The sequence below is a fragment of the Pollutimonas bauzanensis genome (genome assembly GCF_900129885.1).
Classification (GTDB): domain Bacteria; phylum Pseudomonadota; class Gammaproteobacteria; order Burkholderiales; family Burkholderiaceae_B; genus Pollutimonas; species Pollutimonas bauzanensis.
In genome coordinates, this window is sequence record NZ_FQXE01000015.1 from 1,266 (window position 1) to 55,755 (window position 54,490).

At 62.3% G+C, this 54,490-nt stretch carries 59 protein-coding genes and 1 other RNA gene (1 of these 60 running past the window's edge); 28 read left to right on the top strand and 32 right to left on the bottom strand.

Annotated elements, in window-relative coordinates:
* The first annotated feature begins 198 nt into the window (after positions 1–198).
* Positions 199–1,311, top strand: coding sequence for a 4-hydroxyphenylpyruvate dioxygenase (gene hppD / locus BUB23_RS21200; RefSeq protein ID WP_073107555.1), 1,113 nt, complete (start codon positions 199–201; stop codon positions 1,309–1,311).
* Between the two features lie 79 nt (positions 1,312–1,390).
* On the top strand, positions 1,391–2,356 hold the full coding sequence (locus tag BUB23_RS21205; protein ID WP_073107558.1) for a nucleoside recognition domain-containing protein: 966 nt from the start codon (positions 1,391–1,393) through the stop codon (positions 2,354–2,356).
* On the opposite strand, the gene msrA is transcribed toward BUB23_RS21205, so the two are convergent.
* Together msrA and BUB23_RS21215 are read right to left on the bottom strand one after the other, a co-directional pair.
* Entirely contained in the window at positions 2,353–2,880 is a 528-nt protein-coding gene (gene msrA, locus BUB23_RS21210) for a peptide-methionine (S)-S-oxide reductase MsrA (protein ID WP_073107561.1), read from the bottom strand. The genes BUB23_RS21205 and msrA overlap by 4 nt on opposite strands.
* 11 nt (positions 2,881–2,891) lie before the next feature.
* On the bottom strand, positions 2,892–3,239 hold the full coding sequence (locus BUB23_RS21215) for a c-type cytochrome (RefSeq protein WP_073107564.1): 348 nt from the start codon (positions 3,237–3,239) through the stop codon (positions 2,892–2,894).
* A gap of 107 nt (positions 3,240–3,346) precedes the next feature.
* Between BUB23_RS21215 and lgt the strand changes: the two genes are divergently transcribed.
* Positions 3,347–4,144 (top strand): prolipoprotein diacylglyceryl transferase, encoded by a 798-nt coding sequence (gene lgt, locus BUB23_RS21220; RefSeq protein WP_073107567.1) that lies wholly within the window; start codon positions 3,347–3,349, stop codon positions 4,142–4,144.
* On the opposite strand, the gene BUB23_RS21225 is transcribed toward lgt, so the two are convergent.
* From BUB23_RS21225 to BUB23_RS21240, 4 genes are all read right to left on the bottom strand, one after another.
* Entirely contained in the window at positions 4,095–4,832 is a 738-nt protein-coding gene (locus tag BUB23_RS21225) for an SIMPL domain-containing protein (protein ID WP_073107569.1), read from the bottom strand. The genes lgt and BUB23_RS21225 overlap by 50 nt on opposite strands.
* Before the next feature lie 48 nt (positions 4,833–4,880).
* Positions 4,881–5,063: non-coding RNA, 6S RNA (gene ssrS / locus BUB23_RS21230), on the bottom strand.
* A 53-nt stretch (positions 5,064–5,116) separates the two neighbouring features.
* A complete protein-coding gene (locus BUB23_RS21235; RefSeq protein WP_073107572.1) occupies positions 5,117–5,431 on the bottom strand; it encodes a cell division protein ZapA in 315 nt (104 codons plus the stop codon).
* A 6-nt stretch (positions 5,432–5,437) separates the two neighbouring features.
* Positions 5,438–5,911 (bottom strand): hypothetical protein, encoded by a 474-nt coding sequence (locus tag BUB23_RS21240; protein WP_143161075.1) that lies wholly within the window; start codon positions 5,909–5,911, stop codon positions 5,438–5,440.
* 264 nt (positions 5,912–6,175) lie between these two features.
* On the opposite strand from BUB23_RS21240, the gene BUB23_RS21245 reads away from it, so the two are divergent.
* From BUB23_RS21245 to BUB23_RS21255, 3 genes are all read left to right on the top strand, one after another.
* Entirely contained in the window at positions 6,176–6,637 is a 462-nt protein-coding gene (locus BUB23_RS21245) for a tripartite tricarboxylate transporter TctB family protein (RefSeq protein WP_073107575.1), read from the top strand.
* Positions 6,638–6,650: 13 nt separating this feature from the next.
* Positions 6,651–8,156: a tripartite tricarboxylate transporter permease gene (locus BUB23_RS21250; RefSeq protein ID WP_073107578.1), complete on the top strand. Its 1,506-nt coding sequence runs from the start codon at positions 6,651–6,653 to the stop codon at positions 8,154–8,156.
* Between the two features lie 128 nt (positions 8,157–8,284).
* Entirely contained in the window at positions 8,285–9,193 is a 909-nt protein-coding gene (locus tag BUB23_RS21255) for an NAD(P)-dependent oxidoreductase (RefSeq protein WP_073107942.1), read from the top strand.
* Between the two features lie 16 nt (positions 9,194–9,209).
* Here BUB23_RS21255 and BUB23_RS21260 read toward each other — a convergent pair whose 3' ends face one another.
* Genes BUB23_RS21260 through BUB23_RS21270 form a run of 3 tightly spaced genes read right to left on the bottom strand, consistent with a single transcriptional unit; the run spans position 9,210 to position 11,934 of the window.
* Positions 9,210–10,706, bottom strand: a complete 1,497-nt coding sequence (locus BUB23_RS21260) for a sensor histidine kinase (RefSeq protein WP_073107581.1) — start codon at positions 10,704–10,706, stop codon at positions 9,210–9,212.
* A 3-nt stretch (positions 10,707–10,709) separates the two neighbouring features.
* The gene (locus BUB23_RS21265; protein WP_073107584.1) at positions 10,710–11,387 is read right to left on the bottom strand and encodes a response regulator; all 678 of its coding nucleotides are present in this window, start codon (positions 11,385–11,387) and stop codon (positions 10,710–10,712) included.
* The gene (locus BUB23_RS21270; RefSeq protein ID WP_073107587.1) at positions 11,368–11,934 is read right to left on the bottom strand and encodes an RNA pyrophosphohydrolase; all 567 of its coding nucleotides are present in this window, start codon (positions 11,932–11,934) and stop codon (positions 11,368–11,370) included. The genes BUB23_RS21265 and BUB23_RS21270 overlap by 20 nt, the downstream gene beginning before the upstream one ends.
* Before the next feature lie 65 nt (positions 11,935–11,999).
* On the opposite strand from BUB23_RS21270, the gene BUB23_RS21275 reads away from it, so the two are divergent.
* The 11 genes from BUB23_RS21275 (at position 12,000) to BUB23_RS21325 (ending at position 22,063) form a co-directional block, all read left to right on the top strand.
* Entirely contained in the window at positions 12,000–13,733 is a 1,734-nt protein-coding gene (locus BUB23_RS21275) for a proline--tRNA ligase (protein WP_073107590.1), read from the top strand.
* An 81-nt stretch (positions 13,734–13,814) separates the two neighbouring features.
* Complete coding sequence (gene ybgC, locus BUB23_RS21280; protein ID WP_073107593.1) at positions 13,815–14,240, top strand: tol-pal system-associated acyl-CoA thioesterase; 426 nt, start codon at positions 13,815–13,817, stop codon at positions 14,238–14,240.
* Between the two features lie 2 nt (positions 14,241–14,242).
* Positions 14,243–14,917, top strand: a complete 675-nt coding sequence (gene tolQ / locus BUB23_RS21285) for a protein TolQ (RefSeq protein WP_073107596.1) — start codon at positions 14,243–14,245, stop codon at positions 14,915–14,917.
* Positions 14,917–15,360 carry a protein TolR gene (gene tolR, locus BUB23_RS21290; protein WP_073107599.1) on the top strand — a complete coding sequence of 148 codons (444 nt, stop codon included), beginning with the start codon at positions 14,917–14,919 and terminating at the stop codon, positions 15,358–15,360. Before tolQ ends, tolR begins: the two co-directional genes overlap by 1 nt.
* A gap of 48 nt (positions 15,361–15,408) precedes the next feature.
* Positions 15,409–16,734 carry a cell envelope integrity protein TolA gene (gene tolA / locus BUB23_RS21295; protein WP_073107602.1) on the top strand — a complete coding sequence of 442 codons (1,326 nt, stop codon included), beginning with the start codon at positions 15,409–15,411 and terminating at the stop codon, positions 16,732–16,734.
* Between the two features lie 15 nt (positions 16,735–16,749).
* On the top strand, positions 16,750–18,060 hold the full coding sequence (gene tolB / locus BUB23_RS21300) for a Tol-Pal system beta propeller repeat protein TolB (RefSeq protein WP_073107605.1): 1,311 nt from the start codon (positions 16,750–16,752) through the stop codon (positions 18,058–18,060).
* 34 nt (positions 18,061–18,094) lie between these two features.
* Positions 18,095–18,595: an OmpA family protein gene (locus BUB23_RS21305; protein ID WP_073107608.1), complete on the top strand. Its 501-nt coding sequence runs from the start codon at positions 18,095–18,097 to the stop codon at positions 18,593–18,595.
* 71 nt (positions 18,596–18,666) lie between these two features.
* Positions 18,667–19,359, top strand: a complete 693-nt coding sequence (gene ybgF / locus BUB23_RS21310; protein WP_073107611.1) for a tol-pal system protein YbgF — start codon at positions 18,667–18,669, stop codon at positions 19,357–19,359.
* Positions 19,359–20,405 carry a FecCD family ABC transporter permease gene (locus BUB23_RS21315; protein ID WP_073107613.1) on the top strand — a complete coding sequence of 349 codons (1,047 nt, stop codon included), beginning with the start codon at positions 19,359–19,361 and terminating at the stop codon, positions 20,403–20,405. The genes ybgF and BUB23_RS21315 overlap by 1 nt, the downstream gene beginning before the upstream one ends.
* A gap of 3 nt (positions 20,406–20,408) precedes the next feature.
* Positions 20,409–21,206 (top strand): ABC transporter ATP-binding protein, encoded by a 798-nt coding sequence (locus tag BUB23_RS21320; protein WP_084136181.1) that lies wholly within the window; start codon positions 20,409–20,411, stop codon positions 21,204–21,206.
* A gap of 8 nt (positions 21,207–21,214) precedes the next feature.
* Positions 21,215–22,063: an alpha/beta fold hydrolase gene (locus BUB23_RS21325; RefSeq protein ID WP_073107615.1), complete on the top strand. Its 849-nt coding sequence runs from the start codon at positions 21,215–21,217 to the stop codon at positions 22,061–22,063.
* Here BUB23_RS21325 and BUB23_RS21330 read toward each other — a convergent pair.
* Positions 22,060–22,626 carry a copper chaperone PCu(A)C gene (locus tag BUB23_RS21330; RefSeq protein ID WP_143161076.1) on the bottom strand — a complete coding sequence of 189 codons (567 nt, stop codon included), beginning with the start codon at positions 22,624–22,626 and terminating at the stop codon, positions 22,060–22,062. The two genes, BUB23_RS21325 and BUB23_RS21330, sit on opposite strands and share 4 nt — an antisense overlap.
* Positions 22,627–22,687: 61 nt before the next feature.
* A complete protein-coding gene (locus tag BUB23_RS21335; RefSeq protein ID WP_143161077.1) occupies positions 22,688–23,089 on the bottom strand; it encodes a hypothetical protein in 402 nt (133 codons plus the stop codon).
* 128 nt (positions 23,090–23,217) lie between these two features.
* On the opposite strand from BUB23_RS21335, the gene BUB23_RS21340 reads away from it, so the two are divergent.
* The 4 genes from BUB23_RS21340 (at position 23,218) to BUB23_RS21355 (ending at position 26,742) form a co-directional block, all read left to right on the top strand.
* Positions 23,218–23,655 carry a PaaI family thioesterase gene (locus BUB23_RS21340; protein WP_073107621.1) on the top strand — a complete coding sequence of 146 codons (438 nt, stop codon included), beginning with the start codon at positions 23,218–23,220 and terminating at the stop codon, positions 23,653–23,655.
* A 46-nt stretch (positions 23,656–23,701) separates the two neighbouring features.
* Positions 23,702–25,090 (top strand): MATE family efflux transporter, encoded by a 1,389-nt coding sequence (locus tag BUB23_RS21345; RefSeq protein WP_073107624.1) that lies wholly within the window; start codon positions 23,702–23,704, stop codon positions 25,088–25,090.
* An 84-nt stretch (positions 25,091–25,174) separates the two neighbouring features.
* Positions 25,175–26,176, top strand: a complete 1,002-nt coding sequence (locus tag BUB23_RS21350; protein ID WP_073107626.1) for an aldo/keto reductase — start codon at positions 25,175–25,177, stop codon at positions 26,174–26,176.
* A 29-nt stretch (positions 26,177–26,205) separates the two neighbouring features.
* Entirely contained in the window at positions 26,206–26,742 is a 537-nt protein-coding gene (locus BUB23_RS21355) for an MgtC/SapB family protein (RefSeq protein ID WP_073107948.1), read from the top strand.
* 28 nt (positions 26,743–26,770) lie between these two features.
* Here the strand turns inward: BUB23_RS21355 and BUB23_RS21360 are convergent, their stop codons facing one another.
* From BUB23_RS21360 to scpC, 4 genes are all read right to left on the bottom strand, one after another.
* Entirely contained in the window at positions 26,771–28,909 is a 2,139-nt protein-coding gene (locus BUB23_RS21360; protein WP_073107951.1) for a TonB-dependent siderophore receptor, read from the bottom strand.
* Between the two features lie 464 nt (positions 28,910–29,373).
* Positions 29,374–31,479: an AsmA family protein gene (locus tag BUB23_RS21365; RefSeq protein ID WP_073107629.1), complete on the bottom strand. Its 2,106-nt coding sequence runs from the start codon at positions 31,477–31,479 to the stop codon at positions 29,374–29,376.
* Between the two features lie 106 nt (positions 31,480–31,585).
* Positions 31,586–32,572 (bottom strand): diaminopimelate dehydrogenase, encoded by a 987-nt coding sequence (locus tag BUB23_RS21370; protein ID WP_073107953.1) that lies wholly within the window; start codon positions 32,570–32,572, stop codon positions 31,586–31,588.
* A gap of 60 nt (positions 32,573–32,632) precedes the next feature.
* Positions 32,633–34,123 carry a succinyl-CoA:acetate CoA-transferase ScpC gene (scpC, locus tag BUB23_RS21375; RefSeq protein ID WP_073107632.1) on the bottom strand — a complete coding sequence of 497 codons (1,491 nt, stop codon included), beginning with the start codon at positions 34,121–34,123 and terminating at the stop codon, positions 32,633–32,635.
* A gap of 213 nt (positions 34,124–34,336) precedes the next feature.
* Between scpC and BUB23_RS21380 the strand changes: the two genes are divergently transcribed.
* Positions 34,337–35,248 (top strand): LysR family transcriptional regulator, encoded by a 912-nt coding sequence (locus BUB23_RS21380; RefSeq protein ID WP_073107635.1) that lies wholly within the window; start codon positions 34,337–34,339, stop codon positions 35,246–35,248.
* 8 nt (positions 35,249–35,256) lie between these two features.
* Here BUB23_RS21380 and ahpF read toward each other — a convergent pair whose 3' ends face one another.
* From ahpF to BUB23_RS21400, 4 genes are all read right to left on the bottom strand, one after another.
* On the bottom strand, positions 35,257–36,852 hold the full coding sequence (ahpF, locus tag BUB23_RS21385) for an alkyl hydroperoxide reductase subunit F (RefSeq protein ID WP_073107638.1): 1,596 nt from the start codon (positions 36,850–36,852) through the stop codon (positions 35,257–35,259).
* A 120-nt stretch (positions 36,853–36,972) separates the two neighbouring features.
* Entirely contained in the window at positions 36,973–37,536 is a 564-nt protein-coding gene (gene ahpC, locus BUB23_RS21390; RefSeq protein WP_073107641.1) for an alkyl hydroperoxide reductase subunit C, read from the bottom strand.
* A 232-nt stretch (positions 37,537–37,768) separates the two neighbouring features.
* Positions 37,769–38,545 carry a TorF family putative porin gene (locus BUB23_RS21395; RefSeq protein ID WP_073107644.1) on the bottom strand — a complete coding sequence of 259 codons (777 nt, stop codon included), beginning with the start codon at positions 38,543–38,545 and terminating at the stop codon, positions 37,769–37,771.
* 154 nt (positions 38,546–38,699) lie between these two features.
* Positions 38,700–39,797: an extracellular catalytic domain type 1 short-chain-length polyhydroxyalkanoate depolymerase gene (locus BUB23_RS21400; RefSeq protein ID WP_073107647.1), complete on the bottom strand. Its 1,098-nt coding sequence runs from the start codon at positions 39,795–39,797 to the stop codon at positions 38,700–38,702.
* Positions 39,798–39,938: 141 nt separating this feature from the next.
* On the opposite strand from BUB23_RS21400, the gene BUB23_RS21405 reads away from it, so the two are divergent.
* From BUB23_RS21405 to BUB23_RS21415, 3 genes are all read left to right on the top strand, one after another.
* Positions 39,939–40,418, top strand: a complete 480-nt coding sequence (locus tag BUB23_RS21405) for a VOC family protein (protein ID WP_073107654.1) — start codon at positions 39,939–39,941, stop codon at positions 40,416–40,418.
* A complete protein-coding gene (locus BUB23_RS21410) occupies positions 40,415–40,864 on the top strand; it encodes a DUF2214 family protein (RefSeq protein ID WP_073107658.1) in 450 nt (149 codons plus the stop codon). Before BUB23_RS21405 ends, BUB23_RS21410 begins: the two co-directional genes overlap by 4 nt.
* A gap of 234 nt (positions 40,865–41,098) precedes the next feature.
* On the top strand, positions 41,099–42,196 hold the full coding sequence (locus BUB23_RS21415; RefSeq protein ID WP_178372371.1) for a GGDEF domain-containing protein: 1,098 nt from the start codon (positions 41,099–41,101) through the stop codon (positions 42,194–42,196).
* Here the strand turns inward: BUB23_RS21415 and BUB23_RS21420 are convergent.
* Genes BUB23_RS21420 through BUB23_RS21430 form a run of 3 tightly spaced genes read right to left on the bottom strand, consistent with a single transcriptional unit; the run spans position 42,193 to position 45,020 of the window.
* Positions 42,193–43,224: an NADP-dependent oxidoreductase gene (locus BUB23_RS21420; RefSeq protein ID WP_073107666.1), complete on the bottom strand. Its 1,032-nt coding sequence runs from the start codon at positions 43,222–43,224 to the stop codon at positions 42,193–42,195. The two genes, BUB23_RS21415 and BUB23_RS21420, sit on opposite strands and share 4 nt — an antisense overlap.
* 14 nt (positions 43,225–43,238) lie before the next feature.
* Positions 43,239–44,543: a CynX/NimT family MFS transporter gene (locus BUB23_RS21425; RefSeq protein WP_073107672.1), complete on the bottom strand. Its 1,305-nt coding sequence runs from the start codon at positions 44,541–44,543 to the stop codon at positions 43,239–43,241.
* A 36-nt stretch (positions 44,544–44,579) separates the two neighbouring features.
* Positions 44,580–45,020, bottom strand: coding sequence for a universal stress protein (locus tag BUB23_RS21430; protein ID WP_073107677.1), 441 nt, complete (start codon positions 45,018–45,020; stop codon positions 44,580–44,582).
* Positions 45,021–45,185: 165 nt separating this feature from the next.
* Between BUB23_RS21430 and purT the strand changes: the two genes are divergently transcribed.
* A complete protein-coding gene (gene purT, locus BUB23_RS21435; RefSeq protein WP_073107682.1) occupies positions 45,186–46,385 on the top strand; it encodes a formate-dependent phosphoribosylglycinamide formyltransferase in 1,200 nt (399 codons plus the stop codon).
* Here the strand turns inward: purT and BUB23_RS21440 are convergent.
* Genes BUB23_RS21440 through BUB23_RS21465 form a run of 6 tightly spaced genes read right to left on the bottom strand, consistent with a single transcriptional unit; the run spans position 46,382 to position 50,762 of the window.
* Positions 46,382–46,708 carry an NIPSNAP family protein gene (locus BUB23_RS21440; protein WP_073107686.1) on the bottom strand — a complete coding sequence of 109 codons (327 nt, stop codon included), beginning with the start codon at positions 46,706–46,708 and terminating at the stop codon, positions 46,382–46,384. The two genes, purT and BUB23_RS21440, sit on opposite strands and share 4 nt — an antisense overlap.
* Positions 46,705–47,505: a transporter substrate-binding domain-containing protein gene (locus BUB23_RS21445; RefSeq protein WP_178372372.1), complete on the bottom strand. Its 801-nt coding sequence runs from the start codon at positions 47,503–47,505 to the stop codon at positions 46,705–46,707. Before BUB23_RS21445 ends, BUB23_RS21440 begins: the two co-directional genes overlap by 4 nt.
* Before the next feature lie 60 nt (positions 47,506–47,565).
* Positions 47,566–48,294: an amino acid ABC transporter ATP-binding protein gene (locus tag BUB23_RS21450; protein ID WP_073107689.1), complete on the bottom strand. Its 729-nt coding sequence runs from the start codon at positions 48,292–48,294 to the stop codon at positions 47,566–47,568.
* 12 nt (positions 48,295–48,306) lie between these two features.
* Positions 48,307–48,978 (bottom strand): amino acid ABC transporter permease, encoded by a 672-nt coding sequence (locus tag BUB23_RS21455; RefSeq protein ID WP_073107693.1) that lies wholly within the window; start codon positions 48,976–48,978, stop codon positions 48,307–48,309.
* A gap of 10 nt (positions 48,979–48,988) precedes the next feature.
* Positions 48,989–49,672, bottom strand: a complete 684-nt coding sequence (locus BUB23_RS21460) for an amino acid ABC transporter permease (RefSeq protein ID WP_073107698.1) — start codon at positions 49,670–49,672, stop codon at positions 48,989–48,991.
* 4 nt (positions 49,673–49,676) lie between these two features.
* Positions 49,677–50,762 (bottom strand): cyclase family protein, encoded by a 1,086-nt coding sequence (locus BUB23_RS21465; protein ID WP_073107700.1) that lies wholly within the window; start codon positions 50,760–50,762, stop codon positions 49,677–49,679.
* Positions 50,763–50,900: 138 nt separating this feature from the next.
* Between BUB23_RS21465 and BUB23_RS21470 the strand changes: the two genes are divergently transcribed.
* Complete coding sequence (locus tag BUB23_RS21470; RefSeq protein ID WP_084136184.1) at positions 50,901–51,788, top strand: helix-turn-helix domain-containing protein; 888 nt, start codon at positions 50,901–50,903, stop codon at positions 51,786–51,788.
* 50 nt (positions 51,789–51,838) lie between these two features.
* Here BUB23_RS21470 and queD read toward each other — a convergent pair whose 3' ends face one another.
* Genes queD through BUB23_RS27090 form a run of 4 tightly spaced genes read right to left on the bottom strand, consistent with a single transcriptional unit; the run spans position 51,839 to position 53,768 of the window.
* A complete protein-coding gene (queD, locus tag BUB23_RS21475) occupies positions 51,839–52,282 on the bottom strand; it encodes a 6-carboxytetrahydropterin synthase QueD (RefSeq protein ID WP_073107705.1) in 444 nt (147 codons plus the stop codon).
* A complete protein-coding gene (gene queC / locus BUB23_RS21480) occupies positions 52,275–52,985 on the bottom strand; it encodes a 7-cyano-7-deazaguanine synthase QueC (protein ID WP_073107709.1) in 711 nt (236 codons plus the stop codon). Before queC ends, queD begins: the two co-directional genes overlap by 8 nt.
* 1 nt (position 52,986) lies before the next feature.
* Entirely contained in the window at positions 52,987–53,619 is a 633-nt protein-coding gene (queE, locus tag BUB23_RS21485; RefSeq protein WP_073107712.1) for a 7-carboxy-7-deazaguanine synthase, read from the bottom strand.
* Positions 53,616–53,768 carry a hypothetical protein gene (locus BUB23_RS27090; RefSeq protein WP_178372373.1) on the bottom strand — a complete coding sequence of 51 codons (153 nt, stop codon included), beginning with the start codon at positions 53,766–53,768 and terminating at the stop codon, positions 53,616–53,618. Before BUB23_RS27090 ends, queE begins: the two co-directional genes overlap by 4 nt.
* 405 nt (positions 53,769–54,173) lie before the next feature.
* Between BUB23_RS27090 and BUB23_RS21490 the strand changes: the two genes are divergently transcribed.
* Positions 54,174–54,490, top strand: partial view of an ABC transporter substrate-binding protein gene (locus BUB23_RS21490; RefSeq protein WP_073107715.1) — the start only. The gene runs 691 nt beyond the window's last position; only the first 317 of its 1,008 coding nucleotides appear in the window; it begins with the start codon at positions 54,174–54,176; the stop codon falls past the right edge of the window.

Below are 54,490 nucleotides of genomic sequence, written 5' to 3' on the forward strand. Positions count from 1 at the left end.
TTAAGAAACCCGAAGCACCGGACTAAGAAACCCACGGCACCGGATTAAGAATGCCGGGACGAAAGCACCCGCCCACGGCGCCGAGTCAAGAATGCTGAAAAAAAGCATCAACACACCTGAAGCACATCGATACGCCCCGAGAGCAATGGAGTCGCCGACTAGCGATACACTGAACATCAGACCATCGAGGAGCCTCACATGAATACCTCCTTCCAACCCTGGGACAACCCCATGGGCACCGCCGGCTTCGAATTCATCGAATACACCGCCCCCGACCCTGCAGCGCTCGGCAAAGTCTTTGAAACCCTAGGCTTCAAGGCCATTGCCCGCCACCGCAACAAGAACGTGACCCTCTACCGCCAGGGCGGCATCAACTTCCTGGTCAATGCCGAACCCGGCTCCTTCGCCCAACGCTTCGCACGCCTGCATGGCCCATCCATCTGCGCCATCGCCTTTCGCGTCCAGGACGCCGGGCTCGCCTATAAACGCGCCATCGAACTTGGCGCCTGGGGCTTCGACTCGGGCAGCGGTCCCATGGAACTCAACATCCCCGCCATCAAAGGCATAGGCGATTCGCTCATCTATCTGGTGGACCGCTGGCATGGCAAGCAAGCGCACGGCGGAATCGGCGACATCAGCATTTACGATGTCGACTTCGAACCCATCGACGCCGCCACGGCCCAGAGCGACCTGAACCATACCGGGGCGGGCCTGGCCCTTGTCGATCACCTGACGCACAATGTGCACAAGGGCCGCATGGAGGAATGGGCCGAGTTCTACCAGCGCCTGTTCAACTTTCGCGAAGTCCGCTACTTCGACATTGAAGGCAAAGTCACCGGCGTGAAGTCCAAGGCCATGACATCGCCTTGCGGCCATATCCGCATTCCCATCAATGAAGAAGGCACCGAAGAAAAAGGCCAGATCCAGGAGTACCTGGATCTTTATCATGGCGAAGGGATACAGCACATCGCCCTGGCCACCCATGACATATACAGCACGGTCGAACAATTGAGAGCGGCGGGCCTGCGGTTCCTGGATACGCCCGACACTTATTACGAATTGCTGGACCGCCGCCTGCCCAATCATGGCGAAGACATCGCCCGCCTGAAAGCCAACAGAATTTTGCTGGATGGCGCGGCCCAGGGCGGCTTGCTGCTGCAGATCTTCACCGAAAACCAGATCGGCCCCATCTTCTTTGAAATCATCCAGCGCAAGGGCAATGAGGGCTTCGGCGAGGGCAACTTCAAAGCCCTGTTCGAATCGATCGAGCTGGACCAGATGCGGCGCGGCGTGCTCAAGAACGTCGAATAGCCTGCGCCATGCGCGCCGCCGCCGGACCAGGGGCGCGCAAACCGATACAATCGCTGCACTCATTGTGTAGGGTAGCGTGATGTTCTCGTATCTTATTGCCATGCTGCGCCGCAGCTGGCGCATGTTTGTGACCGTCAGCAAGGTCATGCTGCCGGTCATGATCATCGTGCAAATCGCCGAGGAATTCGGCCTGGTGGGTCAGGCCGGGCGCCTTATCGCGCCGGCGATGTCCTTGCTGCATCTGCCGCCCGAGGCCGGGATTATCTGGGCCACCACCGTGCTTACCGGAATCTATGGCGGCATCGCGTCGTTGAGCGGCCTGGCGGGAAGCGTGGAGATGACCGCGGCGCAACTCAGCGCGCTGTGCGCGATGATGCTTTTCGCCCATGGGCTGCCGGTCGAACAGGCCATCGTCCGGCGCGCCGGCGCAAGCTTCTGGGCCACCGCGGCATTGCGCATCGTGACCGCGCTGGCGTATGGAGCGGCGGTATCGTGGGCCTGCCATCTGACCGGGACGCTGGACCAGCCCGTGTCATTCGAATGGCTGCGGGGATCGGCGGCGGTTCCGGACGGCGGCGCCAATATCTATCTGGGATGGATACAGGCCACCGCGTTTTCGCTGTTGCTGACCTTTGCCATCATCGTCATCCTGGTCGCCGCGCTGGATGCGCTGGACCGGTTGGGCATTACCCGGCGCATAACGGCGGCAATGATGCCGCTGCTGCGGGCCTCGGGGTTGAACGCCCAGGTCGCCCCGGTCACCACTGTTGGCGTGCTGCTGGGGCTGACCTACGGCGGGGCGCTGATCATCGAGGCGGCCGCCAAGCAGGATTTCTCGGCGCGCACGCGCTTCCTGGCCCTGTGCTGGCTGTCGCTGTCGCACTCTCTGATCGAGGACACGCTGTTATTGATGGCCCTGGGCGCGGATGTATGGATCATCCTGGTGGGACGGGTGATGGTGACGCTGGCCATCGTTGCGGCGCTGGCCAGGCTGACCGGCCGGGGCGGCTGGCGCGCCGAGCCGGCCGGCGCCGGGCCATCCTAACCAGCCAGCAGCTGCGCAAACCGCTTGCGGAACTTGCTGAGCTTGGGCGCAATCACCGCCTGGCAATACCCCTGATTGGGATGCTGCGCATAATAGTTGCGATGGTAGTCCTCGGCCGGCCAGAAATGCTCGGCCCCCAGCACTTTGGTGACCACGGGCTCGCCGATTTCGGCCTGAACCTCGGCGATCACCCGCTGCGCGATTTCTTTCTGCTGTTCGGACTGGCAGAAAATGGCGGACGCGTATTGCGGCCCGACATCGGCGCCCTGCTGGTCCACCGTGGTGGGGTCATGCGTGGCGAAGAACACCTGCAGCACCGTCTCGAAATCGATCACCTCGGGATCGAACACCACGCGCACCACCTCGATATGGCCCGTGGCTTTGCCGCACACTTGCTCATAGCTGGGGTTGGCCACATGGCCGCCGCTATAGCCTGGCGCAACCTCGAGCACGCCGCGAACCGCCAGGAAGACCGATTCGGTGCACCAGAAGCAACCGCCACCCAATATTGCAACTTCAGTCATGATTACTCCTTCTACTTGATTTCCGGCAGATCTTTGCTGGCCAGCGACAGGATCCAGGCGGCGATGATCTGCGCGTTCGCCGGGCTCACCTGCGGCTGGGCCGGCATGGGAACCGCGCCCCAGCGGCCACGCCCGCCATGGCGGATGGCATTCGCCAGGTAGTCCAGGGCGCCCTCCTGATCGGCGAATCGCTGCGCGACCAGTCTGAAGGCGGGGCCGACCCGCTTGCTGTCGACCTGGTGACAGGCCATGCAGCTATTCGACTTGGCAAGATCGATGCCGGTGGTCTGGGCCGAAACAGCCGCGGGCAGGCCCAGGCCCGCCCAACACAATAAAACGAAAATGAAACGAGAACGCATAACACAGCACCTGACTAGGTCTAAATAAAAAAAGGCGGCCCGGGGCCGGCCTTGCTCCTGTCCATATCGGGGTATTATCGGCGATATTTCATCACTACAAGCCCGCCATGCTTCACTACCCGCAAATTGACCCTATCGCCCTGCAGATCGGCCCGGTGGCCATACACTGGTATGGGCTGATGTACCTGATCGGCTTCGCGCTGGTGTGGCTGCTGGGACGCTGGCGCATCAATCACGGCGAGACCGACCTGACTCTGCGCGATCTCGAAGATATCATTTTCTATAGCGTTCTGGGAGTGATCGCCGGCGGCCGTCTGGGCTATGTGCTTTTCTACAAGCCGGCCGAGTACCTGGCCCATCCGCTCGAAATCTTTTATCTATGGCAAGGCGGCATGTCGTTCCATGGCGGGCTGATCGGCGTCATCGTCGTCTTGCTGATTTTCGCCCACAAGCGCAAAAGGACTTTGCTGGAAATCGGCGATTTCGTCGCCCCCTTGATCCCCTTGGGCCTGGCTGCCGGCCGTTTGGGCAATTTCATCAATGGCGAACTGTGGGGCCGCCCCACCACCCTGCCCTGGGGCATGGTCTTCCCGCAAACGGAAGACGGCATCGCCCGCCACCCTTCGCAGCTGTATGAAATGGGGCTCGAAGGCTTCGCCCTGTTCGCGCTGGTCTGGCTGTTCGCCCGCAAGCCGCGCCCCACCGGCCAGGTCAGCGCCGTGTTCCTGATGGGATACGGGGTGTTCAGGTTCCTGGTGGAATTTACCCGGGAGCCGGATTACTACCTGGGTCTGCTGGCGGGCGGGCTCTCCATGGGCCAGTTGCTGTCGCTGCCCATGGTCCTGGCCGGCGCCGTTATTTTTGTGTGGTGTGCAAAAAGATCGAACCCTGGATCGACACGCTGACCGTTTCGGAGCCGCCTTCCAGCGGCGCGCTGGCTTTATCGGCCGCCATCGCCATCATGCGCGGAGCGGGCTGGTACTGGGCCCCGGCGCCGCTCAGCTCGATATTGCGTATGGTGTAGCGGGCGAAGCCAAAGGCGTCTGTCAACGCCTGGGCGCGGACCCCAAATGCCCGCACGGCCTGCGCGAGCAAGGCCTGTTCCTGTTTGGCCCGCGCTTGCGGCGACACTGAAAAAGCCAGGTTGGCAATGGGCATGCGGTCGCTCAGTTTACCGGCCAGTTCCGAAGCCGCCGCGAAATCGGCGGACTCCAGAATGATCTCGCCGCGTCCGCGCCAATTGGTGATCTTGCCTTTTTCATTGCTCATCGGCCAAACGCGGTAATTGCCGCTGCTGGCCTTGACCTTGGGATCGCCCTTGGCCTCCGTCATGACGCCTTCCAGCGTTTTGCTCAACGCCTGGGCAACGGCGGCCTGCGAGGCCTCGCTGATTTCGGAAGCCAGCGTGACCTTTACCGTATCCTGCGCGATTTCGGCGGACGCCTCGGCCCGCAAGCTGGCCTGCGGCCACTTTCCGCCCCGGGGCGAGCCGTCTTGAACCTGTTGCGCCGAAACCGGCAGCACCAGCGCGCCGGCGCCCACGCACAGCGCGATGCCTGACAGCCATTTACGTTTTTGTTTGGAAAGATACATTTTGCGATCCCATAAAAGCAAAGCTCGTCCGAAGACGAGCTTTGAAAAAATTGCCCCGCCTGTGCCGTCTAGGCCGGCATCCTGGAACCGAGGGTTCAAGGTGGTCGCCTTCAGTCAAGCTTCGGGTTCGCCATAAATGGAGAGCACGCCTACTTGTCAATCCAGCAACCTGCATGCCATAAGCATTGGTTCAAGGAATGTATGGCCAAGTCACGAACACGGCAGGGACTAACTGTTGAATACTGCAAAAAACAATATCCGAAAACCTTAGATGAAAATACTAGCTAGCTTTTAATTTGGGTTGCTGGCCCGACCACCTGGTCGAGCATATCGTTCATGTCATCAATTTTACGCTTGAAATCGCCCAGCGCAAGATTACTTAAGGGACCATCTGGCGCACGCATGGCCAACAGCTCGATGGCGATCTGAATGGCGGCCATGACGGCAATGCGTTCATTGCTTGCCACTTTGCCGGAACCCTTGACGCCAAGCATGCGTTGATCGACGTGACGCACTGCAGCCAGGAGAGCGTCTTTCTCGGCCGGCATGCATGCCAGAGAATAATCGCGGCCCAGAATGGATACGTCTATGCGTTCCATAATACTCTACTCCTGCGGTGCGCCGGGCAGGCGCATTAATATTGAATCGATATGTTCCTTTGCCTTGTCGGCAACCTGGCGCAGACGCGAGGTGTCGGCCTGGCTGGCGGCAAGCTTTTGCTTGACGGCCTCGCACTCCACTTTGTATTGCGTGGCTTCGATCTGCAGCGTGGCCTGTGTGGCTTCGGCCTCGGCGCGCAGGGCCTGGACCTCGGCTTCGTGGACATTGAAGCGCTCGGTCATCGAGGAGTAGTCCGCCTCGCGGCGCTGCAATTGGTCGCGCAACGCGTCGCGTTCCTGCTCCAGATTTTTGAGGCGGGCCTGCAAGGCAGCGCGCTCGGTCTGAAGCTGACGAGTGAACTGTACCATTTGCCCGAGACGGGCAGCGAGAGAATCGAGATCTTGCAACATGGGCGTTATCGTAAACCATCCCACCATGAAGTGGATAGGGAAAAATAAAAACCAATCATAACCTTTCACCCCTCTTTCCAATACCTTTCATTTTTCTTTCAAAACCGGCCGGCAATACCTCCCCCAGCCTTCAGAATTGTGAAAAAACACCGTATTCCCGGGTAAACCCTAGACGATCAAGGGCAAATCAGGGTTTCCAGTGGCGACGCTGTCTATTACCATTCTTCACCTTTTGGTATTTAGGACTCTTGATCTCGTCAACGGCGAGGCGGCCACTACGGCGCAAGTGTTTCATATATCGTTCCATCATGCTGTCAGGGAGATTTCGTCAACATGCAGCTCAGAAATAAACAGGACTTCTGGTCCGGTGTCATGTTCGTCGCCATAGGCGCCGGATTTGCATTGGGCGCCACCAACTACTCCATGGGCACTGCCGCGCGCATGGGCCCAGGCTATTTTCCATTCTGGCTGGGCGTATGCCTGGCCGTGCTCGGGGCAGTCGTCACGCTTACCGCTTTGACTCCCAAAGCGGAAGAAACCGAGCTGGAAAAATTCGACTGGAAAATTGCCATAGTGGTGATCGGTTCTGTCGCGCTTTGCGGCACGCTCCTGGATTTCCTCGGGGTCTATATCTCGGTTTTCCTGCTGGTCTTCATCAGCAGCATGGCAAGCCATGTATTCAGCTGGAAAGTCGCCGCCGCCAACGGGATATTTCTCGTCCTGTTCGTATGGCTGGCGTTCATCAAGGGGCTGGGCTTGATCTTCCCCTTGTGGCCCACCTTTCTAGGCAATTAAAGGAGCACCGGAAATGGAATTACTTGATCACCTGATGCTGGGTTTCTCGGTGGCCTTCACCCCGGAAAATCTGGCTTACTGCCTGCTTGGCTGCCTGCTCGGCACCTTGATCGGCGTGCTGCCCGGCATAGGCCCCGTGCCGACCATCGCCATGCTGCTGCCCATTACTTATGTGCTGCCTCCCGTTGCGGGCCTGATCATGCTCGCCGGTATTTATTACGGCGCCCAGTACGGCGGCTCGACCACGGCCATCCTGGTGGCGCTGCCCGGCGAGACATCCGCGGTGGTGACCGTGCTGGACGGCCACCAGATGGCGCGCAATGGCCGCGCCGGCGCTGCCCTGGCGATCGCCGCCATGGGTTCGTTCTTTGCCGGTTGCGTGGCGACGGTCCTGCTGGCGGGCTTCGCGCCGCCGCTGGCCGAGGTCGCCTTCAAGTTCGGCCCCGCCGAATACTTTTCGCTGATGGTGCTGGGCCTGATCGGCGCCGTCGTGCTGGCCTCGGGTTCGCTGCCCAAAGCCATCTGCATGATTCTGCTCGGCCTGCTGCTGGGCATGATAGGCACCGACGTGAATTCCGGCGTCGCCCGCTTTGACTTCGGCATCCCCGAACTGCAGGACGGCATCGACTTCGCGGTCGTCGCCATGGGCGTGTTCGGCTTCGCGGAAATCATGACCAACCTGGAACTCAAGGACCAGCGCGTCGACATTACCGGCAAAGTCGGCAGCCTCTACCCCAACAAGCAGGAATTCAAGGAAGCCTGGCCCGCATGCGTGCGCGGCACGGCCCTGGGCTCGGCCCTGGGCATCCTGCCCGGCGGCGGCGCGGTGCTGTCGTCATTCGCTTCGTATACGCTCGAGAAAAAAATATCGAGGAACCCGGAACGTTTCGGCAAGGGCCACCCCGCCGGCCTGGCCGGCCCCGAATCGGCCAATAACGCCGCCGCGCAGACCTCCTTCATTCCTCTGCTGACGCTGGGCATCCCGGGCAACGCGGTTACGGCCCTGATGATAGGCGCCATGACCATCCACAACATCCAGCCGGGCCCGCAGGTCATGACCAGCCACCCGGAACTGTTCTGGGGCCTGATCGTGTCGATGTGGATCGGCAACCTGATGCTTATCGTCCTGAACCTGCCTTTGGTGGGCCTGTGGATCAAGCTGCTCAAGGTGCCTTACCGGATTCTGTTCCCGGCCATCCTGGTGTTTTGTACGATAGGTGTATATTCCTTGAACTACAACGTCTTCGATATCTGGATGACGGCGGCTTTCGGCCTGATCGGCTACATCTGGGCCAAGCTCAAGTGCGAAGGCGCTCCGCTGCTGCTGGGCCTGGTGCTCGGACCCATGATGGAAGAGAACTTCCGCCGCGCCCTGCTGCTGGCCCGGGGCGACTACACCACCTTCGTCACGCGGCCCTTGTCGATGTCGCTGCTGATAGCCGCCGCCATTCTGGTTGCTATCGTGGCGTTGCCATCCATCAAGAAAAAACGCGCGGAAACCTTCGTCGAAGAAGGCTAAGGCCAACGGCCCTGCCCATGAAAGGCGCCCTAGCGGCGCCTTTTTTCATGCGCGCGCCCAACGCCGGCTTATGAGTTAATCTTATGCCCGGAGCAATGCACAACCCCTATCTCACGGAGAATAACGACATGTCCTCAATCAGCGCCAAGACCTACGATTCCCTTCCCTCCGTCCACGTGGCCTTCCTGGGCCTGGGCGTCATGGGCTACCCCATGGCCGGGCACCTGGCCAAGTCGGGCCACAAGGTCACGGTCTACAACCGTACCCTGCAAAAGGCCGAGGCGTGGGTAAAGGAATTCGGCGGCCGCGCGGCCAGGACGCCCAAAGAGGCGGCCCAAGGCGCCAGCATCGTGTTTTGCTGCGTGGGCAACGACGATGACCTGCGCAGCGTGGTGCTGGGCAGCGACGGCGCACTGGCCGGCATGGCGGCGGGCACGATATTCGTGGACCACACCACCGCCTCGGCGGAAGTGGCGCGCGAGCTTTATCAGCAAGCCAGGCAGCAGAACGCCGGCTTCGTCGACGCGCCGGTATCGGGCGGCCAGGCAGGCGCCGTCAATGGCGCGCTCACCGTCATGTGCGGCGGCGAGCAGGCCCATTTCGACAGCGTCAAGCCGCTGATCCACGCCTACGCCCAGGCCGTGACATTGCTGGGCGATTGCGGCGCCGGGCAGCTCTGCAAAATGGTCAACCAGATCTGCATCGCCGGCCTGGTTCAAGGCCTGTCCGAAGCCATTGCCTTCGGCCAGGCGGCGCAATTGGACATGAAACAGGCGCTGGGCGTGATCAGCAAAGGGGCCGCCCAGAGCTGGCAAATGGAAAACCGCGGCGCCACCATGATCGACGATAAATTCGACTTCGGCTTCGCGGTGGACTGGATGCGCAAGGACCTCGGCCTGGTGCTCAATGAAGCCAAGCGCAATGGCGCGCGCCTGCCGGTCACGGCACTGGTCGATCAGTTCTACGCCGACGTGCAGCAAATGGGCGGCAATCGCTGGGACACGTCCAGCCTGATCAAGCGCCTGCGCAACAAATAACAAATAAGCCGCAGGCCTATGCCGCGTATCTCGGCATTCTCAGGACGGCGCACAAGCCGACTCCGCCAGCCATGCCGGGGTCGCCGTCCTTGAGCACGATGGTGCCGCGGTTGCGTTCGGCGTAGGCCAGCGCTATGGCAAGCCCCAGGCCCGAGCCGCTGCCGCGCGACCCTTTGCGCGCCGGCCCGCCCCGGTCGAAGCGTATGAACACGCTTTCGCGCAGCGAGGGATCCAGTCCGACGCCGTTATCGCAGACGCTGACCCAGGCATCATCGCCCTCGACGCCCGCCGATACGGTAATGGCGCAGCCGTCGCCCGCATGATTGATGGCGTTGTGCACCAGGTTGGCGATGGATTCATGGATTTCCGCGTCGCTGCCCAATACCCAGGCATTGGTGTCGCCCGGCGTATCGCCGCCTCCGCCGCAATCCACCCAGCCCAGGTCCTGGCGCTTTTCGCGCGCCAGCGGCAAATACAGCAGCACCACTTCACGCGCCAGCGCGTTCAGGTCGATCTTGGCCTGCGGCGCCGCATCGTTGCGGCTCGCGTGGGCCAGCGCCAGCAGCTGTTCGGTCAGGCGCGAAGTCTGCCCCAGCTGGCGGATGATCGCGGCGAGGGTTTCGCGCATGCGCGCGATGTCCGGCTCGCGCTTGGCGTATTGCGCCTGGGTGCGCATGATGGCCAGCGGCGTGCGCAGCTGGTGCGACGCGTCGGCCAGGAAGCGCGCCTGCTTGTCCAGTACCTGGCGATATAAATCAATGTGGTGGTTGATCGCCTTGACCAGCGGCACGACTTCGCGCGGGACGCGGCCGGCGTCCAGGGGCATGAGGTCGTCCACGTCGCGCGCCTTGATTTCGCGCCTGAGCTCGTTCAAGGGGCGCAGGGCCCACTCGACGCTGAACCATACCAGCAGGATGGCCAGTGCCAGCATGCGCCCGTCGCGAAACAGGCCTTCGCGCCAGGCTTCCTGCTGGGTGCGCAGACGCAGGTCTATGCTTTCGCCGACCAGCACGATGACCTGCCGGTGCACGCCGTTGTAATGCAGATCGCGCCACAGGGCGACCATGCGCACTTCGTCGTTGCGATACATGGCATTGTAGAAAACCGGCAGCCCTTCGTTGTCGGCCAGCGTGGCCGGACGCGGCAGGCCTTGCATGCCCAGCAGGGTCTGCCCTTCGAGCTGCTGGGCGCTGGATCCGGCCAGGCTCAAGGCCATGGGCGAGACTTCCTCGACACGGAAATATTTGCGATTGCCCGCGCGCGACTCCAGCATGACCTGGGCGTAGAACGGCGGATCGATGCGCAGTGTTCCATCGGCATTGAATTCCACGCTGTTTTCCAGCACCTTGGCCGGTTCAAGCAAGGCGCTGTCATAAACTTCCTGAGTGACGAAATTCAGCGCCTGATAGTCGCTGCGGCTGTCGAACAGCAGCAGCGTGACCACACCCGGGATAAGCAGCACAAGCAGCCAGAAACGGATGCCGCCGCGAGATTTCTGTGTCGCCAAAGCCATGTCTCAGGTGTCGTCCAGAATACTTTCAAGCATATAGCCCAGGCCGCGCACGGTAACGATGCGCACGTCGCTGCCCGCCAGCTTTTTGCGCAGGCGGTGCAGGACGACCTCGATGGCGTCGGGGCTGGAATCGCTGTCGTGCTCGAAGACCCGGTTGAACAGCTGGCTTTTCTCGACCGGCATGCCGCTGCGCGTGACCAGCACGGCCAAGGCGGCATGCTCGCGCGGCGTCAGGTGCAGGATGGCGCCATCCAGCGAGAACGCGCGGCTTTCGCTGTCGTAGACCAGCGACCCGCACTCCATGCGCGGCACCTTGCGCCCGCGGCTGCGCCGCACCAGCGCGGCCAGCCGGGCCTCGAGCTCTTCCAGGGCGAAGGGCTTGGTCAGGAAATCGTCGGCGCCGAGGTTCAGGCCGCGCACCCGGTCCTGCAGCGCCCCTTGCGCGGTAAGGATCAGCACGGGCGTGACATCGCCGCGGTTGCGCATTTCCCGCAGCAAGACCAGGCCGTGCTTGTCGGGCAGGCGCAGGTCCATGACCACCGCATCGTAGCCGGCGCTGGCCAGCATTTGCTCGGCGCTCTGGGCGTCGGGCGCATGCTCGGGCAGAAAGCCGCTTTGCGCCAGCGCGCGCTCCAGCCATGCCGCCATCTCGCGTTCGTCTTCAACCAGCAGTATGCGCATGGCCCTTGTGTTCCGGTGAGTGCAGGGCGCGCGGGCTCTGCACGCGCTGGCGCAAATAGCGGGTTTCCTGCCCTCTTTTGAATAAAATCAATGCCAGCTCGTTGAGCGCCTGCGTATAAACGTCGCGCTTGAACTCGATGACGGCATCCAGCGGAACCCAATACTGGCTCCAGCGCCAGGCGTCGAATTCCGGACTGTGGCTGGCGCGCAAGCTGACGTCGGTGTCGCGGCCAACCATCCTCAACAAAAACCAGATCTGTTTTTGCCCCTTATAGTGGCCGCGCGAATCACGCCGAACAAAGTTGCTCGGGACGTTGTAGCGCAGCCAATCACGCGTCCGACCTAATATGCGAACGTGCTCGGGTCGCAAACCCACCTCTTCGTGAAGTTCGCGGAACATGGCCTGGACTGGGCTTTCCCCATATTTGATACCACCCTGGGGGAATTGCCATGCATGCTCCCGAATACGTTTACCCCAAAAAACCTCGTTTTTTTGATTTACGAGGATAATGCCGACATTAGGACGGTAGCCTTCACGGTCTAACATGGGCCACCCCAAAGCGAATTCAATACAATTACCGTTGATTATACGTATCTGTCGAGATCATCACCATGCATGCAAGCAAGTATCACATTAATACACTTAAAGAAGCACCCGCGGAAGCCGAAGTAAAAAGCCACCAGTTGATGACCAGGGCCGGCATGATACGCAAAGCCGCCGGAGGGATCTATACCTACATGCCTCTGGGCCTGAAGGTCATACGCAAGATAGAAGGCATCGTCCGCGAGGAAATGAACCGCGCGGGCGCCATCGAATTATTGATGCCCGTGGTGCAGCCGGCCGAACTATGGGTCGAATCGGGCCGCTGGGAACAGTACGGCGCGGAGCTTATGCGCATCAAGGACAGGCATCAGCGCGACTTCGTGCTGCAGCCCACTTCCGAAGAAGTCATCACCGATATCGCCCGCAACGAAATCCACAGCTGGCGCCAGCTTCCGCTGAATTTCTATCATATCCAGACCAAATTCCGCGACGAGCGCCGGCCGCGCTTCGGCTTGATGCGCGGGCGCGAATTCACCATGAAGGACGCCTATTCCTTCGACCGCGACGAAGCGTCGGCGCAAGCCAGCTACGATGCGATGTTCGAGGCCTATATGCGCATCTTCACGCGCCTGGGCCTGGAATTCCGCGCGGTGGCCGCCGACACCGGCTCCATCGGCGGCACGCGCAGCCATGAATTCCAGGTCGTGGCCGATACCGGCGAAGACCTGATCGTCTATAACCCCAACTCCCAATATGCGGCCAACATCGAGCTGGCCGTCGCGCCCTGCCTGCTGGCGCAACGCGGGCCGGCCACCGAAACCCTGAGCAAAACCGCCACGCCGGACGCGCCGAAATGCGAAATCGTCGCGCAGCAATTGGGCAAGCCGCTGACCGATACCGTCAAATCCATCGTGCTGGCCACCGAAACGGATGGCAAGCCCGCGCAAACCCGGATCTGGCTGTTGCTGCTGCGCGGCGACCACGACCTGAACGAAATCAAGACAGGCAAGCTGGCCGGCTTCGAAAACGGCTACCGCTTCGCCACCGAGGACGAAATCCTCGATACCTTCGGCTGCGTGCCGGGCTACCTGGGGCCGATCAAGCCGCTCAAGCCAGTTACCGTGATCGCCGATCCCACCGTCGCCAACATGAGCGATTTCATTTGCGGCGCCAACGACGAGGGCTTCCATTACACCGGCGTGAACTGGGGCCGGGACTTGCCCGAGCCGCAAGTCGCCGACTTGCGCAATGTGGTTGCCGGCGACCCCGACCCCCAGGGCGGCCAATTGGCCATACAGCGGGGCATAGAAGTCGGCCATGTGTTTTTCCTGGGCGACAAGTATTCCAAAGCCATGGGCGCCACCTTCCTGGAAAACGACGGCAAGCCCGCGATGCTGCAAATGGGCTGCTACGGCATAGGCATCAGCCGCATCGCGGCGGCGGCCATCGAGCAGAACCACGACGACAGGGGCATAGTCTGGCCGCGGGCCATCGCGCCCTTCGAAGTGGTCATCTGCCCCATGGGGCTGCATAAAAGTGAAACAGTCCGCAACGCCGCCGAAACACTGTACCAGGAGCTTTGCGCCCAGGGCGTGGACGTCATACTGGATGACCGGGACATCCGCCCGGGCATCATGTTCGCCGATTGGGAACTGGTCGGCGTGCCGGTGCGCGTCACCATCGGCGATCGCGGACTCAAAGAGAACCTCATCGAGATCCAGACGCGCCGCCAGGAAACCGCAGCGAAAATACCGGTTACAGAAGCCCTTGCCCATACGCTCGAACAGCTAAAATCGCTGTAAACGGCCATCCGGCCCATGTGCGCCGCCCGGCCCCCGACATTCCCGCCCGCGGCGGGAATGTCACACCACTTAACGAAAGACATGGCGACTGAAACACCCGCTCCGTTCTCCCGACTGGATATTCGCGTATATTACGAGGACACTGACGCCGGCGGCGTTATGTACTATGCCAACTACCTGAAGTTTTTCGAGCGGGGCCGAACAGAATGGCTACGACGTCTTGGTATAAACCAATCGGAGCTGGCCGCCAAAGAACACCGGCTATTCGTTGTCAAGAAGGTTGAAATACAATACCGCATACCTGCAAGGCTCGATGACTTGCTTGTCATACACAGCCAAATTACCCGCCTCGCTCGCGCTTCGATCACCTTCGGCCAGTCGGCCTTGCGCGACGGGGAACTGCTGTGCGAAAGTGGCATCCAAGTCTGTTGCGTCGACGCAAACAGCTTGCGTCCCGCCGCGTTTACTCACGAACTTAGAACCCTACTGGAAAAGGCTCAGAACTAACCATGCAAGCCTCTAGCGACCTGTCGCTGATTACCTTACTGATTGATGCCAGCATCCCCGTGCAACTGGTCATGCTTGTCTTGCTGGGCATTTCCATTCTGTCCTGGACGTATATTTTCAGCAAGCGCGCGACCTTGAAGCGCGCCAACGAACAGACCCGCCGCTTCGAAGACGACTTCTGGGCGGGCGGCGACCTGTCCGTCCTGCAGCAGGCCGTTGCCACGCGCCGCGCCGAGCACGGCGCCCTGGCCCGGATTTTCGATGCCGGCATGACCGAATTCGTCAAGGCCCGGCGCAATAGCGGCGGCGGCGAAGCCATGCTCGACGGCCCGCGCCGCGCCATGCGCGCCACCTACCAGCGCGAAATGGACAGCCTGGAGTCGCACCTGAACTTCCTGGCCTCGGCCGGTTCCGTCAGCCCCTATATCGGCCTGCTCGGCACCGTATGGGGCATCATGCACGCCTTCATAGGGCTGTCGTCCATGCAGCAGGCCACGCTTTCCGCGGTGGCCCCCGGCATCGCCGAAGCCTTGATCGCCACCGCCATCGGCCTGTTCGCAGCCATTCCGGCCGTGGTCGCGTACAACCGCTACACCAACGAAATCGACCGCCTGTCCATCCGTTTCGACAGCTTTATCGACGAGTTCCTGAACATACTGCAAAGGCAGGTGCGCTAATGCCTTCCGCACGCGGCAGCAGCCGCAGCCGCCGCCTGAAAAATGAAATCAACGTCGTGCCTTACATCGACGTCATGTTGGTGCTGCTGGTCATTTTCATGGTCACGGCGCCCATGATCACCCCCGGCCTGATCGACCTGCCATCCGTCGGAAGCGCCGCCGAGGTCCCCGCCAAGCCGGTGGAAGTCGAAATCGGCGAAGATGGGACCATCTCGCTGCGCGTGCGCGATGCCGGCGCCAACTTCGAGAAGATCAACAGCCAGGATCTGGTCACGGAAGTGAAGGCGCGGATCTCCGCCGACACGCCTGTCGTGATCGCCGCGGACGGGCGCGTTCCCTACGAGACGGTCATGAAAGTCATGGATCAGTTGCGCAGCAGCGGCGTTACCCGGCTTGGGCTGCTCGTGGATCAGAAATCCAGTTCGGAACCGTTAAAAAAATAGGCGTCGCGCCGCCTCGCACCCGGGCAAAGGACGACTTTACGCAACTCGATGAAGCAAACACGACACCCCACTCGCAGGAAACCCGAACGCACCCCCGAGCAGCGCGATGAGCGGCGGGCGCTAAGCTATGCCCTGGTCATACATGCCCTGCTGATACTGTTCATGTTGTTTGGCTTTATTGCCTCGCCCACCAACCCCAACCCGGTGCAGGTCGAGCTTTGGGCCGACGGCACGACACCGACGGCGGCGGAACCGGAAACCGAGCCCGCCACGGCGGACGAGGCCCAGGAGCCGCCGGCCGAACCCGAGTCCGAACCCGAGCCGGCGCCCGCCCCGGAACCGGAGCCTGAACCCGAGCCCGCTCCGGCGCCCACGCCGCCGCCTCCCGAACCGACGCCGCCCCCCGCCGTCGAGCAGCCTCCCGTTGCCGAGCCCCAGCCCGAGGTGGACCCGGAAATCGCGATAGAAAAAGCGCGCAAGGAACGCGAACAAAAGGAAAAGGCCGAAAAGGCCGCCCAGGAAGCCGCTGAAAAAGCCGCCGCCGAGAAAGCCGCCGCCGAAAAGGCCATCGCCGAGAAGAAGGCGGCCGAGAAGAAGGCCGCCGAGAAAGCGCTCGCTGAAAAGCAGGCGGCCGAGAAAGCCATCGCCGAACAGCAGGCCAGGGAAGAAGCCGCCAAAAAAGCCGAGGCCGAAAAGGCCGCCGCCGATCAGCGCGCCAAAGAACAGGCCGCCGAGAAAGCCGCCGCCGAACAGAAGGCCAGGGAAGACGCAGCCAAGAAGGCCGCGGCGGAGAAAGCCGCGGCGGAAAAGGCGGCGGCCGAGAAAGCCGTGGCCGAGAAAGCGGCGGCCGAAAAGAAGGCCAAGGAAGCGGCCGAAAAGGCGGCGGCTGAAAAAGCGGCGACCGAAAAGGCAGCGGCCGAGAAAAAAGCCGCCGCCGAAAAGAAAGCCAAGGAAGAAGCCGCCAAGAAGGCTGCGGCCGACAAGGCGGCAGCGGCCAAGCGTGAAGCCATACGGGAAGCCATGCGCGGCGACGTCCTCGGCGCGGCCGGCATACCGGGCGGCACGGCCGATCGCAATCAGTCGGGCGGCGGCGGCAACGATAGCGGCTATGCTTCGAAAGTGCGCGCCTGCATACGGCCGCGCGTGATATTCAATGTGCCGCCGCGTCAAGGCCGGGCGAACCCGACAGTACAATACAGGGCGAATCTCGCTTCAAATGGCGCGGTCGAGCAAGTATTGATAAAAGGCTCCTCTGGCGATTCCCGCTTTGACGCAGCCGTCAAGAAGGGGATCGAGGCATGCTCGCCCTTCCCCAAACCGCCTAGCGGCAAGTACCCGTCCTATATCGACGGGGATTACCGAATGTACGACTAACAGGAGATAGTAGATATGACAGCCGTCACTCCAGCCAAAACTGCCGCGCCCAGCCCCTGGCGCATATGGTCCTTCGGAACGCTAGTGCTGGCGGTCGGCCTGCTTGCCGCCCGGCCCGCCGATGCCCAGCTGCGCGTCGATATATCGGGCGTGGGCGCCACCCAATACCCCATCGCCACAGCCGATTTCGCCGGCGACCCGCAAGGCCAGGCCGTCGCCGAGGTCATCCGCGCCGACCTGACCCGCTCGGGCCAGTTCCAGCTCATCAATGCCACGGGGACCAGCCTCAACGCCGAAAGCGCCATCGCCTATGACGATTGGCGCAATCGCGGCGCCGACTACCTGGCCTATGGGTCCATCACGAATTCGGGAGGCCAGTACAGCGTCAGCTACCGCCTGGTCGACTCGGTGCGCAAGACCCAGCTCGACGGCGTCGCCTTTACCGGCACCGAGAAAGAACTGCGCCGGATCTCTCATCAAATCGCCGATCGCATCTACGAAAAGATCACCGGCGTGCGCGGCGTGTTTTCGACTCGCATCGCCTATGTGTTGCAAGCGGGCAACAACTATGAGTTACAAATTGCAGATGCGGACGGCCAGAATCCGCAGGTGATGTTGCGCTCGAAACAGTCGATCATTTCTCCCGCCTGGTCGCCCGACGGCAAGCGCCTGGCCTATGTGAGTTTCGAAGCCGGCAAGCCCGTGGTGTATATCCAGACCCTGGCCAATGGTCAACGCGTGCCCATCGCCAACTTCAAGGGCAACAACAGCGCGCCCGCATGGTCGCCCAATGGCCAGCAGTTGGCCATCGTTCTGTCGCGCGACAGCATCTCACAGATATACACGATCAACGCCGACGGATCGGGCTTGCGCAGAGTGATGCGGTCACCGCTGATCGACACCGAACCGACCTACACACCCGACGGCGGATCGCTCATTTTCACCAGCGACCGCGGCGGCAATCCCCACATCTACAAAGTGCCGGTGGCGGGGGGCGACGCGCAACGTATTACCTTCAACGGTAGTTACAATATCTCACCGGCGCTCTCACCGGATGCGAACAACCTGGTGTACGTTACACGGAGAGATGGCGCTTTCCGTATTGCAATACAAAACATGGGGTCTGGATCCGAGCAATTATTGACCGCCGGCCCCGATGACGAGTCACCAAGTTTTGCACCGAACGGAATGCAAATCCTTTATAGTTCCATACAAGGTGGTCGCAGTGTTTTAGCTGTTACTTCTGTTGACGGCCGTGTCCGCCAAACGCTGTCAGCACTTAACGGAAAAGTACGTGAACCAACCTGGGGACCATTTACCAATTAATTTTCAGTGTGACTCTTTTTCAAAGGAACTTTAAATGAGCTCGCGCATCGCAAGACGCCTCACAATAGCCGCTTTTGTTGCCACGTTGGCAGCATGCAGCTCCGTCCCTCTAGACCAATCCGCTGGCGGATCTGGCACTGGCGGTTCGGACTCGGCCAGTTCGGGGCAAATCATGGACCCGTTTAATCCGCAAAGCCCGCTCGCTCAACAGCGCTCGGTCTATTTCGATTTCAACAGCTACACAGTCCCTGATCAGTACCGCAGCCTGGTCGAGATGCACTCTTCGTATCTTACCGGCCACGGGCAGCAAAAAATCCGCATCGAAGGCAACGCCGATGCACGTGGCGGCTCCGAATACAACTTGGCGCTGGGCCAGCGCCGTTCCGACGCGGTTGCGCGTATGATGACCCTGCTGGGCGTCAACAGCAACCAGATCGAAGCGATCAGCTTCGGCAAGGAAAAACCCAAAGCCTTGGGCAATACCGAAGCCGACTACGCTGAAAACCGTCGTGCAGATATTGTGTATCAGCAATAATATCTGATCACTTAGACTGTAACGCCGTGGCGGCATTCCGCCGCGGCGTTTTTATTTGAACGGAACCCGAAATGAGCGTTTATTCCCTGCCCCTGCGCGCCGCGGTACTGGCTACGACACTATCGCTGTCCGCGGTATTCGCAACACCGGCACTGGCCTTTTCCGACGATGAAGCGCGCCGCGCCATTATTGAATTGCGCGAGCAGATAAAGCAGATTACCGAACAGAACCGCCAGGCCCGCTTGCAACTGGCCGACCAGCTCGAGACCATCCAGCATGAAATGGCCAGCATGCGCGGCCAGATGGAACAATTGAACTGGCAGGCCGAACTGGAGAAACGCTCAAGCCAGGATCAGTCGGGCGGCACCGCTGCCACCCAGGTTGCCGATCCGCAAGAACAAGCGGCCTACGATGCGGCCATGGGCCTGTTCCGCAGCGGCAAATACAAAGAAGCCGCCGCCAGCCTGGCCACCTTCATCCAGACTTTCCCCACCAGCGCGCTGACTCCCGAGGCCCGCTTCTATCGCGGCAGCAGCCTGTACGCCAGCAAGGACTTCAAAGGCTCCATACAAGGCCTGCAAGGCATGATCAAGGCCTCGCCCGACGATCCCCGCGCTCCCGACGCCCTGCTGGTCATAGCGGCCAGCCAGATCGAACTCAATGATATGGCCGGCGCCAAGACCAGCCTGCAAAGAATCATCAAGGATTATCCGCAATCCTCCGCCGCCGAAACCGCCAAGAGCCGCCTCAAGCTGCTGCAGTAATGCCCGCCCGCGCCCTGGCCAGCATCGTCGCCTATGAGCGCGCGTGGCGTCAAAGAAAGCTGTTTCTGACGCTGCTGCTGGCCGCCATTCTTGCGCTGGTCTGCATCGATCTCGTGCTGGGGCCGGCCAGGCTGTCATGGCCGGCCCTGTGGCAAGCCTTGTCGGGCTCGCGCGCCTCCGACCCTACCCTTGAAGTCATTGTGTGGCAGATCCGCCTGCCCCAGGCCCTGATGGCGGTGGTGGTGGGCGCCGCGCTCGGGCTGGCCGGCGCCGAAATGCAGACCGTGCTCAACAACCCGCTGGCCAGCCCATTCACGCTGGGGGTGTCCTCGGCAGCCGCCCTGGGCGCCGCCCTGACCCTGGTTTTCAATTGGCAATTGCCCTGGGTTCCCATCCAATACGTACTGGTGCTCAATGCCTTTGTGCTGGCGCTGCTGTGCGCCTTCCTGCTCGACGCCGTGGCGCGCCGGGCGCGCATCGGCACCGCCGGCATCGTGCTGTTCGGCATTGCCCTGGTCTTCACTTTCAATGCCTTGCTGTCGCTGGTGCAACTGACCGCCAGCGCCGCCGCCTTGCAGGATCTCGTGTTCTGGATGATGGGCAGCCTGGAGCGCAGCGATTGGGGCAAGCTGGCCATGATGAGCGCCGCCTTGCTGGCGGTACTGCCCTTTGCCATGCGCAATGCCTGGCAACTGACCGCCTTGCGATTCGGCGACGACCGCGCCGCCAGCTTCGGGGTGGATACGCAGCGCATACGGCGCGGCGCCCTGCTGCGCGTCAGCGTCCTGGCCGCGCTGGCCGTCGCGCTGGTCGGGGTCATAGGCTTTATCGGCCTGGTCGCCCCGCATATCGCCAGGAAACTTTGGGGCGAGGACCACCGCTGGTACCTGCCGGCCAGCGCCTGCATAGGCAGCGCCATTCTGGTTTGCGCCTCCGTGGCGGCAAAACTCATCGGCACCCATACCGTCATCCCGGTCGGCATAGTCACTACGCTGGTGGGCATACCTTTTTTCATCGTCGTCCTGATGCGGCGCACCGTGCAATAAGCCATGAATCCAGAACCATCCCGCAGCACGCTTCAGGTCGGCGGCCTTTCCTGCACGCTGGGGGCGAACCATGTGCTGCGCAAACTGAGCCTGCCGGCGCTGCGCGGCGGACAGCTGGTGGCCCTGCTGGGGCGCAACGGCAGCGGCAAATCGACATTGCTCAGAAGCATCGCGGGGCTGGTTCCGGCGCGCGCCGATACCCTGATGCTCGACGGCGAGGACCTCAGGCCGCTTGGCGCCCGCGCGCGCGCCGCGGCAATACGCTATCTGCCGCAAAGCCTGCCGGATTTCGTGCACCTGACCGTCACCGAAGCCGTCCTGGTGGCCTTGAAAGCGCGCGCCGCGGTCAGCACCGCGGCGGCCATGCAAAAGGCCGCGGCAGTCCTCGGCGACCTGGGCCTAGAGCACCTGGGCTCGTGTTTTCTGGACGAGCTTTCCGGCGGACAGAAACAATTGGTCGGGCTGGCCCAGGCCCTGGTGCACGAGCCCGCCGTGCTGCTGCTGGATGAACCCCTGGCTTCGCTGGACCTGAACTATCAGCACCATGTCATGCAGATGCTCAGCGGGCTGGCGCTCGCGCGCGGGCTGCTGATCATTATCGTTCTGCACGATCTGAATATCGCCTTGCGCTATGCCAACGCCGCGCTCCTCTTGCACGACGGCGCGCTGCTGGCCAGCGGCGAGCCGCCGGCGGTGATTACCGCGCCGCACCTGGCCCAGGCCTTCCTGGTCCGGGCGCGCGTCGAACGCTGCAGCCAGGGGCGCTCCAATGTTTTTGTCGATGATCTGATTCAACTCTGATTTTTCCCATGCCGCCCAGCCACACGCCTGTCCAGTACACGACCCGCATCCACGACTACCCGCTCCACTACACCGAAGCCGGCAGTGGCGAGATCCTTTTGCTCATACACGGCTCTTTGTGCGATTATCGCTACTGGCGCTGGCAAATTCCGGCCTTGAGCCAGCATTACCGGGTGGTCGCGCCCAGCCTGCGCGGCTTCTGGCCCGCCGCCCTGCGAAGCGCCGACGACAGTTTCAGCATCGCCCAGCACATCCGCGACATGAGCGCCTTCGCGCGCCGCCTGGGCGAGGGGCGGCCGGTACACGTGCTGGGGCATTCGCGCGGCGCCCAGATCGCCCTGGAGCTGGCTTGCGGCGCCCCGCAGGAGGTGCGCAGCCTTATCTTGGCGGACCCGGGCTTTCGCATCGCCGGTGAAGCGCCCGGTGCTCCGCTCCATACAACGGTCGCCAAGCTGCTGGAACGCGGCGAGGTGGAACCGGCGCTGGCTGAATTCGTCGACGCCGTGAACGGCGCGGGCACATGGCGCCAGATGGTGAGCTGGTTCAAGACCATGGTGACCGACAATGCCTACACGCTGCTATCGCAGATACGGGAAATAAACCTGGACGTCGACCTGGATCGCGCCCGCCGGCTGCAATGCCCGGTGTTGCTGGTGGGCGGGGCGCACAGCCCCGCCCGGTACGGCAGCCGCCTGGACAGGCTGGAACAGGCTGTCGGGCAGGCAAGGCGCATCACCATACCAGCGGCTTCGCATGGCATGAATTTGGCCAATCCGAAGGCATTCAATCAGGGCGTGCTGAATTTCCTGGCCGGCCTGCGGGCCGACGAGGCGCGGCCGCCGGCAGGGATTCCTTAGTGCGACATGGGCGACTGGGTATTGGCCGCCTTGACTTCGCATTCCGCCGAGGCCTTCTCGCCGTTATCGAACAGGAAGTCCATTGCGACCTTGCTGCCTACGGGGTGCGCCTGGGCGGGCTTTTCAAGCATGGCGTGGTAGCCGCCGGGCTTGAATTCCAGCTGGCCGCCGGCGGGAATCGCGACGTCGTGGGTGGCGGACATCCTGCTCATGCCTTCCTGCTGCGTGGTCTGGTGCAGCATGACCATGCCGTAGCCCGCCGAAGCGACGCTTTGCAGCCTGACTTGCGTGCCGCCCGTATTCTTCACCACAAAATAACCGGCCGAGGGCGCAGGCGCCGGCATGGAGCGTATCCAGCACGCTGACACCGCCAGCGTCGTCGATACCTTGGCATGGGCCATGTCCGGGGCGCCAGCCGGCATTTTATGGCCGTGCCCGGCCATGCCCTGGTCGTGCCCGGCCTGGGCCAGCAACACGGCGGGCGCCGCCGCCCCCTGCTGGCCCGGCGCTGCAAGCGCGGCGCCGCTGAATGCCATAAGACAGATGATTAATGTTTTTTTCATGATGTACCCCGGATGTTTGGCCTGTTTGGCGAGTCTGTTTTCCACTTGATTCAAAGCAGCGTCAAAGCAGCGCAACAGGCGGGGCGCGCGAACCCAGAGGCGGCCCGCGCACCGCCAGCTGAAAGGCGTGGATGGCCACACGCCAGATAGCCGGGCGCAGAGGGTCGGAAGCGGCGACGATGAACGCTATAGGGGCAAAGGGCAATACAGCCTGGCCGGCGACAATGCCGAAGACGCAATCGGGCATCGGCGTCGTCGCCGGAATGGGCGACTTGTCGCCCGCCAGGATATTCGCGATGCTTGCGGGCAGGCCCTTGACGCAGAAGGTCAGGCCGGAAGGGCCGGGCGCGGCGTACGATTGCGCGGGCATATAGCCGGCGGGAATCATGGCGCGCAGCAGGAACGCCAGCATGAGCGCACCCGAAAGGATGCGCCAGCGGGTTCCGAAAAGCCGAAGCAGCATGCGCCTGTTCATGGTCATGAAGTGTACTACGCCAGCGGGCGGGCGCCCTTGATCGTCCGCAATACCGGCTCTTGTGGCACACTAGCCGGAATAGGCGCCAGCGCGCGTCCACCCCTACTCCGCAAACCATGAAGCCTACTTCGCAAGACACCCCCGCCCGCATCACCGTCGCCGACTTCAATCAATTGCTGGCAGACCAGCATCCCTTCGCTTCATTGCTTGAAATCGAAATCGTGGCAATCGGCTTTGGCACGGCCACATTGCGGCTGCCCGAGCGCAGCTCGCACCAGCGCCTGGGCGGCATCATCGCCGGCCCCATGCTGATGGGCCTGGCCGACCTGGCGCTGTACGCGGCCATTGTGGGGGCTACAGGCAATCCGCAAGCCGTCACCGCCAGCCTGAGCATCAATTTCCTGCGCGGCACACCGGCCGGCGGCGTGCTGGCCCATGCCACCATCCTGAAGACGGGCCGCCTTGCTTGCGGCGATGTGCTGCTTGTGCCGGCGGCCGGCGGCGACCCGGTGGCGCAAGCCATCAGCACGTGGTCCCTGCCGCGCAGCGCCTGAACCGTGCCGGCGCAATCCGCATACCGCCTTGCCCGGGCGCGCAGGCATGCGGCAGGCTGAAGGCCTCCATGCCGGCCGCGTCCTGGCCTGGAAGGCCGAAGCGCAGGCTTCGCTAAAGCTCGGCTGGCCACTGATCCTCACCAACCTGGCGCAGGTGGCGCTGCTGACGACGGATATCATCTTCATGGGGCGGCTGGGCGCCGACGCCCTCGCGGCGGGATCTTTGTCGGTAAGCCTCTACCATACCTTCATGATCTTCAGCATGGGATTGGTGTCGGCCACCATCCCCATGCTGGCCACGACGCTGGGCAAGCGCCGCAACGCCCTGCGGGAAATCCGGCGCACCGTGCGCCAGGGCTTGTGGACGGCCGCCCTGATCTGCATACCGGCGTGGGCGATCCTGTGGCATACGGAAGCGATTCTGGTATTCATGGGGCAAAGCCCGCCCCTGGCCGCGAAGGCGGCGCAGTTCATGCATACGCTGCAATGGGCCTTGCTGCCCTACCTGGCCTATATCGTGCTGCGTTCTTTCCTGGCCGCCATAGAAAAACCCGTATGGACTCTGGTGATCGCGGCGGGGGCCATCGCTTTCAACGCGCTGGCGGGCTGGCTGCTGATTTTCGGCCATTGGGGGTTTCCCGCCCTGGGGCTGGAAGGCGCGGGCATCGCCAGCACATGTTCCAGCACCATGATGTTTCTTGGCCTGGCGCTGGTCTTGACGCGCCACAAGCAGTTTCGCCGCTATCGCCTCCTGGGCCGCCTCTGGGACAGGGACTGGGCCCGGCTGGCCGAACTATGGCGGCTGGGCATACCCATTGCCATTACCTTCACCCTTGAAACGCTGGTGTTCTACAGCGCCGTGATGATGATGGGAATAATCGGCAAGGACGCGCTGGCGGCGCATGCGATCGCCATGCAACTGGCCACCATCACCTTCATGGTGCCGCTGGGCTTCGGCCAGGTGGCCACCATCCGGGTGGGGCTGGCCGCCGGCCGCGCCGACCCTTATGCGATACGCCGCGCCGGCTGGACCGCGTTCGGACTGGGGGTGGGCTTCATGGGCCTGGCCGCAATGCTGATGTGGCTGGCGCCGCGAATGCTGATAGGCTTTTTCCTGGACGCCAGCCTGCCGTCCAACCAGGCGGTGGCGGCGCTGGCCGTCCGCTTCCTGGCCGTCGCCGCCCTGTTCCAGCTGGCCGATGGCGCGCAGGCGGTGTGCGCCGGCATGCTGCGCGGCCTGCACGACACGCGCGTGCCCATGCTGTTTGCGATACTGGGCTACTGGATATTGGGCGTGCCTTGCGGCGCGTTCCTGGCCTTCGTCGCGGGCTGGGAAGGCGTGGGCGTCTGGCTGGGGCTGGCCACCGGCCTGACCGTGGTGGCGGTCCTGATGACCAGCCGCTGGCTCAAGCGCAGCCGGATCGAACCTGAATAGAACAAGAATGCAGCGCGTCCTCCCCGCATTGTGCTAACTTTGAGAAAACGCACTCGCAAGACAAACAAACGACAGAGGAAAACCATGCATTATCGACGTCTCGGCAGCAGCAATTTGAAAGTTTCGGCCCTGTGCCTGGGCACTATGATGTTTGGCGACCAGACCGGTTTCGACGAGGCGCAGAACATTGTCGCTTCGGCGCGCGAGCATGGCCTGAATTTCATCGACACGGCGGATGTCTACAGCAAGGGCGGTTCCGAGAAAATGGTCGGCAAGCTGCTGGGCGGCAAGCGCCACGACTGGGTGCTGGCGACCAAGCTGGGCAACAGCATGGACAAGGCGCCCAACCAGTCGCATTATTCGCGCCACTGGATGATGCGGGAGGTCGAAGAAAGCCTGGGCCGCCTGGACACCGGGCATATCGACATCTTGTACATGCACCGGGATTTTCACGACGAGAACCTGGAAGAGGCGGTGCGCGCCATGGGCGACCTGATACAGGCCGGAAAAATACGCGCATTCGGAGTGTCCAATTTCAGGGGCTGGCGGATTGCGGAAATCATCCGCTTGTGCGAAAAAGCCAATGTGCCTCAGCCTGTCGTGTGCCAGCCCTATTACAACCTGCTGAATCGCGGCCCGGAAGTCGAAATCCTGCCGGCCTGCGGCCACTATGGATTGGGGGTGGTGCCCTACAGCCCGATAGCGCGGGGCGTGCTGACCGGGAAATATCAGCCGGGCCAGGCGCCGGCGCAGGGCAGCCGGGCGGCCCGCGGCGACAAGCGCATGCTCGAGACCGAGTTCCGCGAGGAATCGCTGGTGATTGCGCAGAAGCTGCAGCAGCATTGCGAGGCGCGCGGGATCAAGCTCGGGCAGTTCGCGACGGCATGGGTGCTGGCGAACCGGCATATCAGCGCGGTGATCGCGGGCCCGCGCACACTGGCCCAAATGGAGGACTACTATCCGGCGGTGGACGTTGAAATCACGGCCGAGGAAGAAGCCCTGGTGGACGCTCTGGTATCGCCCGGGCACGCGTCGACCGCCGGCTACAACGATCCCAGCTACCCTTTTTTCGGGCGCAAGGTGTGAGGACGATGGTTTTTTAGGCATTGGAAATGATCGATACCGCTATCAGCGTCTGGGACACCATAGTCGATGAGTTCTCCGATATTCCCGATGCGGCGCAGGCTACCCGCATCGCGCTGCGCCTGGCCATGGCCATCCTCCTGGGCGCCGCGATAGGCTATGAGCGCGAACTGCGCGGCAAGGCCGCGGGGCTGCGCACCCATATGCTGGTATCGCTGGGGGCGGCCATATTCATACTGGCCCCGATGCAAAGAGGCATGTCCGTGGCCGACGCCAGCCGCGTGCTGCAAGGCATTATCGCCGGCATCGGCTTCCTGGGCGCCGGCGCCATCATCAAGATGAGCGACCATGGGCGGATCAAGGGCCTGACCACGGCGGCCAGCATCTGGGTGGCGGCCGCCATCGGCATTGCGGCCGGAATGGGCCTGGAAGCCACCGCCGTGGTCAGCACCCTGGCGGTGCTATTCATCCTGGTCGTCGTCAGGCGCCTCGAGGACAATATCGACAGGAAAGAAAAATCAAAAGGCGCGGCGAGCCCGCGCAGGCCGGACCAGGACGGATCCGGATAAGCCCCGCTTGGGCCCGCCAGGCATGGCTTCAGAACTGGTAGCGCAAATTCGCCATGATATTGCGCGGCTCGCCCCATGTGTAGGTGCTGTACCAGCTGAATATGGTGTAGTACTTCTTGTCGAACAGGTTGGAAACATTCAGCGATCCCGACAATTGCTTGGTGAAGTCGTAGCGCGCCATCAAGTCGACCAGCAGCAGGTCATCGACGGTGTGCTTGACAGACTGCCCGTCGGGCGCCGAAATCATGCCCGAGGTCTTGTCCTGCCAGCGGGCGCCGGCCCCGACCGTCAGGCCCGACAACCGTCCATCCAGCTTGTAGCTGGAGAACACGCTGAATTGGTTGGACGGTGTCAGGGTGCTGACGCGCTCGCCCTCCTGGCGCGACACGTTGTGCGTGTAGCCCGCGCTGACCTGCCACGCGGGAGTCAACTGCCCCGACAACTCGACTTCGAAGCCCTTGGTCTTGACCCCTTGCGCCGCGCCGTAGGCCACGCCCCCCGAGGGCGTCGTGCCGCCGGTCTCGATGCCGAAATTATCCTGATCGAGCTGGAAGACGGCGGCCGAGGCATTCAGGCGTCCGTTGTAAAACGAGGCCTTGACCCCCGCTTCATAGTTGTTGCCCTTGAGCGGATCGAGCGTTTTGCCCTGCTCATCCTGCAGCGATTGCGGGCTGAAAATGCTGGTGTAGCTGGCATACACGGACCAGATATCGTTCAGGTCGTAGATGACACCCAAGTAAGGCACAAACACGCCCGACTCGTCCATATTCTGGGCCCTGCTGCGATAGGTGGCCCAGCGCCCGCCGGTAATCAGCTTCAGGTCATCGCGCAGATTCCAGCGCGCGGCGGCGTACAAGCCGCGTTCCCGCGTGGTTTCGTCGTCAGTGTAGTCAGGGCCGCCCGGCCATGCGGGCGCGGGCACCTTGCCCTGCCAGTTGTAGTAATCCGCGACGTTGGTGTCATAGCCCGGCGCATCCCAGTAACCGTCGTTCTTCCACCGGCTTTCAGAAACACTGGCGCCCACGACAAGCTCGTGCTCGCGCCCCGCCAGCTTGAACGGGCCGCTAAGATAGGCGTCGACCGCGTCGCTCTTGGTCTCGCCTATGTATTGCCCGATCCACATCGAGGTACCCGAGCCATCGGCCGGATTGGGAAATCCGCTGGCCGCGGCCCCCAGGTTCGCATCGTAGCCATTGATCTGGTGATTGAACTGGGCTTTGGCCACCCAGTTGTTGGCGAACGCATGCTCCAGCGTTACGAACGCCGTGCGGGTGTATTGTTCCCAGCGGCTGAAATCGGCGCCGTTGTTGAACGAACGCGGCATGTCATTGAACTGGCCATTGGAATTCAGCAGGGGAATACCGCCCCAGGTGGAGGCCTTGGGCTTGTTGTCCTGGTAGTCGAATCCCAGGGTCAGCAGGGTGTCGGGTGTGAGGTCGGCCTCGAGAACGCCATAGAACACCGCGGTTTCGCGCCCGTACCGATCCAGATGCGATTTTCTGTCCTGATAGGCGGCGACGCCGCGCGCCCGCAAGGTGCCGCTTTCGTTCAGCGGTCCGCCCACGTCCACCTCGCCCCGGTAGTCCTCCCAGCGGCCCGCTCCCGCCGAGAGGTGGCCGCGGAACTCGCGCGTGGGTTTCTTGCGGATCAGGTTGATGGTGGCGCCCGGCGTGCCGCTGCCTGTAAGCAGGCCGGTGGCGCCCTTGAGCACCTCGATGCGGTCGTAGATGGCCGTGTCGCTAAGCGTATTGCCAGCCGAATAGGCCGAGTTGCGCGTCATGGGTATGCCGTCATACTGGAAGTTCTGGATGGCGAACCCCCGCGCATAGTATTCGGTGCGCTCGCTGTCGTAGGTAACGACGCTGATGCCGGGTGTGTATTCCATGACATCGTCGATGGATGTCAGGATGAAATCGTCCATCTGCTGGCGCGTGATCACGCTGATGGACTGCGGCGTTTCGCGAGGCGTCAGCACGAGCCGGGTTGCCGTGGCGATGGCGCCCGGGGTGTACAAGCCGCTGTCTTCGGTGATTTCGCCGAGCTGGTTGGCATTAACCACCACGGTATCCAGTTGCACGGCCTCGCTGGGCTGCCGAGGCGCCTCGGCCTCCGGCGCTGCGCTCTGGGCCGATGCCCGCTGGGGCGCCGCCAAGAAAATGAAAGCCATTGACAGGGTCAAGGTGGTCAATGCGACAGAGGGCATGCGCCCGGCCACATAAGTCGCACGGGCCTTGCGCGTACGTAAAGTCTGCTTGATCACGACGGTATTCCTCATTCTATGTTTTGTTTGTACTTGGCGCCCAAACATGCCTGGCTGGCCGAGCATGTTTGAACCCAGTACCCCCTCCCTCGCGCCGGGATCGGCGAGCAAATACAAAAATCCCAGGCAAAAGGCCCGGGAATTATATAACAGCAATGAGATTGATTAGTATTTATATCAACAATAACCAGCGCCTGCTCCGAGCGCTGCGGCATTGGGAAATAGAGATGCAACTGGCCTTTGAGAAGACGGTCTCATGTGGCGCGGCATTCGGGAATGCCCGCCAATCCGCGTGAGGCCCCAGCGGCGCTCTACGACGGCCTGTACTGCCAGCGCGGCGAAGCCGACATCTGATCAAGGAAACTGCCGGCTCAGGGCTTGGCTTTGGAGGATGGCCAGTTGGCCCTGTCGTCGGCGGCTTTGCCGTTCTTGGCGGACGCGGGCTTTTTGGCTGGCGCCTCGGCTTTGCCGTTTTTCGATGCGCCGGCCTGGTTCTTCTTGCCCTGCTCGCCCACCAAAGGCGCGCAGTCGTTGGTTTCGTTGGTGCCCATGTTCAGCAGAGGCAGGAGCGCCGCGAAAGGAGTCGCCACCACACCCAGCGCAACGGCGGCGCCGGCGCGGGCGGCCAGCGGCCCGGCCTGCACCCCCACATCGGGATGCTTGAAAGTGCCTTTCACATATAGCGGCGAGCGCAAGGTAAAGATGCGCAGCGTCTTGTTTTCCGGGCGGACATCCAGGTCCATCCGTTCGCTGCGCAAGTTGATCTCGCCCGTGACGTCAACCGTGGTGTCTTCGGTTTCGAGCTTGAAAACGCGGGCCTGCATCAGTCCGTCCTTCACGCCAAAGTCGGCGGCCACGCAGTTCAACACGACTTGCTCGTCGCCGAACAGCTTTACCACGACCATGTTGGCGACATTCAGGCCGGCGGCCTCCAGCAGAAAATGGCTGATGGTGCCCCTGCTTACCAGGGCCTTGATTTCACCGTTGGAGTGGCCCAGCAGCTCGGCAATGGAGCTGCCTTGCGCCTTGAGGGACGCATCGCCATGAAGCTCGCCGAAGCTCGCATTCATGCTTTCGGCGCCCGGAAAAAGCTTTTTCAGCTTGAGGTGGCGCGCCGTGGTGACCATCTCGGCCTGCAGTTTCTCGCCGCGGCCATCCAGCGTAATGGTGTTGCCCAGGGTGCCGCCCGCGAATCCGAAATTCAATGGCGCGAGCGACAGCACCCGGTCGTCGAGCTTGACGTGCGCATCGATGTTGTCCAGCGGCAAAGCCTTGTTGCGCAGGATCTTGAGCCCCTTGAATGTGACATCGGCGTCCATGGCGCCCCAGGCTTTGGTGCCGATGGGCGCCACGGGCAAGGCCTTGTCGGCGGGCTGCTTGACCTTCTCGTCCTTTTTCGAGGCCTTCACGTCGCTGGTATCGGCGCCTATCAGCGGGCCGAGGTCCTGGAAGCGCAAAAGCTTGGACTGAAGCTGCCCCGTGAGCAGCGACCTGGGCTTGCGCACTTGGTATTCGACAGTGCCCTCGAGATCGCTTTCACCCACGACTCCCGTAAAGTTCTCGTAGCGCCATATGTCGTTGTCGCCCTCCAGCATGCCGACAAGACGCCCTTCGGTCTTGTATGGCGGGGTACTGGGCAAGGCTACGCCAATCAGCGGAAACAGGTCGGCCATGCTGTCTCCCGCCAGTTTCAGGCGAACATCGAGCGCGGCCAGCTGTTGCGGCCTGGTCAGCGAGCCTTCAATGCCAATAGTCGTTTCGCCTACGCTGACCTCGCCTTGCAAGGGAAAGGGGGAGCCGCCCTCCTGCAGGGACAGGATATCGCCCGTCTGGCCTTCGCCTTTGATTTCCGCCTTGTTGTAAGTGCCGCTGGCCTTGAAGCCTATGCCGTATCCTTCCTTGCTGGCCTGCTCCAGGCTGTCCAGATCGGCATTCAGATCGAGCTGGCTGGCGGCGTCCGTGACATGCGCCCTGACGCGGGCCAATTGCAGCCTCTGCAGGTCGAACTTCCATTCCGAGGGCGCGGCCTTGCCGTCGTCTTCTTTCTTGAAGGTCCAGTTGTTTGCGCCCTGTGCATCGCGGTCCAGCGCGACATTCGCCTCCTGGATCTGCAGGCGCGGGATTTGCACCGTGTGGTCCAGCAAGGCGACCGGATTCAGCACGACGACAAGGTTCTTGACCTCGGCCATGTTGCCGCCGAGCTTGCTGCCCTGCGGGTTGCCGACGGTGATCCGCTGCGCCGTGATTTCCGGCCAGGGCACCCAGCCGCGCCAGCCGCTTTGCTCCACGGGGCGCAGCCACTTGACAGACAAGTCGCCTTCGATGGCCACCGGACGATCCGCCAGCTGGCTGGCCCGCTGGTTGATCCAGGGCCTCGCATAGTTCCAGTCGAATGTCGCAAGCACCGCTACCGCCAGGACCACGGCCAGCACCAGCCCCAAACATACCCACAGGATTATTTTTGTATAGCGCGGCATGTCCGCTCCACGTCGTGTGCGCCGCCTTTCATAGTGGCGGCCGGTGGTTTCATTGTAGGATATCGCTCTACGGACAATGATACGAAACAATACCGCGCACAACGAATTACAGCAATTCTTCGCGCAATGCCGCGGCGCTCCTGGGCGAAAGCAGGCCCGGGGCGACGTCGAACACCGTCTTGGCCCCCGCGCTGCCTTGCTGCCTGAGCCTGAATGCGGCGCGCGCGTAGGCCAGCAGCACGCTGGAGGTGAATCCGGGATTGCTGCCGAGTTTGAGCGAGTACTCCATGACTTGCGCCGCGCCCTCGCCGGTCCTGCCGCTGCGGATCACAAAGCCGCCATGCGGCATCCCGGCGTGATCGCGCCGCAACTGCTCTTCGCCAATGAAATTCACCGCCGTATCGTAATCGGCGAAGTAGTCAGGCATGGTGACGATGGCCTCTTGCACCGCCGCGGCGTCGGCCCCCTCCTCCAGCACCACATAACAATCGCGCCGGTGTTTTTCGCGCGTCGACAGTTCGGGCAGCTCGCCGCCGCGTACGCGCTCCACCGCCTCGTCCAAGGGTATCGTGTACTGCACGGCGCCTTTTACGCCGGGGACGCGCCGGATGGCGTCCGAGTGACCCTGGCTCAAGCCCTTGCCCCAGAAGGTGTAGCTGGCGCCCTGGGGCAGGACCGCCTCGCCAAAGAGGCGATTCAGCGAGAACAGGCCCGGATCCCAGCCCACCGAAATCACGGCGACATTGCCGCCGGCCCGGGCCGCCTGGTCGACCGCCTGGAAGTATTCGGGAATCCGCGCATGGTTATCGAAACTGTCCACGGTGTTGAACCAGGCAGCCAATGCGGGCCCTTGTTGGGGCAGATCGCTCCTGGAGCCGCCGCAAAGAATCAGCACATCGATGTCGTCCCGGAACCCGCCGATGGCATCCAGCGGGCGCACCGGCACGTCCGGGCCCAGCGGGCGCACGCCGGCAGGGTCGCGCCGGGTGAACACCCCCGCCAGCTCCATATCGGCGTTCTGCGCTATCGCCGACTCGACGCCGCGTCCAAGGTTGCCGTACCCGACAATACCGATCCTGATTTTTGTAGCCATGGCAAAGACGCCCCCCTTCAAATTAAGAATTCATGGGGCGATTGTAGCCAGACAGGATTTTCAGGCCCGCATGGACTGCTTTTCGCGATAATGCACATGCCATGACAGGGCGGCCTCCAGGACGTGCGGGGTCTGCCCGCCGCGCGCACAGGCCTGCCGGAAATAGTCGCGCAGCGCAGCGCGGTAATCGGGATGGGCGCAGCGCTCGATGATCAGGCCGGCGCGTTCCCGCGGCGCCAGGCCGCGCAAATCCGCCAGCCCCCATTCCGTGGCCACCACATCGACATCATGCTCGGTGTGATCCACATGCGCAGCCATGGGCACGACGCTGGAAATGGCGCCCTGCTTGGCGACGGACTTGCTTACGAAAATGGACAGATGAGCATTGCGCGCGAAATCGCCCGAACCGCCTATCCCGTTCATCATGTGGGTGCCGCCCACATGGGTCGAATTGACGTTGCCGTAAATATCGAATTCAAGCGCCGTGTTGATGGCGATGATGCCCAGCCTGCGCAGGACCTCCGGATGATTGCTGATTTCCTGCGGGCGCAGCACCAGGCGGGAACGGTAGCGGTCGACCTGATCCAGGAATTTCCGGTGCATGGTTTCGGACAAGGTGATAGACGAGGCCGACGCGAACGTCAGTTGTCCGGAATCCAGCAGCTCGAAGGCGCTGTCCTGCAGAACTTCCGAATACATCGTCATGCCGCTGAACGGCGAATCCAGCAAGCCGTGCAGCACGGCATTGGCGATGCTGCCTATGCCCGCCTGCAAAGGCAGCAAGGCCGGCGTCAGGCGCCCCGCCCGGACCTCGCCCGACAGGAAGGCGACGATGTGATGGGCGATCGCCTGCGTTTCATCGTCTGGCGGCAGGATGGTCGACGGGCTGTCGGCGCTATCGGTGATCACAATGGCGGCAATGCGGCCGGGACCGACGGGGATCGCGGCGCAGCCTACGCGCTGGTCGGGCGCGACTATCGGAATGGGCTGGCGCAGCGGCCGGGCGCCCGGCACGTAGATGTCGTGCAGCCCCTCAAGCGCCAGCGGCATGCCCAGATTGAGTTCGACGATCACCAGGCCGGCCTGCTCCACGAAGCTGGCGGAATTGCCCACCGACGTGCTTGGCACGATGGCGCCGTCTTCGGTGATCGCCACGGCTTCGATAACGGCGATATCGATGGGCGCCAGATTGTGGCAGCGCAGTTGTTCCACGGTTTCCGACAAGTGCTGGTCGATGAACATGACCTCGCCGGCATTGATCTTCCCGCGCAGGACGGCATCGGCCTGAAACGGCAGGCGGCGCGCGAGCAGGCCGGCATCCGCCATCAGGCCATCGCTGTTGTTGCCCAGGGACGCGCCGGTAATCAGAGTCAGCTTCAGGCCCTCGCGCTCCGCGCGCTCGGCCAGGGCGCGGGGCAATGCCTTGCAATCGCCAGCCTTGGTAAAGCCGCTCATTCCCACGGTCATTCCAGTCTCGAACATGCGGGCCGCCTCCTGGGCGGACATGATTTTTTGCTCCAGCTCCGGCAGGCGGATTCGATTTTTATACATGTCTTCTCTCAGTTGTTACACGCATGGCCGCGAGGACCTCGCCCGTCTCGTCCGCATGGAGACCGGGTGGCTGCGGGTGGGCTGCGGCGCCATGCCGGCAACCCGTATGCGTGGCTTTGTTAGTAGTGAAAACAGCATAACATTGAGCAAATGAATTAATATCACAACATCAAGTCGTTTTATTCATGATAAATCCACCAGAAAGGGCCGCCCTTGGACATTCGATCTTTGCGCTATTTCGTTGAGACGGTGCGGCTCAACAGCTTTACGCAGGCCGCGGCCAGCCTGCAGGTGACCCAGTCCACCATCAGCAAAATGATACGGCAGCTGGAAGACGAGATCGGCGAGCCGCTGCTCATGCGCGAATCGCGCCAGTTCGTGCTGACGGATACCGGCCGGGTGGTCTATGAACGCGGGCAGGATGTGCTGGGCGCCATGCGCCGGCTATCGGCCCAGGTGCTGGAAACCCAGGCCTTGAGCCGCGGCGCGCTGCATGTGGGCATGCCGCCCATGATCAATTTGTTATTCACGCAGGTGCTCAAGACATTCCGGACCCGCTATCCGCATATCAGCCTGACGCTGCACGAAGATACCGGCCAGGAAATAGAAAGGCAGGTGGCGGCCGGCGAACTGGAAATCGGCATGAGCATCCTGCCGGTCGACCCGGAACTGGATCTGGTGTCCGTGCAGGTCGCCAGCCACGCGGTCTGGGCGGTGGGCGAGCCGGGAGCCTTCAGGAACAAGAACACCATACGCCTGGAGGCCCTGCGCCAAACGCCGCTGGTGTTGCTGAAGGACGATTTTGCGCTGACGCGCCGGCTGCGGCGGGAATTCCGGCAGGCAGGCATAGAGCCGCAGATTGCCGCGCAGAGCAGCCAATGGGACTGGACCGTATCCATGGCCCGGGCGGGCATGGGGCTGGCCCTGCTTCCGGAACCCTTCATTCATCGCCTGAACCATGAAGGCCTGGCGCTGGCCCGCATAAGCGATCCGGAAATTCCGTGGCAGGTCGCCCATATATGGAATGGCCGCTACTTATCGCATGCGGCCAAGGCGTGGATAGACATCTGCCAGGACGTGCTGGGCGGCCGCTGGCTGGAAGAGCCCAGCCAGCCCGACCTTTAGCCTCAGCCCTAGGCCGCCAATGTCTCGGCGGCAACCGAAACGTCTTCGTCGTCCGACACCGAGCTGCGTATCAGGTGGTCGAAGGCGCTGAGCGCCGCCTTGGCGCCATCGCCGGCCGCAATCACGATCTGCTTGTAAGGCACGGTGGTGACGTCGCCCGCGGCAAACACGCCAGGCAGCGAGGTCTGGCCGCGCGCATCGATTTCGATCTCGCCGTGGCGCGACAAGGCCAGCGTCCCCTCGAGCCACTCGGTGTTCGGCACCAGGCCGATCTGGATGAATACCCCTTCCAGTTCGACATGGCGCAGCTCATCGGACTTGCGGTCCTTGTATGACAAGCCGCTGACCTTTTTGCCGTCGCCATGGATTTCGGTGGTCTGCGCCGAGGTGATGACGGTAACGTTGGGCAGGCTGTGCAGCTTGCGCTGCAACACGGCGTCGGCGCGCAAGGCATCGCCGTATTCGATCAGCGTAACGTGCTTGACCAGGCCGGCCAGGTCGATGGCGGCCTCGACGCCGGAGTTGCCTCCGCCGATCACCGCGACGCGCTTGCCCTTGAACAGCGGGCCGTCGCAATGCGGGCAATAGGCCACGCCATTGTTGCGGTATTCGCGCTCGCCCGGCACATTGATTTCGCGCCAGCGGGCGCCCGTCGACAGGATCACCGTCCTGCTTTTCAGCACGCCGCCATTGGCCAGCCTGATTTCGATCAGCTTGCCCGGCACCAGGCTGGTCGCCTGCTGCAGGTTCATGATGTCCACATCGTAAACCTTGACGTGCTCTTCGAGCGCGGCGGCGAATTTCGGCCCTTCGGTTTCTTTCACCGAGATGAAGTTTTCTATGGCCATGGTGTCCAGCACCTGCCCGCCGAAACGCTCGGCCACGACGCCCGTGCGTATGCCTTTGCGCGCGGCATAGACGGCCGCGGCGGCGCCGGCGGGGCCGCCGCCCACGATCAGCACGTCGTAGGCCTCCTTGGCGCTGAGTTCCTGCGCCTTGCGGCCGGCGGCGCCGGTATCCAGCCTGGCCAGGATCTCTTCGACGCTGGAGCGGCCTTGCCCGAATATCTCACCGTTCAGGTACATGGTGGGCACCGACATGATCTGGCGGGCGTCGACTTCGCCTTGGTACAAGGCGCCATCGATCGCCACATGCTGGATGCGCGGGTTGATGATGGACATCACATTCAACGCCTGGACCACGTCGGGACAATTCTGGCAAGACAGGGAAAAATAGGTTTCGAACTTGTAGTCGCCATCCAGATTGCGTATCTGTTCGATGACGGCTTCATCCAGTTTGAGCGGATGGCCGCCGACCTGCAGCAGAGCCAGGACCAGCGACGTGAATTCGTGGCCCATGGGGATGCCGGCGAAACGCACGCTGATGTCCGTGCCGCTGCGATTGATGCTGAATGAAGGCTTGCGCTGGTCGCTGTCGCTACGTTCAGTTAGCGTGATCCGGTCAGACATCAGCTCGATTTCCTGCAGCAGTTCGCGCAGCTCGCGCGACTTGGCGCCATCGTCCAGGCAGGCCACGATCTCGATGGGCAGCGCGATCATTTCCATATAGGATTTCAACTGAGTTTTGAGATTTGCATCTAACATAGCGTATCGACCTTCATGATAAGAGGAATCCAGTGGATCACGCCCCGGCTGGTGGCCAGGACGCGACGGGCGGGTATGCCGGCCTGCCTACCGCAAGCCTGGCATATGGCAAACCCGGATTTAGATTTTGCCAACCAGGTCCAGCGAAGGAGTCAGGGTCTTGGCGCCTTCTTCCCACTTGGCGGGGCAAACTTCGCCAGGGTGGGCGGCGATATACTGGGCGGCCTTGACCTTGCGCAGCAGTTCGGAAGCCACGCGGCCGATGCCGTTGTCGTGCACTTCCATGACCTTGATCTCGCCTTCGGGGCTGACCACAAAGGTGCCGCGCAGCGCAATGCCTTCTTCTTCGATCAGGACTTCGAAGTTCTTGGCCAGAGCATGGGTGGGATCGGCGATCATGGGGTATTGCACTTTGCCGATAGCCTCGGAAGTGTCATGCCATGCTTTGTGCGAGAAATGCGTATCGGTCGAAACGCTGTAGATCTCGACGCCGATTTTCTGGAATTCGGCATACTGTTCAGCCAGATCTTCCAGTTCGGTCGGGCACACGAAAGTGAAGTCGGCGGGATAGAAAACAAAGACCGACCATTTGCCGGCGACGGATTCATTGCTTACGTCGACGAACTTGCCATTGTGAAATGCGGTGGCTTTAAAAGGTTTGATTTGCGTATTGATCAGGGACATTGTGTTTTCCTTAGAGTGGTTGAAAACTGAACACTCGCCAAGTATAGGCCATAACTATCATTTCCCACAATTGATAGTTTTTATATACGTCATTGCTTTTGGCTATGACCGCCATGGAAATGCAGCCAGGAATGCAAAAAAGCCTATCGCCGCCAGGCGCGATGTGGCGCATGGCGGCGATAGGCTTGCCCGGGTTCCTTCTGCGCCCTGGCCGGGGCGCGGCGGCGCCAGGTCAGAAGCTCTTGGACAAGGTCAGCAGCGCCGTCGCGCGGCCGGTGTATTTGTCCTTGGTGTTGGTGTAGACGCTGCGCTTGGCATTGGTATCGATATAAGCCAGCGAGGTCGTAAAGCCCTGCCCCCAGTCTTTGCTGACGCCCAGCGACCAATCCGTGTAGGAGCCATCGTCCAGGTTGCGCACCTTCTGGTAGCCGACATGGGCATTGAGCGCAAGGCCCCAGACGCCCGTGTCGAAGCTGCCGGCGAGGTCGTAATACCGGCTGCTCTTGCTGTCGGGGACGCCGAACAAATTGGTGAGCGCATGCGAATACTTGAACGTGACGGGGCCGTAGCCCAGGCCGAGGTACACCTCGGTGGTATCCGGGCTGGTATAGCCGCCCGGGTAGTTGCCGGGGTAGTAATACCGGAGCACGCCGACGTCGAAGGTCAGGTCGCGCCAGAGCGTTCCGCGATAGCCGCCGTAGAAGTCCATTTCGACCGCCGCCGATACGTCGGGATCGCTGTCGTCCAGCCAACTGATGCTGGAGTTCCAGTTGCCTATGTAAAAGCCGCTGGCATGGGCCAGGTCGAATCCACCCTGTATCGCCGGCTTGTTATTGGTTTGCATGATGCCGCGGTAGCGATACTGGCTGGCCAGAGTAACGTTGGCGCTGACCGTGAAATCGGATGCCGGGGCGGTTTCGGCGGCGCTTTGCGCGCAGGCCTGGCTCGCCGCCGCGGCGCCGAGACACGCAGTGATAATTCCGGACGCAAGATGAGAACGTTTACTCATGGATAGAACTCCTGAAAGAAAGAAGGTGTAACCATGATTACGCAATTGCCGTGCCAGAATTCCCCGCTCTGGACGCATGGAAAACGGCGCGCCGGATAAAGTATGTATTCTTTTGGTGCAAGCCCGGCGCCCTCAAGTGGGCGCGGCGCGGCCGTCATTCTCCGCTGCGGTGCATGGCGAAGAACTGCCAGATCAGGACGCTGGCTTTGGGTCCTTCTTCGGCGTTGAATTTCAGCCTGGCGTCGCCGCCGCTCCAGGCGTGGCCTATGCCGTTGACCAGGCACAAGCGCACGACGGGCTTCCCGCCGCGCAGGAAATCTTCCCTTTGATATTCGCGCCCGGTGCCGGCGGCCATTACTGCGGGCTTGCCGACAGGTTCGATGGCTTGTCCGGACGGCAGCCAATTCAGGTGCACGAATTGTTGCGCCAGTTGCCTGGCATTGCGCGGCGCCACCAGATGGTCGCGCTGGCCATGCAGAATCATGGCGGGCATGCCGGGAAAACCGTCGACAGGCCGCCCCAGGAGCGGCGCCACCAGGCTGGCGGGGTCATGCAGCGCGCCGCGCCGCATCGCCTGCACGCCGGCGGCCTGGCCGTGGGCCTCGCCCAGGACTGCGCCCGAGTGCATCGCCACCGCGGCGAACAGCCGCGGGTGGCGCAATGCCGCCAGCCCCGCCATGCCGGCGCCGGCCGACATTCCGGCCACATACACCCTGCCGGCGTCCAGCTTATAGCGGGCCACGATGGCGCGGGCCAGATCGGCGATGGCGTCCGCTTCGGCCAGGCCGTGGGCCGCGTCAGGCTGAAACCAGCGCCAGCAGCGCAAGGCCTGCACGCGCTTGGATTGCTGCGGATAGACCACGACGAAGCCTTTGCTGTCGGCCAGCCGGTTCATGCGCGAACCCAGCGCCAGCTCGTAAGCGCTCTGCTGGCAGCCATGCAGCATCACCAGCAGCGGCATGCCGGCGACCGGCCGCGGCGCCGGCATGTACAGGAAATAGGCCAGGCGGCCCAATAATTCGGTCTTGGTGGGGGCGGTCTTGTATATCAGGTTTTGCCATGAACCCAGGCCTGTGGGGATGGCCTCGTCGACCGGCCTGGATGGCGCCTTGCGCGCAGCAGTTCTTTTGCCCGCCTTCTTCCCCGCGGGCCGTTTCACGGGCGGGCCGCTGGCGAGCTTGAACGCCTGGCGTTGCAGGCGGGCCATGCGCTTCACGGTGGAAAAAAACAGGCTGCTCAATTTTTTCGCCATACGGCCTCTGTTCTTGCTTCAGGTGTTGCCGGCAAATACCTGCATATCGTACATATATGTTTTAACAAATAAAACCGCCCGCGCAGCGCGCATCATTCTATATTGAAGTTTGCCCACCAGCCCCCGGCCAAGGAGAACACCATGCCCACTGCCGCAAAGAAAAATCCCCCACGCTTGCCGCGCGGGTCCACAATCATTCCATGCTTGCGCTACCGCAATGCCGCCGCCGCCATTGACTGGCTGTGCTCGGTTTTCGGTTTCGAGCGGCAGGCCGTCTATCCCAACGCCGACGGAACCATCGCCCACGCGCAGCTCACCTTCGGCAACGGCATGATCATGCTCGGCTCGGCCGCCGAATACGGCTCGGAATGGGGCAAGCTGATCAGGCAGCCGGATGAAATCGAAGGCGCGGAAACCCAGAGCGCCTATCTGGTCGTGGCCGATGCCGACCAGCTTTATGACCGGGCGATGGCCGCGGGCGCGGAAATCGTGCTGGACATCAAGGACGAAGACTACGGCGGCCGGGGATTCACCTGCCGCGATCTCGAAGGGCATATCTGGAATTTCGGCACCTATGACCCCTGGGAAGGCGAAAGCGCGGGGCTGGAGGACGGGCGATGAGCGCCTTGTTCGCCTTCCTGCACCATATTGCCGCGTTCACGCTGATCGCCTCCCTGGCGAGCGAATTTGTGCTGCTGCGGGAAACGCTGACGCTATCCATCGCCCGCAAGCTGCAGATCGCCGACATGGTTTTCGGACTGTCTGCCGCCGCGGTGCTGGCGGTCGGATTGCTGCGGGTTTTTTATTTCGAGAAAGGCGCTTCCTACTATTTCAGCAGCGTCCCGTTCATGCTGAAGCTGACGCTGTTCATCCTCATCGGCGTCCTGTCCATCTATCCCACGGTCGAGTTCTTGTCATGGAAGCGCAGCATCCAGGGCGGACAGGCTCCGGTCGTCGCTGCAGGCAAGCTACGCCGGTTGCGGGCGGCCATCCACATGGAACTGGCTGCCGCGGTCGCGCTGGTGCTTTGCGCCGCGCTGATGGCGCGCGGCGTGGGCGAGTTCTGAGCCGGCACTTTACTTTTCGACAACAATTGAAAAGACCGCGCCCCGTGAGCGTAACGGGCTGTATCATTGCCTGCATCAGCTTGTATGGCCTGTCTGTTCTGCGCCAGCAGCATTCCCGCCGCTTGCAGCACAGCCGCTCGCCCCCACCCCCTTTTTGCCAACCCGCTCCCGATGGAATCCTTATTGCTTTCTCCAAACCAGGTTCTAGCCCTGGGGAACCCCGCAATTGCCCTGATGTTCTCTATCATATTCATCTGCGTCTGGACGCTTCTCGACCGGTTCCGCGATTACCTGCTGTTCGTGGCCGCATCGTTTTTCGTCTACGCGATAGCCGCGGCTTCGCAGATACTGGTGGTGCCGCGCGATGCCGGCCTGAATACGATGCTGACGGGAGCGCTTTATATCGCCAGCGCCGTGCTGATGGCGCGCGCCATGGTTGCCCGCTATGGGGTGCGACACTATCATTTCCCGCTGGCCGCCGGCTGTCTCGGGCTGCTGGCCGCCCTGGCCTATTATTTCTATGTCGTCCCGGACCTCGTGGCGCGCATTTATATTCTCAACCTGGGCTCTTCGGCCATTCTTCTGTTTCCCGTCATCCACTGGTGGAAGCGCCTGGGCAGCCGCGGCATCGACCGCCTGCTGTTCTGGATATACGTCGCCTTTGCGATCAGCTTCCTGCCCCGGACTTTCTTTTCCATGACGACGGCCGTGACGGGCGGGCGCGCCGCATTCGCCCAGTCCCCTTTCTGGACTGTCCTGCAGTTGACCTTGTTCATCTTCGCCATCGTGCTGGCCTTGACGATATTGGCCGCCGCGGTGGTCGACACTATCGAAAAGCTGCAGGATGAGCGCAATATCGACAGCCTGACCCAGCTTTACAACCGGCGCAGCTTCGAAGAGCGGGCTGCGAGTCTGATCGAGGACAATCGCCGCCGGGATATGAGCCTGGTGGTATGCGATATCGATCACTTCAAGTCCATCAACGACAGGGATGGGCATGCCGCCGGCGATCAGGTATTGCAGGCATTCGGGGAAATCGTGCGCGATTGCATCCGCGCCCAGGATATTGCCGCGAGGGTCGGCGGCGAGGAATTCGCGCTGCTTCTGCCATGCACATCGCTGGATGGCGCGGTCCAACTGGCCGAACGTGTGCGCAATCACCTGGCAACCACGCCTTTCCGGACGCTGGCCGGCGCCCGCATCGTGACCGCGAGCTTTGGCGTCGCCCAGCGGATGCAGGACGAATCCCTGCAGGATCTATTTGCCCGCGCCGACGCCATGCTGTATCGGGCCAAATCCGGCGGCCGAAACAAAGTCGCCGTGGCGGGCTAGTCGGCGCCCGCGCGGATCACCAGTTTGCCGAAGTTCTTGCCCTGCAGCAGTCCGATAAACGCCTGCGGCGCATTTTCCAGCCCATCGACCATGTCCTCCCTGTACTTCATTTGGCCGGCGGCAAGCCATGATTTCATGTCGCCCGCGAATTCGTCATAGCGCGAATAATCGTCGGTAATGATGAAACCCTGGATCTTCAGGCGCTTGGTCAACACCGTGCGCATCAGCAGCGCCAGGCGGTCCGGGCCAGGCGGCAAGGATGTGGCGTTGTAGTAGGAAATCAGCCCGCAAACGGGAATGCGCGCCGAGGTATTGAGCAAAGGAAGCACCGCATCGAATACCTTGCCGCCCACGTTTTCATAGTAGATGTCGATGCCATCCGGGCAAGCCCGGGCGAGCTGTTGCGCAAAATCCGGCGCTTTGTGGTCTATGCAGGCGTCGAAACCCAGCACGTCCAGCGCATGGCGGCATTTTTCCGGGCCGCCCGCCACGCCGACGACGCGGCAGCCTTTGAGCTTGCCTATCTGCCCCGCCGTCGCGCCGACCGGCCCCGTGCAGGCCGCCACCACAAGGGTTTCGCCGGCCTGGGGCCGGCCGATGTCCAGCAGGCCTATGTAGGCGGTGAAACCCGGCATGCCCAGTATGCCCAGGGCATGCGAGGGATGCTGCGGCTCGGCGCCCAGGCGCATCAAGCCAGCGCCATCGGAGACCGCGTAGTCTTGCCAGCCGCTGTACGCCAGCACCCACTCGCCCACGGCATAATCGGCATTGCGCGACGCGACAACGCGGCTCACGGTTCCCGCGCCCATCACGGCATCGACTTCCACTGGCGCCGCATAGGACGGCGCATCGCTCATGCGGCCGCGCATATAGGGGTCCAGCGACAGGTACACGGTGCGCAGCAGCACCTCGCCATCCTCGGGCTGCGGGACCGGCGCCTCTTCCAGGCGGAAATTCGCGGCCGTCGGCGCGCCCTGCGGACGGGAGGCCAGGACGATGCGGCGATTGGTCTTGTCTGACTGTGTCATATTCGTATTCCTTTCTAAAAAGAAGCAGTGCGCCGGGAGGACGGCTTGACCAGGATAGCGCGCCCCGCCCCCCAGCCATTGACCGCCGCGCCGGCGCCCAGCAAAGCGAAAAGCCAGCCGGCGGACGCGTAGCCGCCCGTCGCGCTGTGCAGGACGCCCACCAGCAGCGGCCCCAGGGCCGCCAGCACATATCCTACGCCCTGCGCCATCCCCGACAACTGCGCCGCCACGACAGAGTCCGGCGAACGCAGCACAATGACGGTCATGGCAATGGCGAAAAGACCGCCCTGGCCCACCCCCTGCAGGACGGCCCAGACCCAAACGGTGGACAAGGGCGCGAACAGCAGCCCCATCAAAGCAGCCGCCGCCAGCGCGGCCAGCCCGGCATTGAAGAAACTTTGATTCCTGCAGCGCACGGCCAGCGGGGGAACCAGCAGGCAGATGACCACCTGGACCATGATGGACACGGACACCACCACGCCGGCCGTCACGCCATCCAGGCCCCGGTCCCGCAGAATGGGGGCCATCCAGCCCATGACGCAATATGCCAGAGCCGACTGCAGCCCCATGAATAAAGTCACCTGCCATGCCAGGGGATCGCGCCATAAGCCACCCGGACGGCGCCCGGCGCGCCCCGCGCCCCGCCTGCTGCGCAATGCCTGCGGCGCCCAGATCAGCGCCACCAGCGCGGCGGGCGCCGCCCACGCGGCCAGGCCCATCGTCCAGGAATCATTGAAAAAATGCACCATCGGCAAGGTAAAGGCCGCCGCCGAGGCCGCCCCGCCGCACAGCGCCATGGTGTAGAAGCCGGTCATCAAGGCGGCGTGCCGGGGAAAATCGCGCTTGACGACGCTGGGCAAAAGCACATTGCCCGTCGCGATGGCGGCGCCCGCCATCGCGGAGCCGATGAACAGCGAATACATATCGCCCAGGCCGCGCAACGCCGTGCCGGCCGTCAGCAACAGCAGCACGATCAGCAGGGTGCGCTCGGGGCCGACACGCTGCGAAACCCGCGGCGCAAGCGGCGCGAACAAGCCCAGGCACAGCACCGGCAATGTCGTCAAATACCCCGCGCCCGACGATGACAAGCCGGTTTGCCGCAGCAGTTCAGGCAGCAATACGGACAGGCTGGCGAACAAGGGCCGCAAATTGAAGGCGATCAGCATCAGGCTCAAGCCCAGCAGGATCTGGGCGGCGCGGCTTTTGGCGGGAGGGGCTATCTGGGAATGTTCAGGAACCGTTTCAGCGGAAGTCATGGCATCGTTGCGGTAGGGGCTGTCGGTCAGGCCCGAAGCCCCTATGATAGCCGGGCGGGCCATCCCCCTCGTTTTGGCCCGCCCCGGCGGCCCCGCGCCTTATTCGCGGTAGACGAGCACCGGTATCCGGCTGTGCGTGAGCACTTTTTGCGTTTCGCTGCCCAGCAGCAAGCCCTTCACGCCCTTGCGGCCGTGCGATGCCATCACGATCAGATCGCATTGGCTGTCCTGCGCGACCTGGATGATGGCCTCGTAGGGATCATCGGACACCACGTGCATGGTGCTGCAGATGACGCCGGTCTCCTGGGCCAGCCGCTCGACGGGCGACAGGATTTTTCTCGCGTGCTCTTCGCTGTCCTTCACGAATTGAGCCCTGGTGTCTTCCAGCATCTCGGTTTTGTAGGTGAACACGTGGAACTCCGGCAGCACATGCAGGCCGGTGACCTTGGCGCCAAGCTGCCTGGCAAGCTGGAAACATGCCTGGACCGCCGCCTCCGACGCAGAAGAACCATCGGTTGGCAAGAGAATATGCTTGTACATTTCCTTCTCCTTATTATGATTTCATGGGCGCAACCAAGCTGATGTGGAAAAGCGCGATTTCAGTGTAGTTTTCACTATCCGGGATTTGTTTGACGCGGATCAACAGCGCACGGCATGCATCCGCAACACGTACAATTGCGTTTCACTTGGCCTGGAGAGTCTTATATGACCGTTATCGGAACCCCTCTGTCGCCCTCCGCGACAAAAGTCATGCTGCTTGGCTCCGGCGAACTCGGCAAGGAAGTTCTGATCGCGCTGCAACGCCTCGGCGTCGAAACGATAGCGGTCGACCGCTATCCCAACGCGCCCGGACACCAGGTGGCCCACCATGCGCGGACCATCCCCATGAGCGACCCTGAACAGCTCAAGGCGCTCATCGAAGCCGAAAGGCCCGACATCGTCGTGCCGGAAATCGAGGCCATCGCCACCTCGGTGCTGGAAAGCCTCGAGGCGACCGGGCTGCTGCGCGTCATACCCACGGCGCGCGCGGCGCGTTTGACGATGGACCGCGAAGGCATCCGCCGCCTGGCCGCCGAAACGCTGGGCCTGCCTACCAGCCCCTACCGCTTCTGCGACTCGCTGGACGAATTGCGCGCCGCGATCGACGGCGGGATCGGCTATCCCTGCGTCGTCAAGCCGGTGATGAGCAGTTCTGGCAAAGGCCAGAGCAAGATCGATGGCCCCGGCGACGTCCAGCCGGCATGGGACTATGCCATGGCCGGCGGGCGCGTAAGCCGCGGCCGGGTGATCGTCGAAGGCTTTATCGATTTCGACTACGAGATCACGCTGCTGACCGTGCGGGCGCTGGGAGCCGGCGGCCAGGCCGAGACGCATTTCTGCGAGCCCATAGGCCATGCGCAAATCGCCGGCGACTATGTGGAAAGCTGGCAGCCGCATCCCATGCATCCCGCCGCGCTGGAAAAGGCGCAGCATATCGCGCGCGCCGTGACGGACGATCTGGGCGGGCAAGGCATATTCGGGGTCGAGTTTTTCGTCAAGGGCGAAGAGGTCTGGTTCAGCGAAGTCAGCCCGCGCCCGCACGATACCGGCATGGTGACCATGATCACCCAGTGGCAGAACGAATTCGAATTGCACGCGCGGGCCATCCTCGGCCTGCCGGTCAGCACCGCGCTCAAGAGCCCGGGCGCCAGCGCGGTGATCTATGGCGGCGTCGACGCGCCCGGCGTGGTGTTCGAGGGGGTCAGCGAGGCGCTGCGCATACCCCAGACGGAACTGCGCCTGTTCGGCAAGCCGGAAAGCTATGCGAAGCGCCGCATGGGGGTCGCGCTGGCCTATGACGACGATGTGGATCGCGCCCGCGAACTGGCCGGGCAGGCCGCGCAGCGCGTAAAGGCGAGGGCCTAGCGCAGCGGCGAATAGTCCGTGGGCGCCAGCAGTTGATTCTCGATCCGCGCGACGATAGGGCCTTCTGCTTCGTAGCGCAGGCGCGCGGCCACCCACTCCGGATCGGCCGAGAACGCCTCCCATATGCGCTCGCGCTCGGCCAGGCTGCGCCACTGCAGCATGAAGGTCAGCGTCTGGTTGCTCGGGCCGACCATGGTGGTCCAGAAACCCACAGCCTGGATGCCATGCTTGTCCCAAAGGCCCAGGGTCGCGTCCTGGAAGCGCCGGTGCAGCGCCGGCAGGCGGCCCTGGGCGCAGTGGTAGATACGCAGTTCGTAGATCATGACGGCGACGAAATCGCCGGCAGATCGGCGCCATGGTATTTCCTGAAGATATCGTTCAACTTGCCGTCGGCGCGGTTCTTTTCGACCCAATCATTGAGCCAGGCCAGCAGCGCCGGCTCCCCTTTGCGCATGCCGATGCCCAGATTGAAGTTCTTGACCACGAACTTGGTTTCCATGTCCCTGGCGGGATTCTTGGTCTGGATCGTACGCAGCAGCGTGGTGGCGGTCGACACGATGGGCGCCTGGCCGCTGACCCCGGCCGTCACCAGCGTCGCATCATCGTCGAACCGGACGATCTGGGCGCCTACGGCCTTCTTCATCAGCTCGCCTTCCTGCACATTGCCGCGTGTGATGGCAATTGATTTCCCTTTCAGATCCCCGTAGTCCTTGATCGACATCGATTTCGGCGCCGCCACCACGATCTGGACCGCGGAATAGGGAAGGGAAAAATCAATGACCTTGGCGCGCTCCGGGCTGATGGAAAGCGTGGCGATGACCACATCCGCCTTGTTCGTTTGCAGGAAGGGAATACGCGTAGGGCCGGTGGCGGGGACGATCTCAAGCTTGACGCCCAGGTCCTGGGCCAGCAGCCTGGCGGTGTCGACATCCGAGCCATAGGGCTCGAGCGCATCGGTCATCATGCCGTATGGCGGCAAAGACAGTTCAATGGCGACACGTATCTTGCCGGCCTTGCGGATATCGTCCAGCAAATCGGCGCGCGCCATCGACATGACGAGCGGCACGGACGTCAGCGCCAGGGTGTACTTGAGGATAGTCTTGAGTAAGCGGGGATTCATGATTTGTCTCCGGAGCCTGATCGGCCTGTTTTAAGAAATACGCTGGGCGGCAGCCGCTTTTCAAAGCCCGCCGCCGATGAATTTTTGCAATTCCGGCGTGCGCGGCTTGCGCAAAATGCCAGCATCGCCCGCCTCGTGCACTTTCCCTTCATGCATGTAGATGATCTGGTCGGCGACCTTGGCGGCGAACGACATTTCATGGGTGACCAGTATCATGGTCATGCCGCCCTTGGCGAGCGACTCCATCACCTGCAGGACCTCGCCGGTCAACTGCGGGTCGAGCGCCGAGGTCACTTCGTCGAACAGCATCAGCTGCGGCTCCATCGCCAGCGACCGGGCAATGGCTACCCGCTGCTGCTGGCCGCCCGACAACTGCTCGGGATAAGCGTGCATCTTGTCGGCCAGGCCCACCTGGCTTATGACCCTTCTGGCGGTCTGCGCCGCCTGGCTGCGCGATTTCCCGCGCACCAGCCTGAGCGCCAGCGACACGTTCTGCTCGACGTTCAAATGAGGAAACAGGTTATAGCTCTGGAAAACAATGCCCACATCCGTGCGCAATTTCTTCAGGTTCAGTTTGCGGCTGTGCAGGGCATGGCCGCATACCGTAATCCTGCCGCTGTCTATCGATTCGAGCCGGTCGATGCAGCGCAATGCCGTGCTCTTGCCGGAACCGCTCCTGCCTATGATGGCCACCACCTGGCCTTTGGAGACCTCGAACGACACGCCATTCAGCACCTTGTTTGCGCCAAAGCATTTATGGACGTCCTCCACCTTCACGACAGTTGTCATGCCATTATCTCCTCATGCCTGGACGCATACGCGGCGCCCGATCTGCAGTTTTCTTTCCAGCGAGCGGCTCCACCGCGATAGCGGATAGCACAAGGCGAAGTAAATCAGCGCCATCACTCCAAACACCAGGAAGGGCTCGTATAGCGTGTTGTTTATCACCTGCCCCGCCCTGACCAGTTCAACGAAGCCGACCACCGACGCCAGCGAGGTATTCTTGACGATCTGCACCAGAAACCCCACTGTGCTGGGCGTGGCGATGCGCAATGCCTGGGGCACGATTACCCTGAACAGGCGCTGGGAGGACGAGAGCGCCAGGCATTCCGCTGCTTCCCATTGGGCGCGCGGCACCGCCTGCAGCGCCGCGCGCCATATCTCGCCCAGATAAGCGCTGGCATAAATGGTCATGGCGAAGCCGGCCGCGGCCAGCGGCGGCATATCGAAGCCGAGCAGGCCCAGTCCGAAATACGACAGGAACATCAGGATCAAAAGCGGCGTGCCCTGGATCAGTTGCACATATATATTGCTGACCCAGCGCAGCGGACGGTGGCGCGAGATCCGCGTCAGGGCGATACCGAAACCGAGAACGCCTCCTCCCGCGAAGCCCAGCGCGGACAGCCCCACAGTCCAGGCTGCGCCATGCAGCATATAGGCGAGGTAAGTCAGGCTGAAAGTATTGCCATCCATGCGCGCCTCCTCAAGCCGGTGTGCCCAGCTTGCGCTGCCGGGGAAAGATGATCAAGCCGAGCAGCCAGAATCCCGCCCGCATCAACAGGGACAGCAGCAGGTAAAACAGCGCCGTCACGATATAGGCTTCAAACGCGCGGTAAGTCATCGACTGCACCAGGTTGGCCACGGCGGTCAGTTCCTCGGCCGAAATCTGCGATGTGATCGATGTGGCCAGCATCAGCAGCACAAACTGGCTGGTCAACGCCGGATAAACGCGCTCCATGGCCGGCCGCAGGATGATGTGCCAATATATCTGCAGCGTCGACATCCCCAGGCATTCGGCTGCCTCGATCTGGCCCGGATGGACCGACTCGATGCCGGCCCGCATGATTTCGGTGGTGTAGGCCCCTACGTTCACGATCAGCGTGATAACCGCGGCGACCGTTGCAGGCATGGCCAGGCCGATGCTGGCAAAGCCGAAATACATCAGGAACACCTGCACCAGCAGCGGCGTGTTCCGGATACCTTCCACATACACGCCGGCCAGCATATTGAGCCAGCGCACGCGGCTGCCGCGCGCCACCGCGCATAAAGTGCCGAGGACAAAGCCCAGCACCGTGGCGCCGAAGGACAGCTGAATGGTCAGCCATGCCCCATGCAGGAACTGCGGCCAGTATCCCAGCACATCGGAAAAATCGAAACGGTATTGCATGCCGTCACACTGTCGCCACGGGCGTGGCCGGCGAACCGACGGCGCCCGGCAAGCGCAAAGGCGGAGCGGTCAGCAGAAACCGGCTGCGCCCATGCTCGCGCAGATAGTTTGCCAGCGGCGTCAGGTGCCAGAGCTCGCCCAGGTGCACGCCGAGCTTGAACAGGCAATGTTCGTGCAAAGGCAGCGCCGCGCAGCAGCCATCGGCTTCCCGGGCGGGCTGCGCCTCTACGGCATAATTGTCGGCGATGAGCGCCGCCAGGCCGCTATCGCTTATCCATTGCAGCAGCCTGTCGTCGCGCCCGTCGAGCACCGCGCAACATCCGGTCATGACGTCGGCATGCGGGCGCTTGCCCATGCCGAGCAGGACTTGGGCGAAGCCGGTGTGCAGACAGACCATGTCGCCTGGGGTGACCTCGACGCCATCGCTTTCCATGACGCGCATCAGCGTATCGTAGCCAACCATGATCCGTTCATTCCCCAGATGGGCGTGCAGGTCTATCATCACCGCCCTGCCCTGGACGCAGCGCTCCGCCATGTTCTCGATGCCCAGCGCGCGCGCGGCCGAAGTCGAGGACGGGTATGGCCCCCGGGGAGCGCCCGCGTCCTCGGCCGATTCCGGGCCGATGATGTCGATGTGGGCGCGATAACCGTTGTAGAACACCGGTTCGGGAATGCCATCGCCATCGGCGTCGAACATCTGGCCCACGTGCGCCAGGGCGTCCCACTGGGTCGAATACTGCAGATGAAGAATGGCCAGATCGTCGCACAGGACGTCCGTGCGTTCGATATGCTCGCCGAACAGGCGGTAGTTCATATTGGGCCGGCCGTTGCGCAGGGTCGGACGCAGCACGGGGGGATGGCGCTTTTCGTTGAGCACGTTGCCGCCGGGGAAATCCAGCGGCAGGCTCAGACAGAACGCGCGGCCGGCCTTCACCTCCGCGATGCCTTGCAACAGCTTTTCGGCCGTCAGCAGATTCATTCGGCCGGCCTGGTCGTCCATGCCGAAGTCGCCCCAGTTTGAGCCGGCGGGCCGCTGTTTCCAGCGTTCGGAGGTAAGCGCTTTCTTATGCGTTGGGGCGGCGGGTTGCATTGCGATAGTCTAATTTTTGATACGATGTCTCATTATTCGCTATAATTACAAATTATGGTAATAGGTATAATCCCTAGACCCTCCGCGGCATGGGACAAAGTAGTGTGATCCATCCGGGCAAACCAGCAGGGAAAAAGCATGGCAATGGGTTTCAACCGCGCAGAAATAGGCTCCCGGGTCCGGGCATACCGCTTGGGCGCCGGCTTCAACGCCGATCAACTGGCCTCCAAGCTCGGCGTATCGCGTGCCGCGCTATACCGTATCGAACAGGGCGAAATCGTCAAGGTCGACGTATTGGAAAATATCGCCGCGATCCTGGGAACGAGCCTGGCCTCGCTCCTGGGGGTGGGCGCGGAGTATCACTCGAACGCCGCCAGCTACCAGGCGCGGATGCAGCAACTGGAAAAGAACGCAAGCCATATCGTCGCCCTGTTCAGCCCCCTGTCCTATCTTCTGACAACAGAGGACTATGACAAAGACCTGGCGGTCATGCTGGAAGAATCGGTTTCCCCCCGCACCAGGCAGCGCGCCGACCGCAAGACCGAACAGCAGGCGGTACTCAAGACCCTGAGCGAACGCCGCAAGCAGGCGCGAGAGCGCAAGCCGTCGATCACCTGCCTGATTTCCCTGGAAGAGCTGCGCCGCCTGGTCACCCTGGGGCTGGTGGGACGGCTGGGGCTGCCCGCCGCCGTCATCGCCAAACGGCGCGCGGCGGCGCGGCGCGAAGTCCAGCACCTGGCGGACATGATGACGACCGAGCCGGTCGGCATACAGATCGGGCTGATCGAGGACGTCGCACCCAACGTCGCATTCCAGCTGTTCTACAAAGGGAACGATGTCTTGCTGGGCACCAGCCCGTTTCGCATCGCCGAACTGCCGAATCTGCACGTGGGAGTGGCCATGATCACCTCGAATCCGGAGGCCGTCGACCTGCACGTGCAACTGTTCGACCAGCTATGGGGGGTGTGCAAGCGCGGCTCTGAAGGCGCCCGGCTGCTCGAGGATATGATCAAGCAGAAATTCTGAGCGCGCGGCCGAAGGCGGCGGCTGCAGCCATCGTTATGCTGCAGCCATCGCTATGCAAGCACGTCGACCCAGCAGTTGGGGGTTTCGTACAATCGTATCCGGCTCAGGCGCAAACTGCCGCCGAATTGACGCGCATAGTGCGGCGCCAGCGTGTCGAAGGCCAGATGGGCCAGGTTTTCCGCCGTCGGGATGCTGTCGATGATCACCGTTTTATGATTTTCCAGAGATTCCAGAAAATCGACGACAGCCGTATCGCCCTTGAAAACCAGGAAGGCATGATCCCATTGGTCGATGATGTGCTTCCTGGCTATCGATTTGATTTCCGAGAAGTCCATCACCATGCCGTTGTCGGATTGGCCGGGCGCGGCGATCACCTCGCCCTCCAGAGTGATTTCCAGGACGTAGCGGTGGCCGTGCAGATTCCGGCACTGGCTGCGGTGATCGGGAATCCGGTGTCCCGCGTCGAATTCGAGCTTTCTGGTAATGCTAGTCATGGGACGCCTCCATGCCGGCGGAGAATTCCCGGTAGCCCCGGGCGCGCAGCTCGCAAGCCGGGCAGGTCCCGCAGCCATAGCCCCAGTCGTGCCGGACCGAGCGGTCGCCCATGTAGCAGGTATGGGTATGCTCCTGCGTCAGCGCGATCAGCCTGGGCCCGCCGATTTCGGCGGCGAGCCGCCAGGTCGCGGCCTTGTCCAGCCACATGAGCGGCGTTTCGATGCGGAAGTGCTGCTCCATGCCCAGATTCAGCGCCAATTGCAGGGCCTGCATCGTGTTGTCGCGGCAGTCCGGATAGCCGGAGTAGTCCGTCTCGCACATGCCGCCCACCAGCGCATCGATGCCGCGCCGATAGGCCAGCGCCGCGGCATAGGTCAGGAAGATCAGGTTGCGCCCCGGCACAAAGGTGTTGGGCAAGCCATTGTCGGCGAATGCGATTTCCTTTTCGGCGGTGAGGGCGCAATCCGACAACTGGCCCAGCAGGCTCAGATCCAGGACATGATCCTCGCCCAGGCGCGGGGCCCAGTCGGGAAACTGGCTTCTGAATTCCTTGAGCACCGTCTGGCGGCATTCCATTTCGACGGCGTGGCGCTGGCCGTAATCGAAGCCCACGGTTTCAACGGCGGAATAGCGGGTCAGGGCCCAGGCCAGGCAGGCCGTTGAATCCTGCCCGCCGGAAAAGAGTACGAGTGCGCGCGGCATGCTATCGAATTCCGATCAATTTGTGGGTTTGAATGCTCAGGCGCCAGCGGGGATGGGCCAGGCAATACGCAATCGCCGCCCGCGTATTGGCGGCCTGGTCGGGCCCGTCCATGGGCTGCAGCCAGAACTCATCGAACGGCAAGTCTTCGAATTCGGCGGGGTCCATGCCCGCTTGCGGGAACACCAGCTTGAGCTCCTGCCCCTGGCGGACTATCCATTCGGTGCCCGCCTTGGGGCTGGTACAGAGCCAATCGATGCCCGCGGGGGGAAGCACCGTTCCATTGGTTTCCACGGCAATTTCGAAACCCCGTTCATGAACCGCGGCTATCAAAGCCTCGTCCAGCTGGAGCAAGGGTTCGCCCCCCGTGAATACCACGAACCTATGCCGCTCCTGGCCGCCCCAGGCCGCCTGAAGCAGGTCCGCCAATTGCGCGGTGGTTTTGTATTTGCCGCCCAGCGTGCCGTCGGTGCCGACAAAGTCGGTGTCGCAGAACTGGCATTGAGCCGTGCCGCGATCCTGTTCACGCCCCGACCAGAGGTTGCAGCCGGAAAACCGGCAAAACACCGCGGGGCGGCCTGCCTGGGCGCCCTCTCCCTGCAGGGTGAGAAAGATTTCCTTAACTGAATAAGTCACACGTACTTTACCTTTGCAATCAAAATGGGGAATCCATTCCGATCGAACTGCTCAACGATATGGATGCCGCCAGGCGGCGCATCCTGGCGTCGGTTTCTGAAATGGGGATGAAGGCGGCCAGCGTCCGGGCGCTGGCTGGCATTGATCATGGGTATTGTATTTCATTGGCTGCGCCGGAGGTGACGCCCATGGGGAAGCGCGCCGTTCCGTGGCCATAGGCCATGCCGCCACAGATTGCTCAGAGATGGCGATGAATAATTGTATTCAATAATAAGTTAAATTGTATTCAGTATTGTCCCGGAATTCATCATCAACGCGGCACAGCCATGGTGCACAGGCACTTGTATAGTGCAATTCCCACATCAAACCGGGCACGGATTTCGCAGAAAATTCCGGGCACTTCCGCGCCATGGCGCGGCGCTGAGTGCGCAGTCCGGTTGAATACAAACAAAACCCTATTTTGAATACATGCTGGATAAATATGGCATGCAAATTGCGTATAGACCAGCAGAACTTTCCCTTTGCTTTGCCGAATCTGTCCAGGAGTCATTCTTATGCCCACGCGGTCCCTTCTTTATAAAGCAGCATTCATCCTGAGCATCGCCCTGCCTGCCATCGGCCATGCGCAGGCCTCTTCTTCCATCAAGCTGGGCTATGCCAAGTGCGCGCACTGCACACCCATGGCGCTGACTCCCGAATACGCAAGCGGCGTAAACGTCGAGGCCATCGGCTTCAATACCGGCAACGACGTCCTGACCGCGCTGGTCTCCAAAAGCATCGATGTGGCCCAAGTGACCTACCTTCATTACGCCACGGCGCTGGATCGCGGCTTCGATCTCGTGGCGATCTCGGGCCAGATCAATGGCGGCTC

Bases quoted from the DNA above. Each gene is read 5' to 3' on its own strand.
- hppD (WP_073107555.1), top strand. From the start codon at position 199: ATGAATACCTCCTTCCAACCCTGGGACAACCCCATGGGCACCGCCGGC.
- BUB23_RS21205 (WP_073107558.1), top strand. From the start codon at position 1,391: ATGTTCTCGTATCTTATTGCCATGCTGCGCCGCAGCTGGCGCATGTTT.
- msrA (WP_073107561.1), bottom strand. From the start codon at position 2,880: ATGACTGAAGTTGCAATATTGGGTGGCGGTTGCTTCTGGTGCACCGAA.
- BUB23_RS21215 (WP_073107564.1), bottom strand. From the start codon at position 3,239: ATGCGTTCTCGTTTCATTTTCGTTTTATTGTGTTGGGCGGGCCTGGGC.
- lgt (WP_073107567.1), top strand. From the start codon at position 3,347: ATGCTTCACTACCCGCAAATTGACCCTATCGCCCTGCAGATCGGCCCG.
- BUB23_RS21225 (WP_073107569.1), bottom strand. From the start codon at position 4,832: ATGTATCTTTCCAAACAAAAACGTAAATGGCTGTCAGGCATCGCGCTG.
- BUB23_RS21235 (WP_073107572.1), bottom strand. From the start codon at position 5,431: ATGGAACGCATAGACGTATCCATTCTGGGCCGCGATTATTCTCTGGCA.
- BUB23_RS21245 (WP_073107575.1), top strand. From the start codon at position 6,176: ATGCAGCTCAGAAATAAACAGGACTTCTGGTCCGGTGTCATGTTCGTC.
- BUB23_RS21250 (WP_073107578.1), top strand. From the start codon at position 6,651: ATGGAATTACTTGATCACCTGATGCTGGGTTTCTCGGTGGCCTTCACC.
- BUB23_RS21255 (WP_073107942.1), top strand. From the start codon at position 8,285: ATGTCCTCAATCAGCGCCAAGACCTACGATTCCCTTCCCTCCGTCCAC.
- BUB23_RS21260 (WP_073107581.1), bottom strand. From the start codon at position 10,706: ATGGCTTTGGCGACACAGAAATCTCGCGGCGGCATCCGTTTCTGGCTG.
- BUB23_RS21265 (WP_073107584.1), bottom strand. From the start codon at position 11,387: ATGCGCATACTGCTGGTTGAAGACGAACGCGAGATGGCGGCATGGCTG.
- BUB23_RS21270 (WP_073107587.1), bottom strand. From the start codon at position 11,934: ATGTTAGACCGTGAAGGCTACCGTCCTAATGTCGGCATTATCCTCGTA.
- BUB23_RS21275 (WP_073107590.1), top strand. From the start codon at position 12,000: ATGCATGCAAGCAAGTATCACATTAATACACTTAAAGAAGCACCCGCG.
- ybgC (WP_073107593.1), top strand. From the start codon at position 13,815: ATGGCGACTGAAACACCCGCTCCGTTCTCCCGACTGGATATTCGCGTA.
- tolQ (WP_073107596.1), top strand. From the start codon at position 14,243: ATGCAAGCCTCTAGCGACCTGTCGCTGATTACCTTACTGATTGATGCC.
- tolR (WP_073107599.1), top strand. From the start codon at position 14,917: ATGCCTTCCGCACGCGGCAGCAGCCGCAGCCGCCGCCTGAAAAATGAA.
- tolA (WP_073107602.1), top strand. From the start codon at position 15,409: ATGAAGCAAACACGACACCCCACTCGCAGGAAACCCGAACGCACCCCC.
- tolB (WP_073107605.1), top strand. From the start codon at position 16,750: ATGACAGCCGTCACTCCAGCCAAAACTGCCGCGCCCAGCCCCTGGCGC.
- BUB23_RS21305 (WP_073107608.1), top strand. From the start codon at position 18,095: ATGAGCTCGCGCATCGCAAGACGCCTCACAATAGCCGCTTTTGTTGCC.
- ybgF (WP_073107611.1), top strand. From the start codon at position 18,667: ATGAGCGTTTATTCCCTGCCCCTGCGCGCCGCGGTACTGGCTACGACA.
- BUB23_RS21315 (WP_073107613.1), top strand. From the start codon at position 19,359: ATGCCCGCCCGCGCCCTGGCCAGCATCGTCGCCTATGAGCGCGCGTGG.
- BUB23_RS21320 (WP_084136181.1), top strand. From the start codon at position 20,409: ATGAATCCAGAACCATCCCGCAGCACGCTTCAGGTCGGCGGCCTTTCC.
- BUB23_RS21325 (WP_073107615.1), top strand. From the start codon at position 21,215: ATGCCGCCCAGCCACACGCCTGTCCAGTACACGACCCGCATCCACGAC.
- BUB23_RS21330 (WP_143161076.1), bottom strand. From the start codon at position 22,626: ATGAAAAAAACATTAATCATCTGTCTTATGGCATTCAGCGGCGCCGCG.
- BUB23_RS21335 (WP_143161077.1), bottom strand. From the start codon at position 23,089: ATGCTGCTTCGGCTTTTCGGAACCCGCTGGCGCATCCTTTCGGGTGCG.
- BUB23_RS21340 (WP_073107621.1), top strand. From the start codon at position 23,218: ATGAAGCCTACTTCGCAAGACACCCCCGCCCGCATCACCGTCGCCGAC.
- BUB23_RS21345 (WP_073107624.1), top strand. From the start codon at position 23,702: ATGCGGCAGGCTGAAGGCCTCCATGCCGGCCGCGTCCTGGCCTGGAAG.
- BUB23_RS21350 (WP_073107626.1), top strand. From the start codon at position 25,175: ATGCATTATCGACGTCTCGGCAGCAGCAATTTGAAAGTTTCGGCCCTG.
- BUB23_RS21360 (WP_073107951.1), bottom strand. From the start codon at position 28,909: ATGGCTTTCATTTTCTTGGCGGCGCCCCAGCGGGCATCGGCCCAGAGC.
- BUB23_RS21365 (WP_073107629.1), bottom strand. From the start codon at position 31,479: ATGCCGCGCTATACAAAAATAATCCTGTGGGTATGTTTGGGGCTGGTG.
- BUB23_RS21370 (WP_073107953.1), bottom strand. From the start codon at position 32,572: ATGGCTACAAAAATCAGGATCGGTATTGTCGGGTACGGCAACCTTGGA.
- scpC (WP_073107632.1), bottom strand. From the start codon at position 34,123: ATGTATAAAAATCGAATCCGCCTGCCGGAGCTGGAGCAAAAAATCATG.
- ahpF (WP_073107638.1), bottom strand. From the start codon at position 36,852: ATGTTAGATGCAAATCTCAAAACTCAGTTGAAATCCTATATGGAAATG.
- ahpC (WP_073107641.1), bottom strand. From the start codon at position 37,536: ATGTCCCTGATCAATACGCAAATCAAACCTTTTAAAGCCACCGCATTT.
- BUB23_RS21395 (WP_073107644.1), bottom strand. From the start codon at position 38,545: ATGAGTAAACGTTCTCATCTTGCGTCCGGAATTATCACTGCGTGTCTC.
- BUB23_RS21400 (WP_073107647.1), bottom strand. From the start codon at position 39,797: ATGGCGAAAAAATTGAGCAGCCTGTTTTTTTCCACCGTGAAGCGCATG.
- BUB23_RS21405 (WP_073107654.1), top strand. From the start codon at position 39,939: ATGCCCACTGCCGCAAAGAAAAATCCCCCACGCTTGCCGCGCGGGTCC.
- BUB23_RS21410 (WP_073107658.1), top strand. From the start codon at position 40,415: ATGAGCGCCTTGTTCGCCTTCCTGCACCATATTGCCGCGTTCACGCTG.
- BUB23_RS21415 (WP_178372371.1), top strand. From the start codon at position 41,099: ATGTTCTCTATCATATTCATCTGCGTCTGGACGCTTCTCGACCGGTTC.
- BUB23_RS21420 (WP_073107666.1), bottom strand. From the start codon at position 43,224: ATGACACAGTCAGACAAGACCAATCGCCGCATCGTCCTGGCCTCCCGT.
- BUB23_RS21425 (WP_073107672.1), bottom strand. From the start codon at position 44,543: ATGGCCCGCCCGGCTATCATAGGGGCTTCGGGCCTGACCGACAGCCCC.
- BUB23_RS21430 (WP_073107677.1), bottom strand. From the start codon at position 45,020: ATGTACAAGCATATTCTCTTGCCAACCGATGGTTCTTCTGCGTCGGAG.
- purT (WP_073107682.1), top strand. From the start codon at position 45,186: ATGACCGTTATCGGAACCCCTCTGTCGCCCTCCGCGACAAAAGTCATG.
- BUB23_RS21440 (WP_073107686.1), bottom strand. From the start codon at position 46,708: ATGATCTACGAACTGCGTATCTACCACTGCGCCCAGGGCCGCCTGCCG.
- BUB23_RS21445 (WP_178372372.1), bottom strand. From the start codon at position 47,505: ATGAATCCCCGCTTACTCAAGACTATCCTCAAGTACACCCTGGCGCTG.
- BUB23_RS21450 (WP_073107689.1), bottom strand. From the start codon at position 48,294: ATGACAACTGTCGTGAAGGTGGAGGACGTCCATAAATGCTTTGGCGCA.
- BUB23_RS21455 (WP_073107693.1), bottom strand. From the start codon at position 48,978: ATGGATGGCAATACTTTCAGCCTGACTTACCTCGCCTATATGCTGCAT.
- BUB23_RS21460 (WP_073107698.1), bottom strand. From the start codon at position 49,672: ATGCAATACCGTTTCGATTTTTCCGATGTGCTGGGATACTGGCCGCAG.
- BUB23_RS21465 (WP_073107700.1), bottom strand. From the start codon at position 50,762: ATGCAACCCGCCGCCCCAACGCATAAGAAAGCGCTTACCTCCGAACGC.
- BUB23_RS21470 (WP_084136184.1), top strand. From the start codon at position 50,901: ATGGCAATGGGTTTCAACCGCGCAGAAATAGGCTCCCGGGTCCGGGCA.
- queD (WP_073107705.1), bottom strand. From the start codon at position 52,282: ATGACTAGCATTACCAGAAAGCTCGAATTCGACGCGGGACACCGGATT.
- queC (WP_073107709.1), bottom strand. From the start codon at position 52,985: ATGCCGCGCGCACTCGTACTCTTTTCCGGCGGGCAGGATTCAACGGCC.
- BUB23_RS27090 (WP_178372373.1), bottom strand. From the start codon at position 53,768: ATGATCAATGCCAGCCAGCGCCCGGACGCTGGCCGCCTTCATCCCCAT.